Origin of the sequence: Mesorhizobium sp. Z1-4 (assembly GCF_004000235.1) — a bacterium.
Taxonomy (GTDB): Bacteria; Pseudomonadota; Alphaproteobacteria; order Rhizobiales; family Rhizobiaceae; genus RCIO01.
In genome coordinates this window covers 111,409-166,943 of record NZ_RCIO01000006.1, presented here as the reverse complement: position 1 = coordinate 166,943, position 55,535 = coordinate 111,409, and the positions used below count along the sequence as shown (strand labels likewise).

The window sequence follows — 55,535 nt, the reverse complement described above, 5'->3', positions numbered from 1 at the left end:
GGCTTCCTGCGCCTCGGCGACCGTAAAGCCGCGCTCCTCGATTTTCACTCCGAGCCGGTCTGCGACGTCAAACAGCGTCGTACGTGTGATGCCGCGCAGGATACCGTACTCCGCACTCCGCGTGACGATGACGCCGTCGCGCGTCACGATCCAGGCGTTGGTCGACGAGCCCTCCATGACAATGCCGTCGGCGTCGACGAACCATGCCTCCTGGGCGCCGGCGTCCTTTGCCTCCTGGCGCGCAAGCACGTTCGGCAACAGGCCGACGGTCTTGATATCGACCCGGTCCCAACGGTTGTCGGGCACGGTGACCACCGCAATACCGGCTTCCGCCATCGAAGCCGATGTGCCGGGCGACATGCGGCTTGCCGTCACGACCAGCGCCGGGCGCGTATCCGGCGCCGGAAAAGCGTGGTCCCGCTTGGCGACCCCGCGTGTCACCTGGAGATATACCAGTCCGTTGCGGATACGGTTCCGGCGCACAACCTCAACGAGTATGCGCTGCAAAGCACTTCGGTGCACCGGCCACAGGATCGACAGTTCGCCGAGCGACCGGCCCAGCCGGTCCAGATGCCGGCTCATATCGATGATGAAGCCGTGCTTGACCTCGCACACTTCATATACGCCGTCTGCGAACTGGTAGCCACGATCTTCAACATGCACCGCGGCGCGGGCATGTGGCACGTAACGTCCGTTCACATAGGCAATGCGCGACATGGTCCCTGCTTTCAGTCAGGCGGATGGAATCAAAAGAACTCGAGGCTGACGCGGAACATCTGTTCGACCTGTTTCACCGCGTTTTCCATGGCGAAGATCACGACCCGGTCTTTCGGTTTGATCTTGGTCGCGCCGCTCGGCTTTATGACTTCGCCATTGCGGAAGATCGCGCCGATGCGAACGCCCTCTGGCAGGTCGAGGTCCCGCATCGGCGGTCCGACAAGCGGCGAGGTTTCAAGCGCTTCGGCCTCGATGATCTCGGCGGCACCGCGCTGAATGGTATGAACCGCCCGGATGCGGCCGCGGCGTACATGCTGCAGCACGCGCGAGATGGTGACGTTGCGCGGGTTGATATGTGCGTCGATGCCGAGCGTGCGCGTGAAATCGTGGTAGGTCGGATTGTTCAGCAAGGCGAGATTGGCCTTGCAGCCCATACGCTTGGCCATCACGCATGACAGGATGTTCACCTGGTCGTCATTGGTCAGAGCGACCATGAGTTCGGCATCTTCGATGTCGGCCTCCAGAAGCAGCTTCTGGTCGAGCGCGCTGCCATGGAGGACGACCGTACGGCGGAGTTCGTCGGCAATGACTACGGCGCGCTCGCGGGTGCTTTCGATGATCTTGACCTTGGTGCGGCTGCCGCGAGCTTCGATTGCCTGGGCGACGTAAAGGCCGATATTGCCGCCGCCGGCGATAACGATGCGGGTCGCCTCCTGCTCTTCATGCCCGAACAGGCCGAGCGTGCGGCGAACCTGTTCCTTGCTGGTCACTACATAGGCGAGGTCGCCGGTAACAAGCTGGTCGGCCGAACGGGGGATGAACAGACGCCCGTTGCGCGACACGCCAACGACCGTCGAAGGCAGGTCCGGGAACAGTTCGCTGAGCTGCGCCAGCGGGGTGTTCACGACAGGGCAATCCTCAAGGCATTCGATGGCAAGCATGGCGATCTTGCCGTCGCCGAAGCGCACGATATCCGTCGCGCCGGGCAGCGCGATGCGGCGCAACACCATGTCGCCGACCTCGACCTCGGGCGAGATAATCACGTCAATCGGCATGTGATCGCGCGAGAACAGGTCGAGATAATGCTGCTCGAGATAGGATTGCGAGCGGATACGCGCGATCTTGGTCGGTACGTTGAACAGCGAATGGGCGACCTGGCAGGCGACCATGTTCACTTCGTCATGCAGCGTGACGGCGATGATCATGTCCGCTTCGGCCGCACCCGCCAGCTCGAGAACGGTCGGGTGCGAGCCGTGGCCGACGAAACCGCGGACATCAAGATTGTCACGCACCATGCGGATGAGCTGGGCAGACGTGTCGATGACCGAAACATCGTTCTGCTCGGCCGACAGCTTTTCGGCAATGCCGTAGCCGACCTGACCGGCCCCGCAGATGATGACGCGCATTGGCTAAACCCCGAGCGACTTGAGCTTTCTGTGCAGTGCAGAACGCTCCATACCGATGAATTCGGCTGTGCGCGAGATGTTGCCGCCAAATCGGTTGATCTGCGCCACCAGATATTCCTTTTCGAACAGCTCCCGCGCTTCGCGCAGCGGCAGCGCCATGATGTGCTGGTCCGACTGGCTCGGCGCACGCGGCATCACGTCACCGATTTCCGATGGCAGCAGGTCGGCGGTGACCGGCTCATCGGGGTCGTCTCCGCGCGCCAGGATCAGCAGCCGCTCCACATTGTTGCGCAGCTGGCGGATATTGCCCGGCCAGTTGTGCGCCTGGAGCACCGCCATCGCATCGTCGCCGATGCGACGCGGCTTGATGCTGGCCTGTGCCGCGGTCTGGCGCATGAAATGATCGACGAGGAAGGGAATGTCCTCGCGGCGCTCCGACAGCCCCGGCACCATGATCGGAACGACAGCCAGACGGTGGTAAAGGTCCTCGCGGAACCGACCCTCCGAAATGAGTGTCTGCAGATCGTAGGAGGTGGACGAGATGATGCGGACATCGACCTTCACACGTTTGGTGCCGTTAACGCGCTCGAACTGCTGGTCGACCAGAACGCGCAGAATCTTGTTCTGCGTTTCGCGCGGCATGTCTCCGATCTCGTCGATATAAAGCGTGCCGCGATGCGCCTCCTCCAGCGCGCCGATCTTGCGTTCGGCACCGTTCGATTCCACGCCGAACAGTTCGATCTCCATGCGCTCCGGCGTGATCGTGGCAGCATTGATGGTGACGAAGGGAGCGGCCTTGCGCTGCGACTGCCTGTGGATCGTTCGCGCTACCAGCTCCTTGCCCGCCCCGGACGGCCCGATAATCATCACGCGGCTGTTTGACGGTGCAACGCGCTCGATCGTCTGGCGCAGATTGTTCATTGCGGTGGATGTGCCGATGAGCTCGGAGGTTTCGCCGCTACGCTTCCTGAGGTCGCTGACTTCGCGGCGCAGTTTCGAGGTTTCCAATGCGCGGTCGCAAACCAGGATCAGACGGTCGGCCTTGAACGGCTTCTCGATAAAATCATAAGCGCCTCGGTGAATGGCCGAGACAGCGGTTTCGATGGTTCCATGACCGGAGATCATGACCACGGGCAGGCTGGGGTGGAGCTTCTTGATCTCGTCGAGCAACGCAAGACCGTCAAGTTTCGACCCCTGCAGCCAGATGTCGAGAAACACCAGACGCGGCACGCGCTCGGCAATCGAAGCCAGGGCACTGTCGCTGTCATAGGCGGTTCGGGCCTCGTGGCCCTCGTCGGTCAATATGCCCGCAACAAGCTCGCGGATGTCTTCTTCGTCGTCGACGATGAGTATGTCAGACGCCATCTTGTACCTTTTCCTGCTCTTCTGTTCTGTCCGGCACCTGAGACTTCTTGTCCGTCTGCTGTTGCGCGCTGTGCGGGAATGTCATGCGTATCAATGCGCCGCGTCCGCCATGGAAGGATGACGGCGCATCGTGGAGTTCGAGCTGGCCGCCGTGGTCCTCCACGATCTTCTTGACGATCGCAAGGCCAAGCCCCGTGCCCTTTTCACGGGTGGTCATATACGGCTCCAGCAGGCGCTGGCGGTTCTCGCGCGGCAACCCTTTGCCATTGTCCATGATATCGACAACGTTGCGGCCATTCCGGCGGTAGGCGTGGATGCGAATGACACCCGCCTCGCCGCCGTCGCGCAGGGCGCCATCGATTGCCTCGGCCGCGTTTTTTATCACGTTGCCGAACGCCTGGCCCAGAAGCCGCGTATCGTAAGTGCCCGTCAGAGGTTCGTTGCCGAACACGCGCTCAAAGGCGATATCGTTGCGGCCCATCTCGACAAGGAACGAGGCTTCGCGCAGCGGCTCGCGCAAATCGAGCTCTTTCATGTCCGGTTTCGGCATACGCGCAAAGGCAGAGAATTCGTCGACCATGCGGCCGATGTCGCCGACCTGGCGGATGATGGTATCGGTGCATTGTTCGAAGATCTCGCGATCTTCCTCGATAACCTTGCCGAACCGGCGCCTGATGCGCTCCGCCGACAGCTGGATCGGCGTCAGCGGGTTCTTGATCTCGTGCGCGATGCGCCGCGCCACATCGGCCCAGGCGGTGGTGCGCTGCGCCTGCACCAGATCGGTGATGTCATCGACCGTGACCACATAGGACTTCTGCTGACCGGCACGCTTTTCGGCCTCAACCGTAATCTGGACGTTGAAGGTGCGTTCGGCGCCGCGCCGGTAGAAGGTGACCTGATCGCGATGGACAGGCCGTCCGGACCGGCGGCCCGCCACAAGCACCTTGCCGATCTGCGGCAGCACCGCCGAGAGTTCCTTGCCAAGCGCATCGCTTTCGGCAATCGCAAGCATGTCTTCGGCGGACCGGTTGAAGATGTTGATGACACCGGTCGCATCGACGCCGATAACGCCGGCGGTGACGCCGGACAGAACCGCTTCGGTAAAGCGGCGGCGCTCGTCGATCACATCCTTGGCCGAAAGCAGCTGGCTGCGCTGCGTCTTCAGCTGCCGCGTCATCTTGTTGAACGTATCCCCGAGCGAAGCCATGTCGCCGTCGGTGCGGCGTACGGGAACAGCAACGTCGAGATTGCCGCTTGCGACCTCGCTGGCGGCGCCGATCAGCTGGCGAATGGGGCGCACGAGACGGTCGGCAACGGTGATGCCGGTCCAGATGGCCGACAGCACGATGATCAGCGTTATGCCGATATAGACCAGCGCAAAAGCGACCTGCGTGGACAGCCGGTTGGATTCCAGCCCCCGATATTCGTCGGTGTTTGCCCGCACCAGCTGGCGGGCACGGATCACCTCGGCATCGATCTCGCGGATGGTATAAAGATAGAGGTCGTCATACTCCTCGAGCTTCATCACCGCGCCAACGACATTGCTGGAGCGCGGCTCGATCAGAATCGGCTCGCCGTCGGCTGCCATCGTTACCGCTTCCATCAGCGGCTCGGGCAGCGGAACGTCGGTGTTGGTGTCGGCGGCAATCACAAGCGATCCGTCGGAGCGGATGATCGCGGCGTGCGCCAGGGATCGCCCGGTCGCCTGCTGCGACAGAAACCGGAAGAAGCCGTTGCGGTCCAGATTGTAGAGCCGGCGTGCCTGATCGACATCGTTGGCCATCGACAGCGTCGTGCCCTGAAGGCTGCGCGCATTCTCGCGGACATAGGCTTCGGCGATCGAAAGCGACGAGTTGATGATGACCTTCGTCCTAAGCTCGAACCAACGGTCGAGGCCGATATCGAGGGTGACCGATGCGACAATCGCCACCAGGATGGCCGGCAGTGCGGCAACCAGCGAGAACATGGCGACGATACGGACGTGAAGCCGCGATGCCGCGCGGCCGCGCCGCCGCGCCATGTAGATTGTCCACACCTCGCGGCCGATCAGGCCGAGCAGCAGCAGCACAAAAGCCAGATTGATGCCGATGACGAGAAGCGTCACCCGGTCGTCGGGGCTTATGGGCGTCAGGCCGAGGAGGATCGCGAACGACGCAGCCGCCGTGACCAGCGCGGCGACGATAATCGCAATGCCGGCGACGGCGCGCGGGCGCCGACCTTCGCGTGCGGCCGTTTTCTCGCTGACCGCGCCGGGTGCTGGCATTGATGTGGCAGTCATCGGACTCAGTCTAACCCATCCACTGCGTTGCCTCTATGCAACGCAATGTGGCCGTTTTGCAACGACCGGCGCATTCTGCGGGAATACAACGGGGGAAATCAGGGTTGTTTTGAGGCGCGATAGACGTTGACGCCGAGTTCGCGGATTTTCTTGCGAAGTGTGTTGCGGTTGAGCCCGAGCAGTTCCGCTGCCCTGATCTGGTTGCCGCGCGTTGCGGTCATCGATGCAAGCACCAATGGATATTCAACCTCCGCCAGAACCCTCTGATAGAGACCGGGTGGCGGCAAGTCGCTGCCGAAATCGCTGAAATAGCGCTGCAGATAATGTTCGACCGCCTGTCCGATCGACAGGTCTTCGGGCAAGACCGCCTCGGTGACCGACGCGGTTGCCGCATCGGCGGTGCGCAGTTCGGCTTCGATGATCTCCTGTCCGATCTCTTCCTGCGGATAAAGCGCGGCAAGGCGGCGGATCAGGTTTTCCAGTTCGCGCACATTGCCCGGCCAGGGATAACGCCGCATCGCCTCGTAACCGCCCGCCGCGATACGTTTGGCCTGCAGGCCCTCCGACTCGGCCTGCTTGAAGAAGTGGCGCACGAGATCGGGAATATCCTCCGAGCGCTCGCGCAGGGCCGGCAACCTGATCGGAACGACATTGAGCCGGTAGTACAGATCTTCGCGGAACAGGCCCTGATTGATCAGCGTGCGCAGGTCCTTGTTGGTGGCAGCAACGATGCGCACATCGGTCCTGATCGGGGTACGGCCGCCCACGGTCGTGTATTCGCCCTGCTGCAGCACCCTGAGAAGGCGCGTCTGCGCTTCCATCGGCATGTCGCCGATCTCGTCCAGAAACAGCGTTCCGCCTTCTGCCTGCTCGAAGCGGCCTGTGGAGCGGTTCTGCGCACCGGTGAAGGCACCTTTTTCGTGGCCGAAGAGCTCCGACTCGATCAGGTCGCGCGGAATGGCAGCCATGTTGATTGCCACAAACGGCCCTTTGCGGCGGCGGCCATATTCGTGCAGCGCGCGCGCGACGAGTTCCTTGCCGGTGCCGGACTCGCCGGAAATCATGACCGTCAGGTCGGTCTGCATCATACGCGCAAGCATGCGGTAGATGTCCTGCATGGCATGCGAACGTCCGACCAGCGGCATCGATTCGGGCTGGTCGTCGGCGGTGTTGTCCGCCAGAGAGCGCTTGGGCTCCGACAGGGCGCGGCTGACAATGCCGAGCAGTTCGGTCAGGTCGAACGGTTTTGGCAGATATTCGTATGCGCCCCCTTCGGAGGCACGTATCGCGGTCATGAAGGTGTTTTGCGCACTCATGACGATGACCGGCATGTCTGGACGCGATTTGCGCATCCGGGGCAGCAGATCGAAGATGTTCTCGTCGGGCATGACCACATCGGTGATCACCAGATCGCCCTCGCCCGACGACACCCAGCGCCAGAGAGTGGCGGCATTCGACGTGACCCGGACCTGATGTCCGACACGCGACAGCGCCTGATTGAGCACCGTGCGAATGGCGGCGTCGTCATCGGCGACGAGAATGTTTCCGCGCACCGTCATACCGTTTCTTCCTCATCGTGGGCCGCATCGTGCTCCCCGCCGCGCCAGGCCGGCATCAGGACACGGAAGGTCGTTCCGCGTGGCGAGGAATCGCATTCGATGACGCCGCCATGCTCGCCGACGATCTTTGCCACCAGCGCCAGACCGAGCCCGGAACCGTTCTGCTTGGTGGTGATGAACGGGTCGAACAGGATCGGCAGGATGTCGTCGGAGACACCAGGGCCATTGTCGTGGACGCAGAACTCGAGAGGGAGTGACACGCGGTCCTGCGTGCCCGGCACGGCAAGCCGAATGCCTGGACGAAACGCGGTGGTCAGCCTGATTTCGCCATTCGGGTCATCGCCAACCGCCTCGGCAGCGTTTTTCACCAGGTTGAGGAAAACCTGGATCAGATGATCGCGATTGGCATTCACCATCGGCAGCGAGGGGTCGAACTCGTCGGTGATCCTGATGCGTGATGCGAAACCCGATTTGGCAAGACGCTTCACATGGTCGAGCACGACGTGGATATTCACCGGCGCCCGGTCGATCGGCCGTTCGTCCGAAAATACTTCCATCCGGTCGACCAGCGCGACAATGCGGTCTGTCTCGTCGGTGATGAGGCGGGTCAGCGGGCGGTCGCCATCCGCGACGGCACTTTCGAGCAGTTGGGCAGCGCCGCGAATGCCCGACAGCGGGTTCTTGATTTCGTGCGCAAGCATTGCGGCAAGGCCAGTGACGGAGCGCGCCGCGCCACGATGCGTCATCTGACGGTCGATCTTGTCGGCCATCGACCGTTCCTGAAACATGATGACAACCGAACCGGCGATCTCGGAAACCGGCGCGACATACAAATCGACAATCTTCTCCGAGCCGATGCGGGGCGAGGATACGTCGACGCGGTATTCGTTGTAGGGCGAACGGCGTTCGCGCACCTGCTCGACCAGGGTCAGCAGCGGACTGCCGAAGGGAATGAACCTGGCAAGCTCGCTGCGTGTGAGGACGGCGGCGCTCGAACGCAGAAAATCCTCGGCCTCGGCATTGGCATAGGTGATGCGGTTTTTGGCATCGACCATCAGGACCGGATGACAGATCGCGTCCAGCACCACATTTGCGAGATCGGATTGCGCGCCGGCATTTGCGACTGGCAGGTTCATGCCGCCCTCCGTGCGTCCGGGGCCGCCTCACCCAACGCGGAACGCAGGGCCGTGATAACCGCACCGGGCTCGCTCGACGTCAGTGCCGTCCGGCGCAAATCGACGGCGTCCGGATCGGCGTGGCGGTCGAAGTACCAGCCGAGATGCTTGCGTGCGACGCGCAGGCCGGTTTCGACGCCATAGAGGCCAAGCATCGCCTCGTAATGGGCGGCGGCATAATCCGCGAGCCGGGCGGGTTCCTGCGGCGCGACGGCACTCGCCTGCCCAGCTGCTTCCAGCGCAATGGCGCCAGCCATCCAGGGCGCTCCATAGTGGGCCCGGCCGACCATGACGGCATCGGCACCGGACAGTTCCGACGCCTGCCGCGCATCGGCCAGAGTGTGAATATCGCCATTGGCGACAACTGGAACCGAAACCGCCTGCTTGACCCGTGCAATTGCACGCCAGTCGGCAGAACCCTTGTAGAACTGGCAGCGCGTGCGGCCATGCACGGTGATCATCCGGACACCGGCATCCTGAGCGCGACGCGCGATCTGCGGCGCGTTGAGCGCGTTCTCATCCCAGCCGAGGCGCATTTTCAATGTCACCGGAACCGAAACAGCCCCGACAACGGCATCGATGAGACGCAAAGCGTGGTCGGGATCGCGCATCAGCGCCGAACCGCAATAACCGCCGGTCACCTTCTTGGCCGGACAGCCCATATTGATATCGACAATATCCGCGCCGCCGTCGGCGACAATGCGTGCCGCGTCGGCCATGTGCGCGGCTTCCCGTCCGGCAAGCTGCACCATGTGAACGCCGATATCCGGCCGCCGGATGCGGCGCGCGGTGTCGCCCCTGCCTTTGGCAAGCTCACCGCTGGCGACCATTTCGGAGACGACGAGGCCGGCGCCGTGGCCATCAGCCAAGCGACGGAAAACAGCGTCGGTAATGCCGGACATCGGCGCAAGGAAGACGCGGTTCCGCAGAACCACTCCACCGACCGAAAGCGGTGCTGAAAGATCAGTCATGCACAAAAACCGGGCAATACGAATTCATGCCTATTCTGTAGCCAGAAAATTGCTGCTCTGCAACAGAAACGTTTTAGTCGATAACAATTGCGGTGTTTGAACGCACTGGCGTTTCGCAAGCGACGCGCCTATTCGTCACGCATGAAAAAAGATGCGGAAGTTGCCGTTGTGATTGTCGCCGCCGGGCGCGGCGAACGGGTGGGACAATCGAAGGAAGGCCCGAAGCAGTACCGGGCGATCGGCGGCCAGCCCGTCATGCGGCACACCATTGCTGCCTTTGCGTCCGCACCCGGCGTCGGGCGCATCGTTATCGCCATCCACCGCGACGACGAGCGGCTTTTTCGCGAGGCAGTCGGGGAATATGCGGAACGGGTGACCAAGGTCATCGGGGGCGCGACCAGGCAGGAATCGACACTCTTTGCGCTGCGTGCGCTGGCCGGCGATCCGCCTGCCGCCGTTCTGATCCACGATTGTGTGCGGCCGTTTGTCGATGCCGGTCTCATCGGCCGCGTCGGCGAAACGGCGCTCAAGGGCACCGGCGCCCTGCCCGCCCTGCCGGTTTCGGACACGCTGAAGCGCGCGGGCAGCGAGGGGCTGATTTCACAGACTGTGCCGCGCGACGGGCTGCACGCGGCACAGACGCCGCAGGGCTTTCCTTTCCAGCCGATCCTTGCCGCGCACGAGGCTGCCAACGATTCCGGCAGGCTCGACTTCACCGATGACGCAGCAATCGCCGAATGGCACGGCATTTCGGTCAAAATTGTCGAGGGCTCTCCCGACAACATCAAGCTGACCTGGGCAAAGGATCTCGAAATGGCAGATGCGCGGCTTTCGCAGGCGAACCACTTTCCTGACGTGCGCACCGGCAATGGCTATGATGTGCACGCTTTCGGGCCGGGAGACGCTGTGGTTCTTTGTGGCGTGCAGATCGACCACACCAAGGCGCTCAGCGGACATTCCGATGCCGATGTCGGCCTGCATGCACTGACCGATGCACTGCTTGCGACCTGCGGCGCCGGGGATATCGGCACGCATTTCCCGCCCTCGGACCCGCAATGGAAGGGCTGCGCGTCGCGCGTCTTCGCGGAACATGCAGCGGCGACCGTGCGCCAGCATGGCGGGCGCATTGCGAATGCCGACATCACCTTGATCTGCGAAGCGCCGCGCGTCGGGCCGCATCGCGAAGCGATGGTTGCCGCGATGGCGGATATGCTTGGTATCGGGCCGGAGCGTATTTCGGTCAAAGCAACCACGAACGAGAAGCTCGGCTTTGTCGGCCGCGAGGAAGGCATTGCGGCAATTGCGACGGCCACGGTCGTCTATCCGGGGAGCCTGCCCGCGTGAGCGCGCAAACGCAGGCGCTTGCGCGCAAGGTGCTTTCGCTTTGCGAGGCACGCGGCATCATGCTGGCAACGGCGGAATCCTGCACCGGCGGTATGATCGCTTCGGCGCTGACCGACATCGCCGGCTCATCAACTGTCGTTGACCGCGGCTTCGTCACCTATTCGAACGAGGCGAAGCAGGACATGCTCGGCGTGAAAGCCGAAACGCTGGACCGGTTCGGCGCCGTATCGGCGGAAACCGCGCGCGAGATGGCCGAGGGCGCACTGGCGCATTCGCGCGCCGGCATTGCTATTTCGGTCACCGGCATCGCCGGCCCCGGCGGCGGCAGTGCGGACAAGCCGGTCGGGCTTGTCTGGTTCGGGCTGGCACAGGCCGGCCAACCCGTGCATTCGGAGCACTGTCTTTTCAAGGATGCCGACAGGTCCGAGGTGCGGCAGGCCGCCTGCGGTCACGCGCTGCAGATGCTGGAAACGGCATTGTCGAACTGATCAGGCGACGCCGGGCTCAACGACGGAGCAACTCTGCGTCGATAGCGCATACCATAACATTGCCAAATCTTGTTTTTCGGCCATACCTTCCTCTCAGGAGGAATTATGGAAAACCCTTCAAATGTAATTGCCGTCGTCTTGGCGCTTGTGCTTCTGCTACTGCCATTCGCATTCATGTTTACTTTGTTTCTTTGGTGGCGCTCGTCACGGCAGCTTAAGAGAGTCGCCGGGCAGCTCGCCGAGAAAGTAAATCTGGCTGAGCGGGCTCTGGCGGCGGGAAAGGCCCTTCTTGAGAACAACAAGACGCTGAAAGATCGCGTTGGCTATCTCGAAGGACGTTTTGGCGATTTGATGGATCTTGATGGTGAAAGACAAATGCTTCAGGAGCAAGTCACAGCGCAAAATGGAGAGATTGCGGAGCTACGCTCCAACTACGCCGAAAAGAAGCTTGTATACGACCGCCTGCTATCGGAACTGGCCATTTTCGATGAACGTCTGGCTTTCGCAGAGATGGGCATCTACGAACCGCATTTCGACTTCACCGACAGCGAACAATTCAAATCCGCTATCAACAGCATCAAGGACGAGCAGAAGGGCACGATTTCCGCCGAAAATGCGGTGATCTGCACTACAAACTGGACCGTCGACGGCAGCCTTTCAAAAGGCCAAACGATGATCAAGCGCAACATCCGCCTCACATTGCGCGCCTTTAACAACGAGTGCGATGCCGCGATCGCCAATGCGCGCTGGAACAACGTCAACGCAATGGAAAAGCGGATCGTTCGTGCAAGAGATCAAATCGATAAGCACAACACATCCAACGCGATAGTTATTACGGATGAATTCCTTAAGCTAAAGCTCACAGAGCTATTTCTTACTCACGAGTATCGCGAAAAACAGAAGGCCGAACGAGACGAACGCGCCGAGCTAGCACGTGCAGCGCGCGAAGAACAAAAGCTGATGCGCGACCTGGAAATAGCCCAGCAAGAGGAAGAGCGCTACGAACGCCTACTCGCCAAAGCGAAAGCAGAAGCTGCGAAAGTAGCTGGGCCGCAGCTGGAGGCCTTCGGCGAGCAAATCAGAACGCTGGAACGCGATCTCTCGGAAGCACACGCTAAAGCAGAGCGCGCGCAGGCAATGGCCGAACGAACAAAGTCAGGCTATGTCTATATCATCTCCAACATTGGCTCGTTTGGAGAAAATGTCATTAAGATTGGTCTTACACGACGACTGGATCCAATGGACCGGGTGAAGGAACTGGGCGATGCAAGCGTACCCTTCACGTTCGATGTTCATGCAATCGTCTATAGCGAAGATGCTCCGGCGCTCGAGCGGGCGCTCCACAGCGAATTCGAGCAAGTTCGTGTCAATGCCCAAAACTACCGCAAAGAGTTTTTCAGAGTTGCGCTTGCAGAGGTCGAGGCGGCTCTAAAGCGGGTCTCCCCCGAGGCCCCCTTTTTTAGAGATATCGAAGCTCAAGAATATCATGAAACGCTTGCTCGACGCCGAAATGAGTTGGGGCAATCGAAACAATTGGAAGAATCTGCCTTCCCCGCCGTACTTTGAGTCGATCACCACCACCCTAGGCCTTTAGCGACTGCGAAAACCCGTAGATCGTGTCGGCCCGGCGTTTGAAGGCATCGGCGAACATGCGGAAGGCGCGATCGAACATCGACCCCATCAGCGCGCCGAGAATGCGGCTTTTGAACTCGTAGTCGATGAAGAAGCGGATATCGGTGCCGCCGCCGGCGGTCGGTTCGAAATCCCAGCGGTTTTCGAGATAGCGGAACGGACCTTCCAGATATTTCACGTCGATGCGGTTTTCGGCCGGCCGCAGGGTGACCTGGCTGGTGAAGGTTTCGCGCAGTGCCTTGTAGCCGACCGTCATGTCGGCGGTGAGTACGGTAATACCATCACCCTCGCGCCGGGAACGCACGGTCAGCGCCTCGCACATGGGCAGGAACTCAGGGTAACGCTCAACGTCGGCGACCAGCGCGAACATCTGGGCCGGAGCGTGCGCGACCTGCGTGACGGATGAATATTTCGGCATTGTTCGAGCTAGGTGGCTGCCCCAAGGCGCGCTTCCCGCGCGGCGCGCAGGCGCTGGAAGTCCTCTCCGGCATGATGCGAGGAGCGGGTGAGCGGGCTCGCCGATACCATCAAAAAGCCCTTGGTGTAGGCGATCTTCTCATAGGACTTGAATTCGTCCGGCGTGACGAACTTCTTCACCGCGTGGTGTTTCTTCGTCGGCTGCAGGTACTGGCCGATGGTGATGAAATCGACCTGCGCGGTCCTCAAATCATCCATGAGCTGGAGCACTTCGTTTCGCTCTTCGCCGAGGCCGACCATGATGCCGGATTTGGTGAAGATCGTCGGATCGATCTCCTTCACCCGCTGAAGCAGGCGGATCGAGTGGAAATAGCGGGCGCCAGGGCGCACAGTCAGATAGTTCGACGGCACCGTTTCAAGATTGTGGTTGAAGACGTCCGGCTTCGCGGCAACCACCACCTCCAGTGCGCCGTCCTTTCGCAGGAAGTCGGGGGTCAGTATCTCGATCGTTGTGCCGGGTGAGGTCGCGCGGATAGCGCCGATAACATCGGCAAAATGCTGCGCGCCGCCATCGGCAAGGTCGTCGCGGTCGACCGAGGTGATCACCACATGGTTCAGCCCCATCTGCGCGACGGCCCTGGCGACATTTGCCGGCTCGTCGAGATCGAGCGCGGAAGGAATGCCGGTGGCGACGTTGCAGAAGGCACAGGCGCGGGTGCAAATCTCGCCCATGATCATGAAAGTGGCGTGCTTCTTGTCCCAGCACTCGCCGATATTGGGGCAGCCAGCCTCCTCACACACGGTGACGAGCTTGTTGGACTTCACGATCTCGCGCGTTTCGAGGAAACCGCGCGATGTCGGTGCCCGGACGCGAATCCAGTCCGGCTTGCGCAGCACTTCCTGATCAGGCCGATGAGCCTTTTCGGGATGACGGACGCGCTTGGTTTCGGCAACCGTATCGAGGATCGTGACCATCAATCGACTTTCGTTATGCGTTCAAGCTTCCATATAGGTCGCAAGCGGAGTGGCGAAAGGCCGCCACGCACGCATGGCGGCCTCAATACGCGATTACAAATTTCGGCTAACGCCTGAGCAGGCGCCCGAGCCAGATCAGAATACACGCACCAATGAAACCGGCGATCAGATAACCGAGCCAGCCGCCGAGCGCGATGCCAAACACGCCGAGTATCGCATTTGCGACAATGGCTCCGACAATGCCCAAAAGGATGTTCATGATGAGCCCCATATTGCTCTTCATGAACTGTTCGGCCAGCCAACCGGCAACACCGCCGATTACAATGGCCGCAATCCAGCCTACTGCAGCACCTTCCATCGTCCTCTCCTCTGTGAGTGGGAATCCCGCCCGGGGCGGAGCTTAACACCAGATATGTGTCGCTATCGAGGTCTATCCGTCAGATGTTGAGCGCCTGACCATAGGCGTCGAGCACGCTTTCCTTCATCATCTCAGACAGGGTGGGGTGCGGGAAGATCGTGTGCATGAGCTCTTCCTCGGTGGTCTCGAGGTTCATGGCGACCACGAAACCCTCGATCAGCTCCGTCACTTCGGCGCCGACCATGTGAGCGCCCAGAAGCTCGCCGGTCTTCTTGTCGAAGATGGTCTTCACCAGCCCCTGATCCTCGCCAAGCGCCACGGCCTTGCCGTTGGCAACGAAGGGGAAGCGCCCGACACGGATATCGCGGCCGGCCTCCTTCGCCTTCTTTTCGGTGAGGCCGACAGAGGCCACCTGCGGATGGCAGTAGGTGCAGCCCGGTACTTTCAGCTTGTCGAGCGGATGCGGGTGCTTTCCCGCGATCTTCTCGACGCAGATGACCGCTTCGTGCTCGGCCTTGTGGGCAAGCATCGGCGGGCCGGCGACATCGCCGATGGCGTAGATGCCGTTCACATTCGTGCGGCAATATTCGTCGATCACGATGGTACCTCGGTCGGTCTTCACGCCGACAGCCTCAAGGCCGAGATTTTCCACATTGCCCTGCACGCCGACTGCCGAAATCAGCCGGTCGGCGGTGAGTTTCTCGATCTTGCCGTCCTTGGTCTCGATATGGGCGGTGACGCTGTCCGCGTCCTTCTCGACCTTCGCGACCTTGGCTTCGAGCATGAATTTTATGCCCTGCTTCTCGAACTGCTTCTGAGCGAATTTCGAGATCTCTGCGTCTTCCACCGGCATGACCTGCGGCATCAGCTCAACCACGGTCACGTCGACACCCATGGTCCGGTAGAAGGAGGCGAATTCGATGCCGATGGCACCCGAGCCCATGACGATCAGCGATTTGGGCATCCTGTCGGGCACCATGGCCTCGAAATAGGTCCAGATCAGCTTGCCGTCGGGCTCGATGCCCGGCAGCACGCGCGGCCGCGCGCCCGTGGACACAATGACGTGCTTCGCCTTGTAAGTGCCCTCGCCCAGCGTGTTCTTGGGCGGCCCCACATAGGGTTCCATCGGCTTCTTGGAAGTCTTGGAAACAACGACCTCGCCAGGTTTCGAGATTTTCGCCTCGCCCCAGATGACGTCGACCTTGTTCTTCTTCATCAGAATGCCGACGCCGCCGTTCATGCGCGCCGCGATGCCGCGCGAACGCTCCACGATCGCCTTGAGGTCAGGCTTGATGGAACCTTCCAGCGTCAGACCGTAGTTCTTGGCGTGCGAGGCAAGGTGCATGACCTCGGCGGAGCGCAGCAGTGCCTTTGTGGGAATGCAGCCCCAGTTTGAGCAGATGCCAGCCAGATGCTCGCGCTCGACAATCGCAGTCTTCAAGCCGAGCTGCGCGGCTCGGATGGCGGCAATGTATCCGCCTGGCCCGGCTCCGATGACGATGACGTCGTATGTTTCGGCCATGTTATGCCTTTCCGAATTCCCCTCCCCCTTGCGGGGAGGGGCAAGGGGTGGGGGTCGCCGCGACCAGCGCGGCATGAACGGTGTCGAGCACTACTTCCAGTTCGGTCATGATTTCGCGATTGGAGAACCGCAACAAACTGAAGCCGCCGCGCTTCAGATATGCATCCCTTCGAGCATCGTATGCCAATGCCTCGTCGGTTCCATGTTGATGGCCATCGACCTCAATAATCAGCCTGCGACCAAGGCAAAAGAAATCTGCTACGTACGGGCCGATCGGTACTTGGCGCCGAAAGTGTGTGCCCTCCAGCGGGAGCCGCGCCCGCAAATGCCACCAAAGGCGCTTTTCAGGTTCGGTCATGGTCCTGCGCAATTTTGGCGCGAAGGCTTTCGCCTTGCCGCCCACATACTTCGCAGAAGTCTGATTCCAAGCCATGTTCAATGCTCCGCCCCGCAGATGGGCGGAACCACCCCCACCCCTACCCCTCCCCGCAAGGGGGAGGGAATCGCGTTGAGCCGTTGCCGCGCAACCATCGTCACAGCCCCAGCATGAGGCGCACGACCGGCTCCAGACCGCGCCCGACGGCGCGGGTGTTTTCCGCATCGAGATGCACACCGTCCTGCGGCGTGGTCCGCGCGACGAGGCCGGCATCGAAAAACCCGCAGCCCTGCTCGTCGGCGAGATCGGCGTAGAAGGATGCAAGCATGCGCGATTGCTCGATACCGCCCTCGAACATCGCCGCGAAATCCGGATCACCGGTTTCACGCAGGGGCGGCGGCGCGACGACCAGTATTTCGGGTGCCGCCTCGCCAAAGGGATAGCCATGGCTGCGGATGATGTTGATCAGCCTGCCGATGCCCTGTTTGGAGGCAATCGCGCGGCCGGCGATCCAGGGTTTCATGTCGTTGGCGCCGAGGAAGAGGATCACGAGATCCAGCGGCGCATGGGTGGTGAGCATGGACGGCAGCAAGCGTGCACCGTTGCGGTCGGCACCGGCGAGGTGATCGTCAAACGCCGTGGTACGGCCATTCAGACCCTCGGCGATGACCTCCACTTCCGGTCCAAGCGCGTTCTGCAGAACCGACGGCCAGCGGTCCTCAAAGGCGTGGCGCGACGGGCCTTCCGCCGAATAGCCCCAGGTGAGTGAATCGCCATAACAAAGGACCGTCTTCATGACCGGGCCTGCCTAGAGCCTGGCGAGCTTGCGCAGGCCAAGCGCAACGAACAGGAACAGAATGCCGTTCGACAGAAGTTCGATGCCAAGCAGAATGCCAAGCACGTTTGCGGCCGACCAGGGGAAGTTGGCGAGGATCATCACACCAAGCAGCAGCGAGACGATGCCGGAGACGAGCACCCAGGCCCAGCCGGAAACCGGCCGCAGCGACAGCGAGAACATCACCTTTGCGACACCTGTGACCAGGAAGAGCACCGCAACCAGAACCGTCAGCGAGACCATGCCGGCGAGCGGGTCGAGCAGAAGCACGCCGCCGACCACCAGGGTGAGAACACCGAAGGCGAGCGCCCAAAGAAAGCCCGACCAGTCCGTGACCCTGAAAGCCTGAATGATCTGGATGACGCCCAGAATAGCGAAGAACCAGCCGGCAAGCAGCGTTGCGGCCATGCTGGCTGCAAACGGGTTCGCCAGCGCCAGCACGCCGCCGACGATGGAGACGACCGCAAGGATCGCCATCAGGACCCATGAGGAGCCCATGTTGCGGGATTCATGTGCGCTTGCCATTGATCAATCTCCCTCGTTCAGTCCTAGACGAGCATCGCCATCGGCTTTTCGATGTAGCTCTTGAAAGCGGCCAGAAGCTCCGCGCCCAGCGCGCCGTCGACGGCACGATGGTCGGTCGAAAGCGTCACCGACATTACGTTGGCAACCTTGATCTCGCCGCCCTTCACCACCGCCCGTTCTTCGCCAGCGCCAACAGCGAGGATGGTCGCGTGCGGCGGGTTGATGACGGCGGAGAAGTCCTTGATGCCGAACATGCCGAGATTGGAAACCGCGGTCGTGCCGCCCTGATATTCCTCAGGCTTCAGCTTGCGGTTGCGGGCGCGGCCGGCGAGATCCTTCATCTCGTTGGAGATGACGGAAAGCGTCTTTTCCTCCGCGCGGCGCACGATGGGCGTGATCAGGCCGCCTGGAATAGACACCGCGACACCGACATCGGAATGCTTGTGCATGACCATGTTGGCGTCCGTCCATGAGGCGTTTGCGGCCGGGACATCGCGCAGCGCCAGCGCCATCGCCTTGATGACCAGATCATTGACGGAGAGCTTGTAAGCCGGCTTGTCGTCGATCACCGGCGCCGCATCGTTGAGCTGCTTGCGCAGGGCAAGAAGGGCATCGATCTCGCAATCGAGCGTCAGATAGAAATGCGGGATCGTCGACTTGGCCTCGACCAGACGGCGCGCGATCGTCTTGCGCATATTGTCGTGCGGGACGAGCTCGTAGCTGCCTTCCTCGAACAGCTTGAGCACGGCGTCGTCGGACATCGGCTTCGGCGCGGCTGCCGGCGCGCCAGCGGGAGCAGCCTTTGCGCCGCCGCCGGCGACTGCCGCCTCGACATCGGCCTTTACGACACGGCCTTTCGGGCCGCTGCCTTTCACTGCCGAAAGGTCGATGCCCGCATCTTTCGCGATGCGGCGCGCCAATGGCGAGGAGAAGGTGCGGTCTCCAGTATTGGCAGATGCAGAAGCAGCGGGGGCCGGAGCAGCAGCGGGCTTCTCCGCAGGTTTGCTTTCTTCAGGCTTCGCATCCGGCTGAGGCGCTGGCACCTTGGAGCCACCCGAATTACCGCCGAGGTCGCCTTTGGCAGCATCGGCGACATCTTCGCCTTCGCCGGCCAGGATGGCGATCAGCGCATTGACCTTGACCGCCTCGGTGCCTGCCGGGACGACGATCCTGGCGACCGTGCCCTCATCGACCGCTTCGACTTCCATCGTGGCCTTGTCGGTCTCGATCTCGGCGATTACATCGCCCGGTTCGACCTTATCGCCTTCCTTGACGAGCCACTTGGCGAGGTTGCCCTCCTCCATCGTCGGGGAGAGCGCCGGCATGGTGATTTGTATCGGCATCGTGCTCTCCTAGCTCCGGTAAGAGACGGCCTTCACCGCCTCGACCACTTCCGCCACATTGGGCAGCGCCAGCTTTTCCAGATTGGCGGCGTAGGGCATCGGCACGTCCTTGCCGCAGATCGTAACCACCGGCGCGTCGAGCCAGTCGAATGCGCGCTGCATGACCTGGCTTGCGATGTGGTCGCCGACTGAAGACTGCGGGAAACCCTCTTCCACCGTGACGAGGCGGTTGGTCTTCTTCACCGATTCGATCACAGTATCGAGGTCCATCGGGCGGATGGTGCGCAGGTCGATTACCTCGACGTCGATACCCATGCCGGCAAGTTCGTCCGCCGCTTTAACGGCATAGGTCATGCCGATGCCGAAGGAGACGATCGTTGCATCCTTGCCGGCCTTGTGGATGCGTGCCTTGCCGATCGGCAGCACGAAATCATCCATCTTCGGCACGTCGAAGCTCTGGCCGTAGAGGATCTCGTTTTCCAGGAAGATGACCGGGTTGGGATCACGGATCGCCGCCTTGAGCAGCCCCTTGGCATCGGCGGCCGTGTAAGGCTGGATGACGCGCAAGCCGGGCACATGGCTGTACCAGGCCGCATAATCCTGGCTGTGTTGTGCCGCCACGCGGGCGGCAGCGCCGTTCGGCCCGCGGAAGACAATCGGCGCACCCATCTGGCCGCCGGACATATAAAGCGTCTTCGCCGCCGAATTGATGATCTGGTCGATCGCCTGCATGGCGAAGTTGAAGGTCATGAACTCAACGATCGGCTTCAGCCCGGCCATTGCGGCACCCACACCGACACCGGCAAAGCCATGTTCGGTGATCGGAGTGTCCACGACGCGCCTGGCGCCGAACTCCTGCAGCAGGCCCTGCGTGATCTTGTAGGCGCCCTGATATTCGGCGACTTCCTCACCCATGACGAAGACGTCGCCGTCGCGGCGCATCTCCTCGGCCATCGCGTCGCGCAGCGCCTCGCGCACCGTGGTCGAAACCATCTCGGTGCCTGCGGGGATGTCCGGATCGGAAGCGGCTTCGGCCTTCGGTGCCGCCGGCACCTTTTCCGAAGAGGTATCGCTTTCGGAGGCTGCGGGGGCGGCTTCTTCGGCCGGCTTTTCAGCTTCCTTCGGCGCTGGCGAAGAAGCCTTGCCGATATCGCCGGCGCTTTCGCCTTCCTGCAGAAGCACAGCGATGGGCGTGTTGACCTTCACGCCCTCGGTTCCGGCCGCAATGAGGATCTTGCCAAGCGTACCCTCGTCGACAGCCTCGACCTCCATGGTTGCCTTGTCGGTCTCGATTTCGGCGATCACATCGCCCGGCTCGACCTTGTCGCCTTCGTTCTTCACCCATTTGGCGAGATTGCCCTCCTCCATCGTGGGGGACAGTGCGGGCATAAGGATTTCGATCGGCATGTTACCCGCCTCCCCTACAATACGATGTCGGTATAGAGCTCGGATGCATCCGGCTCGGGATCGTTCTGCGCGAACTCGGCGGCGTCGGCGACGATGTCCCGCACCTCCTTGTCGATGGCCTTGAGTTCGTCTTCCGACGCCCACTTCTTGTCGATCACCCGCTGACGCACCTGTTCGATCGGATCGTGCTCGGAGCGCATCTTCTGCACTTCATCCTTCGAGCGATACTTGGCCGGGTCCGACATGGAATGGCCGCGATAGCGGTAGGTCTGCATTTCCAGAATGATCGGACCGTTGCCGCCGCGGCACCATTCGGCGGCCATCTCGCCGGCCGATTTCACCGCACGCACATCCATGCCGTCGACCTGGATGCCGGGAATTTTGAAAGACAGGCCGCGATGCGAAAAATCGGTCTCGGCCGACGAGCGGGCAACGGAGGTGCCCATCGCGTAGCGGTTGTTCTCGATGATGTAGATGACCGGCAGCTTCCACAGCGAGGCCATGTTGAAGCTCTCGTAGACCTGACCCTGGTTGGCCGCGCCGTCGCCGAAATAAGTGAGCGACACTGAACCGTTGTCGCGGTAGGCGTTGGCGAAGCCGAGCCCCGTGCCAAGCGAAACCTGGGCACCGACGATACCGTGGCCGCCGTAAAAATGCTTCTCCTTGGAGAACATGTGCATGGAGCCGCCCTTGCCCTTGGAATAACCGCCGCGGCGTCCGGTCAGCTCGGCCATCACACCGCGTGGCGACATGTCCATTGCAAGCATATGGCCGTGATCGCGATAGGCGGTGATCATCTGATCACCCTCGCGGATCGCCATCTTCATGCCGGTAACAACCGCTTCCTGGCCGATATAGAGATGACAGAAGCCGCCGATGAAACCCATGCCGTAAAGCTGGCCGGCCTTTTCCTCGAAGCGGCGGATCAGGAGCATGTCGCGATATGCGGCGAGCTCGTCTTCCTTCTTGAAAACCGCCGGCGCAGGCGCCTTCGGCTGCGGTGGCAGCTTGGCCTCGATCCTGGTTTTCGTTTCGGATTTCCTGCCGGCGGATTTTCGGGCCGCTGCCATGCGCCTCTCCCTGTATGATGCGTCTCTTGCGGACGGTTGCAGGGAGCGTCCTCCCCAACTCCTGGCAAAAACGTTATCATGGAGGAGCCCGTTGGGCCACGCCGAAAATGCATAGCTGCCATGCCGCTAACTAGCTGGCATTGCTGAACAAAATTGCTGTTAACTTGATTTAGGCTAATTCGCGCGTACGGGCCGGTAGATGACAATTTCGTTGTCGTGCGCAAGATTCAGCGCCCGCCGCGCATATTCATCGAGCGTGTCTTTCTCCAGCGAACCATCGCTGAGCAGCTTCACCCGGTGTTCGAGTTCGCCACGCCGGTGGCGAACGGTATCAAGCTCGCTGGAAAGCGCGGCAGCACGCGCCTCAAAGGCGTAGCCCGCATATATGCCGAACTCGCCCTGAAAGGCGTGGTAGCCGAAATAGGACAGGAACGCTGCGGCGAGCGCCGGGACGATGAGCGCGCCGGATTTTCGGTTTTTGTGCTGGCGGGTCCACATGGCGGGCTTCGCAATTGCTGTGCCCGCCTATGTGCCATCAACATGTTTAAGACGCGGTTAGCGCATCCATTTATCCGCGCAGGATCGATTTCCCCGCATATTGCGCCTGCGAACCGAGCTCTTCCTCGATACGCAGCAGCTGGTTGTATTTGGCCATGCGGTCGGAGCGCGACATAGAGCCTGTCTTGATCTGCCCGCAATTGGTGGCCACTGCCAGGTCGGCGATGGTGGCGTCCTCGGTCTCGCCGGAGCGGTGCGACATGACGGCCGTGTAGGCGGCCCGGTGCGCGGTAGACACCGCGTCGAGCGTCTCGGTCAGCGTGCCGATCTGGTTGACCTTTACCAGGATCGAATTGGCGACGCCCATGCGTATCCCGTCTTTGAGGCGTGCGGTGTTGGTGACAAAAAGGTCGTCGCCCACCAGCTGCACCTTGTCGCCGATGAGATCGGTTACCGCCTTCCAGCCTTCCCAGTCATCCTCGCTCATGCCGTCCTCGATCGAGATGATCGGATAGTCGCCGGCGAGCTTGGCGAGGTACTTGGCCTGCGCCTTCGGATCGCGGCTCTTCTTCTCGCCTTCATAGACGTAGGCGCCATCCTTGAAGAACTCGGTGGCAGCGCAGTCGAGCGCTATGGCGATGTCTTCGCCCGGCTTGAAGCCGGCCTTTTCGATCGAGGCCATGACGAAATCGAGCGCAACGGGCGCGCTTTTCAGGTTGGGGGCGAAACCGCCCTCGTCGCCGACATTGGTGTTGTGGCCGGCTTCCTTCAGACCCTTTTTCAAGGTGTGGAATACCTCAGCACCCCAGCGAAGACCTTCGCGGAAGCTCTCGGCGCCGAGAGGCATGATCATGAATTCCTGGAAGTCGATCGGATTGTCGGCGTGGGCGCCGCCGTTGATGATGTTCATCATCGGAACCGGAAGCATGTGCGCGCCGGCACCACCGACGTAACGATAAAGCGGCAGACCTGCGGCTTCGGCAGCAGCCTTTGCGACGGCCAGCGAAACGCCGAGAATGGCATTGGCGCCGAGGCGCTTCTTGTTCGGGGTGCCGTCGAGATCGATCATCGTCTGATCGATATGGATCTGGTTTTCGGCTTCCATGCCACCGATCGCCTCGAACAGCTCACCATTGACTGCATCAACCGCCTGCTCGACGCCCTTGCCAAGGTAACGCTTGCCGCCGTCGCGAAGCTCGACGGCCTCATGAGCGCCGGTGGAGGCGCCCGAAGGCACCGCTGCACGGCCCATGGAGCCGTCCTCGAGCACCACGTCGACCTCAACGGTTGGATTTCCGCGGCTGTCGAGGATTTCGCGGCCAATGATATCGACGATGGCAGTCATGAATATCTCCTTGGGGAAACGTTGCGCGCTCTATGGGCCGATGCGTGTCAAAACGCAACGGCAGGCAGCGTACAGCCCACTGTCAAACAGCTTGCTGCGACCGGAAGATGAAGGTTGTGCCCTGGCCATCAGCAGGCGGCACGATCACGCCGTCCGGAGTGAAGTTGAAATCGATACCTGCCAGCAGAAGCTGCTGCATCAGCTGCTGTTCGTCCCGGCAGCTGAAAATTGCCGCGCGGAATGCCGGACCGAGGTCCTCCGGCTCAGGCAGGCCGGTCAGGGCGGCGAATGCCCGCGGAGTGACAATGCTCAACGCGAATGAAGGACCGGTGAACCGAACTGCGCCGTCCTCGCTGTCAACCGCAAGCCAGCCAAGCGACGCCAGGCGCTCCCGCAGCGCTGCAGGATCGGGTGCGACCATGATCGCACCAGCCATTGCGGTGACGCCATTCGGGTGTTGATAGAGCGCCGTGCGATCGACCTCGGGCACCGCAACCCGTTCGCAGGAAAAGAACAGGCAGTTCGGTGCCTCCGCCGCCAGCGCGAAGGCCAGCCGAAACGCGGCCCGGCCCCTGCTTCCGTCGGCAGCGACGAAGTCGCGGGCGAAATCGAGAATCTCGCCCGCTGAGATACTGTCTTCTGCAAAGGCCGCATGATCAGCCTTGGCGTCGTTCGTACCGAAAACAAAGGCCGAAAAGCCTTCCGGACCGTTTTCCTCGCGAAAGGAAAGCGCATGCCGGGTGAAAACGTTGCCGGTGCCGGCTGCGGCGCGCGCCATTGCCTCGTCGGCGATCGCCAGCGGCTCCAGGAAGGTGCCGTCGGCAAAGAAGATGCAGCAATTGGCGGTGCCGAACGGGTGATAGCCGTTTGCCGCGACCTGAAACCCAAGCGCGCTCAGCCGTGCGCGGGCTGCATCAAGTCCACTGACTTGAAGGACGAAATGATCGAGCGGGCGTGCTTCTGTCGGTGTCAGGGTCATTCAGCCGGAGTGCATCAACAGGCGTTGCGGCGCAACAGCCACAGCAGGCCCAACGACTGCCCAGCAGCAATCAGGCCTTGGGCGGCGGGACGTTTGACGATTCCTTGCAGTCCTTCAGCCACACGTCATAGACCGCGTGTTCCACAGCGTTGAGGCCTGGGCTCTCGGCAAACATCCAGCCGGTGAAGATGCGCCTGATCTTACGGTCGAGCGTGATCTCGTCGACCTCAACAAATGAGTCGGTCTTGGGATCCTCGGCCGTATCGGGGCTCGAATAGCAGATGCGCGGCGTCACCTGCAGCGCGCCGAACTGCACCGTCTCGTTGATGTAGACGTCGAAAGTGATGATACGCCCGGTGATTTTGTCGATGCCGGTAAACTCGGCCACCGGGTTGGAGATGCGCTGGCTTTCGACCGCAGCCGTGCTTTCGTCCGACTGCGCCATCGCGGCGGTTTGCAGGCTCAGGCCCGCAAGGCAGATGCAAGAGATTCGAACCAGATTTCCGATCATCTGCCCACAACTAACGAGATTCGGCTCGGGACGCGATACGCCCGCCAACGGAGACGGCTCTCGGGTTAGACGTCAATTATGGCAGGAAGACAGCCGCGCGGACGGGATCACTTCCCAGGCGTCCAGGCGTCATAATCGCCGGTGACACGCGGGCGCCCAGCGGTGGACAACACCGAGCCGCGCGGACGATAGGCCCTGGGGCTGCCGGTCAGATTCGGCTGGTGCGGCAGTTCCCACTCATGGGCGGTGTAGTTTTCCTCCGCAGGCGGCGTCGCCACACGGTGATGCATCCAGCCATGCCAGCCGGGCGGAATGGAAGACGCCTCCGCGACGCCGTTGTAGATCACCCAGCGCCGGGTCCGGCCCTCGGAATCCTTGCCGCCCTGGTAATAAACATTGCCGAACGCATCTTCGCCGACCTTCTTGCCGCGCCGCCAGGTATGGAAGCGCGTGCCGAGGGTCTGGCCGTTCCACCAAGTGAAAAACTGAAGGAGAAAATTCTTCATGGCACTCCAGCCGGGCGCGGGTTTCTTGGCCCGCTTATGGCTCCGCATGGCCGCGAATGCAAGGCGGCAGCGGCGCGACCAGACGGAATTCGCCGAACCCGTCAGGCGCCGGCGCCGATTTCCTCAAGCGTCACCTTGCCGGGATAGAATGCGATATGACCTTTCAGCATATGCGAAGCTTCGAGGGGACGGTCGTACGTCCAGGCGATTTCATCGCCATCGAGCGTGAAGTAGGAAGCGTCGCCCTTCAGCGGGCAGTGCGTGCTCTTGCCTTCAACCGCGGCAAGTGCATCGCTGACATCGGCCTCGGGGATGTAGATCATGGGATCGTAGGGGCCGTGCCCGGTTTCCATGATGCGCAGAGCGCTCGAGCTGTCGGCGAGTATCCTGTCACCCTTGCGAACGCGCACACGCGCGGCGACCGGTTTGACATGCATGAAATGCGCCTCGTTGCCAGGTGCGTGGACGGTGGTTGTGGACATTGTTTCACTCCATCGGTTGGACCGAAAATAGGCGCCGCGAAATCCACGCGGTAGCCGTTGCCGGTCAACTATCCGCGAGCAGCTTCATCTTGAAGGCGACATGGCTCTGAACGAACCCGCAGCGCTTGTAGAAGCGGTGGGCATCGGTTCTGGCTGCGTTGGAAGACAGCTGCACCAGCCGTGCACCAGCCTCCCGCGCCCGCTCGATCGCGAAAGCGATCATGGCGGCACCGATGCCCTGCCCGCGCAAATCGGCCCGCGTCTGCACGGACTCGATGGTGAATACCGGCCTGCCGCGGCCGGTCAGCCCCGGCGTCAGCGTGGTCTGAAATGTGCCGGCGATTTCGCCGCCGAGTTCGGCGACATAAAGCCGGTCGTTGGCGCTCGCTTCGATCTGCGCGAACGCCGCCTCATAAGCCGGAAAGCAATGCGGGTCGGTGGTGTCACCATGGCCACCCATCGCATCGTCGGCAAACAGCGCGACGATAGCGGCAAGGTCTGCGCGGGCGGCCCGCCTGACGACGAGCTTCGATTGCACGTTCACATCCCTCGCCACAGGCTCTAGCATGAGCGCAATTTACCGCGATGGATAGAAACCGACCATGTTCAGACATGCCATTCCTGCCCTGATTTTTGCATGCTCCTCAGCACTTGCAGCCAACGCCCAGGACGGCCCGGCGGGCATCGCCATAGTCGAAGCGCCCGAAATGGGCGGCGGCGTGTGTTTTGCCGACAATCTGGACAAGGCGTTCGCCTGCGCGCGCGAACAATGCAAGGCCGAGGCAGGCGAAGCCGGCGATTGCTACCGTGTGCGCTGGTGCTACCCCTCCGGCTGGAGCGCCGACCTCTTCGTGCAGAACCAGGAAGGCTTTCACTCTCACGATTATCTGTGCGGCTGGAACGACCGCGATGCGCTGGAGGCCGCGATTGCGATCAAATGCGACCGCGAGCGCTATCCCTATCTCATGGAATGCGCGGCAGTGCGCATGTGGGACAATGAGGGCAATTCGGTCGCGATCGAATGATCTTCAGGCGCGCGGCAACGGGCGGCGCATGACAAGCGTCGGCACGCCCTGAATGCTGCCGCAGGCGCTCTTGCGTTCCACTGGCATGAAGCCGTTCTTTTCGTAGAAGGCGATGGCGCGGTCGTTGCCTTCGATCACTTCGAGCGAAATCGAAGGCTCGCCGACATAATTCACCATGACCGCCTGTAAAAGTGCCGATGCGATCCCGCTGCCCTGCTGTTCCGGCAGGAGGTGCAGCTTGTCGAGCCAGAGCACACCCTTTTCGACAATGGCATAGGCGTAGCCGACGATTGCGCCGTCATCGGCAACCGCGACGAAGGACTCCGAATGCGGGCGTTTGAGATCGCTTGCGATGCGTTCGGAAGTGAAATCGGCGACCTCGGCAGCGACTTTTTCCGCCCCGATCAACGGCGCATAGGTGCGTTGCCACGACCCGGCCAGCAGCGCAGCGACATCAGCTGCATCTTCGCCGGTCATGTGGCGCACCTTTGCCATGGCGCTACTCGATGCCGAGCTTCGCGTTGACGAGGTCGTTGACGGCTTGCGGATTGGCCTTGCCGCCGGTCGCCTTCATCACCTGGCCGACAAACCAGCCGGCGAGCGTCGGCTTTTCCTTGGCCTGCGCAACCTTGTCCGGGTTCGCCGCGATCACCTCGTCCACCGCCTTTTCGATGGCGCCGGTGTCGGTGACCTGCTTCATGCCGCGCTCTTCGACCAGCTTCGCCGGGTCGCCGCCCTCGTTCCAGACGATCTCGAACAGGTCCTTTGCGATCTTGCCGGAGATCGTGCCTTCCTTGATCAGATCGATAATGGCCCCGAGCTGGTCGGGCGAAACCGGAGTCGATTCAATGTCCTCACCGGATTTGTTCAATGCACCGAGCAGGTCGTTGATCACCCAGTTGGCCGCCATCTTGCCGTCGCGGCCGGCCGCGACCTTCTCGTAGAAATCGGCAATCGCCTTTTCCGACACGAGAACCGATGCGTCATAGGCCGACAGGCCAAGCGCGGAGACGAGCCGTTCCTTCTTGTCGTCGGGCAGTTCCGGCAGATCCTTGGCGAGTTCGTCGACATAGGCCTGGTCGAATTCGAGCGGCAGAAGATCCGGGTCGGGGAAATAGCGGTAGTCATGCGCTTCTTCCTTGGAGCGCATGGAACGCGTCTCACCCTTTGCAGGGTCGAACAGCCGCGTTTCCTGATCGATCGAGCCGCCGTCCTCCAGGATCGCGATCTGGCGCCGGGCTTCCGATTCGATTGCCTGACCGACGAAGCGGATGGAATTCACGTTCTTGATCTCGCAGCGCGTGCCGAATTCGCCTCCGGGTTTGCGCACCGAAACATTCACATCGGCACGCATGGAGCCTTCGTCCATATTGCCGTCGCATGTGCCGAGATAGCGCAGAATGGTGCGCAGCTTGGTGAGATAAGCCTTGGCCTCGTCGGCTGAGCGGATGTCCGGTTTCGAGACGATCTCCATCAGGGCCACACCCGAACGGTTCAGATCGACGTAGGACATGGTGGGGTGCTGATCGTGTATCGATTTGCCGGCGTCCTGCTCCAAATGCAGGCGCTCGACACCGACTTCGATCTCCTCGAAATTGCCCTGACGGTCGGGGCCGACAGACACTTTCACGATACCCTCGCCCACAATCGGCTGCTGGTACTGCGAAATCTGATAGCCTTGGGGCAGATCGGGATAAAAATAGTTCTTCCGGTCGAACACTGAGCGGTGGTTGATCCGCGCCTTCAGCCCCAACCCGGTACGGATCGCCTGGCGCACGCACTCCTCGTTGATCACGGGCAGCATGCCGGGCATCGCGGCATCGACCAGACTGACATTGTCGTTGGGTTCGGCACCGAACGATGTGGAAGCGCCGGAAAACAACTTTGCCTCCGACGTCACCTGCGCGTGCACCTCCATTCCGACGATGATTTCCCAATCGCCGGTGGCGCCGGAAATGAAGCGTTTCGGATCGGGCTGGCGGGTGTCGACGATGGTCATGATGTCTCGGCGCGGAACGGTGGATTTCTTGAGCCTGTCGCTAGCCCAAGTGCCGCTTGCTGGCAAGTTAGGCTGCTTGATCCAGGTCAAGGCGCACGCCTGCCCCGCAGCCCAGAATCCCCTCCGAAACCGGGAAGGAGACACCGCATGGGCGTTTTTGCTTTTTTCGACAAGATCCGCCGGCGTTCCATATTGATGGAGCGCATGATGCGCACGCTCGACGTCAAGAAGGGGTTCGCCGATCTGCCGAACCGGGGCGAAGTCTTGCGGCGTGCCTCTGCACGTTGCCTGGGCTGCGGCAAAGTTGAGGCGTGTTCGACCTGGCTCGACGGACATGACCAAGCGGTCGAGGCCCCGGCCTATTGCCGCAATCACGACCTTTTTGCCCGGCTGAAACGGCAGGCCGAGGCCGAAACCGCCTGATGTGCCTTCCATGCACTAGTGCGCGCCGCCGAAGCTTGTTAACCCGGCCGCACTACGGAGCTTTTATGTACCTTTCGAGCGAGACCCGCTGAAGCCCTGACCTCATTGAGGCAGGGCTGAAAACCAGAACGCCGCGCCGCATTCACAGCGGACGCGGGTTTTTCTGTTGGCCAACCGGCCAGGTTTTCCGGGACTTTTCCGAACAATGGACATTTCGCGCGCTGAACAGCGCATTCTCCACCTGCTTGCCCAGGGCGGGCGTATCGAAATCGAACGCAATGAAAAAGGACGCATTGCCGAAGTGGCGTGCATTACACGCGACGGCTGGCTGTTTCCCGAACTCGATATGGCGCTGTTTCGCAAACTGAAACGGCGCAAATGCATCGCTTCTGCCAATAGCGGGCCCTACCGCGTCACGCGAAGGGGGCTGGCGCTTGTGCGCGCACGGCCAGACAACCGCTGAACGATGACCGGCCGGCCGGGGCAGTCGCTCCGGCCGCCTCCGCCTCGGGTCAGTCTCAAGCGGTCGCGATGTAGCTCTTGATGTCCTCAGCCTCGCGAAGAACTTCCTCGATGCGAAGCTTCACCACATCGCCAATGGAAATGATTCCGTCGAGTTTGCCGGCCTTTTCAACCGGCAGATGGCGGAAACGACCCTGCGTCATGATTTCCATGAGTTCCATCGCCGTGTTGTTTTCGTGGCAGATTTTCACGCTCGACGTCATAGCTGCCGATACGGGCTGGGCGAGTGCAGACGCCCCCTTTTCGCCGACGATGCGCACGATGTCGCGCTCCGACAGAATTCCGGCAATCCGGTTGTCGCCCTTGGTCACAACGAGCGCGCCGATTCGGTGCTTTGACAACAGTTTCGTCGCATCGGCGAGCGTGCTGTCAGGCCCGATGGTCATTACGTCGTGACCCTTGGCGTCCAGTATTGCCTTCACCGTCATTGCATCCTCCTGTCTCGTGCCAGTGCTCTCCCCAGCCCCGACAACCGATATGGTGCGCTCACATCGGCTTCTTTTCAAGCGCTCCGCGCTGGTCCAGCCGCCCCGCGATCGAAGAGGCGAATGGCAAGGAAGCCGACCAGGAAACCGCCGATATGAGCTTCCCAGGCAATCTGCGCCGACACGCCGGGTGCGTCGAACCCCATGCCGGTCGCAAAGTTGATGATGAACCACACCAGAAGAAAGGTGACGGCAGGACGGGAGGAAAGTACACGCGGTATGGGCAAAACCTCGCCTGCGAAGGCCGGCTTCTCCATGCGCCGGTCGATACGGAACGCAAACCGCGCGGCAGCACCCATCATGCCCGAAATCGCGCCGGAAGCACCGACCAGTGGTATGACCTCGCCGGAATGGAGCACGTAATGCAGCGCAACCGCACCGAGCGCCGTCGCGGCCCAGAACGCAAGGAACCGGGCTGTTCCGATGCGATTGGCGAGCGGCGACCCGAAAGCGGCCAGCCAGATCATGTTTATGATGAGATGCGCATATCCGCCGTGAAGCAGCGAATAGGATAAGGGGCTCACGAGCCAGGCCCATGTAAACGGAAAAACGCCAGAGTAACGAACCGGGATAAAGGCGAAATTCTCGATCAGCCAGACATAGGCCGTCATGCTCAGGACATGCGCGCTCAGAACATGGATGGCGACGCATGCGGCCGCGATCACCACCACCGCCGGCGCAAGATTGAAAACCGGTTCGCGCGGCCGGTCCGCGGTCTCTTCGGTCAATTCGTCGTTTTCGTGCTGTCTCAACGCCGGCGCTCCAAAGTCTGGCCTTATAGAGGCACGACTCGGCGGCAAAAGAAAAGCCGCTCAGGGTTGCCCCTGAACGGCTTGGTCGAGCCCCCGCTCAATCCCCAGTTCCCGAAGAATTTCCGCGTTATGTCCCCGCGCGGCCTGACCGCAAATTGCCCATTTCGCGAATGCCCGGCAAGCGAAACCAATCGTTAACCCTAACGCACCGGACAGTTGTGAAAAACCTTAAACGCGACTGGCACGACCCGTGCATGGGTCTGATCTTAGCCACGCATCGGGCGGCGATTGTCCCATGTTGGCACAGTTCAGAAGGCGCAGGGAAAGCCGCAGAATGAAGCATGAGGGTACAGTTTCACTGTTCCAGTACTGGGACCGGCTGCGGGGCGAACGCGAAGCCCCGCACAGGACGGATATCGAACCGGCTGACATCAAGTCGATCCTGGCCGACACGTTCATCCTGGAACAGAACCACGAAGGGGAAGCGTCCTACCGCCTTGCCGGCACCCGGCTTTGCGCGATTTTCGGACGCGAACTGAAGGGTAGCGTATTTACGGCCAACTGGGCCGACAAAGACCGCCGCGTTCTGGAACGGCTCATCCAGGGAGCCTTCCGACTGAACAATGTCGTTGTCGTCAGCTTTGTGGGCGTCAGCCACGGCGGGCGCACCAACTCATTCGAGCTGCTGGTGCTGCCGCTCGACGGCGGCGGAGGCAGATTGAGAGCCCTCGGCGCCATTTCCCCGCTCGAAAAGCCATTCTGGCTTGGCGCCGATCCGGTTGCACAATGCCGGATAGAATCACTTCGCATTATCGACCCGTCCGTCGATTCGCTGTTCCTCAACAACAGGCCGGAGGTGAGAGTGCCTCCACTTTCGCCCGAAGACGCCGTGGCAGGTGATCAGGGCCGGCGCGTCGGCCATCTCCTCGTGCTTGAGGGCGGGCGCGAAAATTAGCCCGTGCAATATCCTGCCGCGCGATTTTCGTCCTGAAATTACCGCTTGTTAACCCATCGGCGCCTAAGGTTGCGGACCTGATCGTCACGGCGAACAATAAGCAAACCAGGACGTGATCGTTAATGGCGTCACCAGCACCCGATCTTGCGTCTTCCCGGGCCGAGAGACGGAACTTCCAGCGAGTTCCGGTCAAGCTCTACGGCCGCTTCATGCTCGAAGACAGAACCGAACATGCCTGCCAGGTGATCGATATGTCACCGGGCAACGTTGCCTTGCGCGCCGACCGACTTGCGGTGACCGGCGAACGGGTGATCGCTTACCTCGACCATATCGGACGCATTGAAGGTGTCGTGACGCGCCGCCTGCAAGGCGGTTTCGCCATGACGGTGAACGCCTCGGAAGGCAAGCGCGACAAGCTGGCTGCGCAGCTGACCTGGCTTGCAAACAAACACGAGCTCGACCTGCCGGAAGACCGGCGCCATGAGCGCCTGCAGCCGCGCAACCCGCGCAACGTGCTGAAACTCACGGATGGACGGCAGTATCAGTGCCGCATCGCCGATCTTTCGCTTTCCGGTGCCGGCCTCGAAATCGAGACCAAGCCGGAAATCGGCACAGAGATCATGCTTGGTTCGATCCGCGGCCGTGTGGTGCGCCACTTCGCCGACGGGGTGGCAATCGAATTCGCCAGCCTGCAGCGCCTGGAAACCCTGGAAGAAGAGTTCAACTAGCCGTTCCGCAGGGCTATTTGGCACGTCCTGACGCCGGCTCAGGCAGCAGCCGTCGCTTCGATCTCGAACAGCAGTCCCGGCATTGCAAGCCTGGTTACGCCCAGCAACGTCATGGGCGGCGCACATTGAATTGAGCCGAAGCGTTCCCCTAACAAATCAAAGTTCTTCAGGGCCTCATCCACATCGGTGGTGAAAACACCGAGCCGGACAACATTTGCCAGCCCCATACCGGCCGCACCAAGTACCGCTTCCAGATTGTCCAGCGCCAGTCCGATCTGGCCGCGCATGTCGCCCGCATGCCGTGGACTGCCCTCACCGTCCACAGCGGTTTGACCCGCGCATACAAGATAACGCGACGGACTTTCGACAAGTTCGGCCTGATTGTAGCCGAGCTTCAATGACCAGTTCCACGGATTTACGGCTGTGCGCTGCATCGCGAATTCTCCTTGTTGGCGTGCGTGCAGCCCGCTTAGGATGAAACGGTGCCGTTTTCTGTCACCAATCGTTCCAGGGCCTGACAATGAACATCCGCCTCCGCCACGATGCGATCGTGCGCAGCCTTCGCCGCAACGGAACCATGACCGTCGACGGGCTTGCAAGGGAAGTTCACGCTTCGAGGCGCACGGTGTTGCGCGACATCGCGGCCTTGCGCGATCAGGGGTTCAGCATCCATTCGGAGAGCGGCCGTGGCGGCGGATTGCAACTTGACCCGCATTCGGTCCTGACCACGGCACGGCTTTCGGTCGCCGAGGTGTTTGCGCTTCTCATTAGCGTCGCCGCAATGCGTGCAGCCCGCATCCTTCCGTTTTCGGATTTCGCAGACGCGGGTCTCGCCAAGATCGAAAAGGCCCTGCCGCCCGACAAGGTGCGGGATTTGCGCCGGTTTCTGGACTGCCTGCATGTCGGGCAACTTTCGCCGCTGCAGGATTTGTCGGACATGGGCACAATGGACCCTGAGCTGCTGTTTGCCTTCGAAACAGCGTTTCTGCAGCGGCAGCGGCTGCGGTTCCGATACCGCGACGCCAACGGCGCCGAAACCGGCCGCGATGTCGAGCCGCAGGCAATGCTGATCCTGCCGCCATTATGGTATCTGGTCGCCTGGGATCCGGAACGCGGGGATTTCCGGCATTTCCGGATGGACAGAATCAGCGGGCCCGAATGTCTCGAAGGGCCGGCTTTCCGGCGCCGCCGCGTGCCCTTCGAGAATGACGTGTGCCCTTATCGCGACTTGCCACGCCGATAGCGCATTCTGCCGGGAGAGACCCGGCCGGGCGCCGGGGCAAATTCGTTCAAATTTTAGATAAATTCAATTCAAATATAAATTAAAATATAATCAAATATATTTTCGATTTTACTTTAATTTGTACTTGTATTTCGGATAATCTATACTTGCATTTTTGCGCCGAATAAATCCGGCCATGCCATTGTGCTGTCAAACGGGGAGACAACACAATGGGACACAAAATCAAGATTCTGCTTTCTGCAGCCGCACTCGCGCTGGCGCCGCAAATCGCGTCGGCGAACTCGTTCATGGTGTCGACTGGACGTACGACGCAACCTGTCGGCCATTATGAATTCTGTCAGCAGGTTCCGGTCGAATGCCGGCAAGTCACACAGGCGCGCCAGCCGGTGGAACTGACGCGCAAGCTGTGGGCCAAGATCGTCGACGTCAACAATCTGGTCAACACGATGGTGGCACCGCGCACCGACCGGGAAATCTGGGGCGTCGAGGAGCGCTGGAGCTATCCGACCAAGGGTATCGGCGACTGCGAAGACTACGTGCTTGAAAAGCGCCGCCTGCTGATGAAAGCCGGCATCCCGGCAGGCAACCTGATGATCACCGTGGTTCGGCAGCCCAATGGAGACGGGCACGCCGTGCTGACGGCCCGCACCAGCCTCGGCGACTTCGTGCTCGACAATCTGGAGCCGCGCGTTCTGGCCTGGACCGATACGGAATACCGCTATCTGAAACGTCAATCGGACCAGAACTCCGGTGTCTGGGTCTCGATTGAAGACGCCCGTCAGGTGGCGGTGGGTTCGGTCCGCAGCAACTGACGCATTTGCTGGTGCCGGCCGATGACGGGGTCATGCGGCACCAGTTAGGGACACGGAATATGCGGGCGCGGAACACGGTCGGGGACCGGCACGCTGCGCCCGACGGCCAGCCCGGTCGAGTCCCCACCCTCCCCGTCCCCAACGACCGGGTCTGAGGAGCCGGCCCTTCCCCGGGGCCGGCTCCACCCTTTTCGGAAGCTGATGTCAGGCGGGCGTGAGACCGGCCATGAAACGACGCGCGTTGCGCACGTAATGACCGGCGGATCTGCGGAGCGATTCCATAGCCGCCTCATCGAGCTCGCGCGCGACCCTGGCCGGCGAGCCAACGATGAGGCTGCCGGCCGGAAACTTCTTGCCCTCGGTGACAAGCGCACCGGCGCCCACAAGCGAGTTCGGGCCGATCTCGGCGCCGTTCAGAATGATTGCGCCCATGCCGACCAGCGAGTTGTCGCCGATCGTACAGCCGTGGAGGATTGCCCGGTGGCCGATCGTACAGCCTTTGCCGATCGTGAGAGGAAAGCTCGGGTCGGTGTGCATGACGGTGTGCTCCTGCACATTGGTTTCGTCACCGATCACAATCGGCTCGTTGTCGCCGCGCAGCACGGCTCCGAACCAGATACCGCAGTCGCGGCCCAGCCTGACGCGGCCGATAATATCGGCGTCGGGCGCCACCCATGTGCTGGTACGGTCGGAAAACTCCGGGGCAATTCCGTCGATTGCATAGATCGGCATCGGCAACTCCTACGATTTCCGCTTGGTCATATACGGCAACGCCGCCGGGACAACCGTTCGTTGGGAATATTTACCGGGCATTTACCATAATTCTCCAAGCTTGCCGCAGCGTTCCCGTATGCACGATCAACGATCATGTCCCATCCGTCCTCAACTGCTGAGCTGCCGAGCGAAAGCCATTCGCGGCTGGCTCTCAGGATCTTCTACATTCTCCTCGCACTGGCCGCGTTTTCGGTCCTGATCAGCATTGCGGGGCGGCTGCTCGGCGACACGATCTCGACGGTCGGACACACCGACAACGCACAAGTTGTCGAGACCGTTATCGGCAACAACGTTCTCTCCGTTCCGGCCAACTTCATCCGTTTCGAAAAACAGCGCGCCGGCGGGGAAGCGCGCCGGCTCGACCTTTACATGCGCTGGCCGGACCTGGCCGGCTACAGCACCGGTTCACGGGACGATTTCAACCACCGCGGCGGCAGCCGGCGCATCCTGTTTCTCGCGCTCGAGACACAGGCAATGTCACGGGATATGTCAGACCGATTCGATCCGATCTACCGCCGCCTGATCGATCTGCCAGGCACGCCAGCCATTGCCGGCCTGCGCTCATACCGCTTCGCCGAAAGCTCAGGCTATATGAACGAGATACTGATGGTTGGCGACGGGGTAGACGGGCGTCCCTTCGTGGCACGCTGCCTGACCGGACAGGTCGCGGCGGAATCGCTCGCACCGTGCGAGCGCGACGTTCACTTCGGTGACGAATTGAGCCTGACTTACAGGTTTCCGGCAAAACTGCTTGGCGAATGGCACAAGCTCGACGCCGAGGTTCTCGGCAAAATGCAGGAGTTTCTGCGGACCGGTAGCTGAGGGCGCCTAGTCGAGGTCGATATCCAGAATCGCCATCGAGAAGTTATAGGACAGTTCGCCCTCGTCTTCGTCCTTGAAGATAATGCCGAGGAATTCGTCGCCGACATAGAGCTCGCAGGAATCGTCCTTGCGCGGCCGTGCCTTCACCTCAAGGCTCGGATTGGCAAATGTGCGCTTGAAATAGGCGTCGAGTTTCCTGATTTCCTCGGGCTTCAATCTCTATTCTCCGGTTCGGCCGCAAAACGTAAAAGGCCGTGCGCTTCTGGCACGGCCCCGATACGAATGTAAAGTGCGGACGGGCTATTCGCCGATACCGGCCAGAAGCTGGTCCATCATGCGCGATGGCTCATCGCAGCCCGCCTCGCCCACAATGCGCGCAGGTACGCCGGCAACGGTCTTGTTGTTGGGTACCGATTTCAGCACGACCGAGCCCGCAGCCACCTTGGTGCAGTGGCCGATCTCGATATTGCCGAGGATCTTTGCGCCGGAACCGATCAACACGCCGTCGCGAATCTTCGGGTGCCTGTCGCCCGCTGTCTTGCCTGTGCCGCCGAGCGTGACGTTCTGAAGGATCGACACGTTGTCGCCGACCGTCGCCGTTTCGCCGACCACCAGGCCGGTCGCATGGTCGATGAAAATGCCCTTGCCGATCCTGGCGGCCGGGTTGATGTCAGTCTGGAACACGCTGGAGGAACGGCTTTGCAGATAGAGCGCAAAGTCCCTGCGGCCATTGTTCCACATCCAGTGCGCCAGGCGGTGGGTCTGCAATGCGTGGAAGCCCTTGAAATAAAGCACCGGCATCATGAAGCGGTCGCATGCGGGATCGCGATCGTAGACCGCCTGAATGTCGACACGCACGACCGAGCTCCATTCCGGCTCGTCGGCAAGCATAGCCTGGAACGCCTGCCGTATCAGATCGGCGTTCATGTCCGAATGGTCGAGCCGCTCGGAGATGCGGTGGATGACGGCGTCTTCAAGCGAATTCTGATTGAGGATCGCCGAATACAGGAACGCCGCGAGAATGGGGTCGTTCTCGATGGCGTCCTGCGCTTCATCGCGGATCGAACGCCAGATCGGATCGACAGGCTGGACGCGGTCCGACCTTGCTGCGCTTTGGGGGCTCATCTCATTCTCCTGTTCGATGCGCGCAATCAGCATCCCGCAGACGGCGGGGATCGTTGTGGCGCAGCATAATTGATCGACATATAGAGATGAACCGTATTTTCCTTAACGGCGATCAAACGGAATTGAACATGCCCGATACCGGGGCCGCGCAAGACGGCAGCATCAAACTTGAGATAGCGAACCATGTTGCCAGGGTCACAATCGACCGGCCCGACAAACGCAACGCACTCAGCCAAACGATGTGGCGCGGCCTTACTGAGCGCATGGAGCGGGCATGCTCCGATCCTGGCGTTCGTGTGGTTCTGATCGGCGGCACCGGCGAGGATTTCTGCGCCGGAGCCGACATCGGCGAGTTCGATACTGTCCGGCGCGATACCGAAACCGCGCGCGCCTACGAAAACGCAAACTCCGAAGCTTTCGCGGCAATCCGGAATTCGCCCATCCCTACCGTGGCCGCGATCAGCGGCATCTGTTTCGGCGGCGGGTTCGGCATAGCGGCAGCCTGCGACATAAGGCTGGCAAGCAACGATGCGCACTTTTCGGTGCCGGCGGCGCGGCTCGGGCTTGCCTATCCGCATGACGCGATGGCCGACATCGTCCACGCCTGCGGACCGCAATTCGCGAAATACCTTACCTTCAGCGCTACGCGCCTGTCTGCAGCCGAAGCCTTGCGGATCGGGTTTCTGGCCGAAATTCTGCCCGCCAACGCCGTAGACGCGAGGGCCGCGGAGATAGCCGAGACCATCGCTCGTGCAGCTCCGCTATCGGTCAAAGCGTCAAAAGCCGCGATCCGCGCGGTGCTCAGCGGCAACCCGTCTGACGCAGAAGACGCTCAGGCGCTTGGCGCCGCGACATTCGACAGCGCCGACTATGAAGAAGGCCGGCTTGCCTTCAGGCAGCGCAGAGAACCGCGATTTCAAGGCAGGTAGATTAACGCCGCGCTAACCAACCCAGCAATTGAACCGACGCATTATGCAATCATTGGTCGTTATTTCGGAAGCTAGAGGCCTGCAACCGAGATCGACCAATGTACAGCGTCCTAAATTGCATCATCTACCAGCATGACTACCGCTATCTCGCTCTGGCGGTATCCGTCTGCGTTCTGGGCTCCTTTATCGCAACCCGTCTCTTCGGGCGGGTCAGCCGAACCATCGGCCATCACCGCATCTTGTGGATGTTCCTGTCGTCGCTGGTCGCCGGCTCGGTGGTCTGGACGACGCATTTCCTGGCGATGCTCGGTTATTCGCCCGGCATCGAGCATGCCTATGAGCCGATGGGCACCCTGGTTTCGCTGCTTCTTGCCATGGGTTTTGCGTTTTCGGGACAGGCAATTGCAGCAGGCACGCGCGGCCCGGGAATCGAAATCGGCGGTGCCCTCTTCGGGCTTGGGATCGCTGTCATGCACTTTACCGGCATGATGGCATTTCGCGTTGCCGGCACGGTGACCTTCGACCCAACGCTCGCGGTCGCATCGGTCATATTCGGCTGTTTCTTCGGCGCGCTGACATTCAACCGTCTCGCACGCCCGGTAACCCGTTTCTGCAAATATGGCAGCTCGGTCGCACTCATTCTCGGAATTGCGACCATGCATTTCACCGCCATGGGATCGGTTATCGTCACACCGAATTCCACAGTCGCGGTACCGGAGGGTATGGTTTCCAGCTCCATGCTCGTGGTCGCGGTGGTTACGGTGATCGTGCTGATCCTGATGACGGCCGTGTCGAGCTATCTGATCGATCTGCAGCGCGACGAAGAGTCGGTGCAGACACTGCGCCGCATGGCGTTGCATGACGCCGTCACCGGCCTGCCCAACAGGCCGCATCTCGCCGGCAGGCTGCAGGCGCTGATTTCGGACGCGTCGAAGGGATCGCAGACGATCGCGATCGCGGCTATCGACCTCGACCGGTTCAAGGATGTCAACGATGTGCATGGGCACGCCGCCGGCGATGCGGTCCTGCGTGAGGTCGCAGAGCGGCTTTCGGAAAATTTGCCCTCCAACGCATTCGTTGCGCGTGTTGGCGGCGATGAGTTCGTTGCCGTATGCGACGCAATCTATTCGCGGGAAGAAGCAAAGCAATTCGCCGAGCATATCTACGACGAAATCAATAAACCGATCCCGCACGAAGGTCGCATCCTGACCGTCGGCGCCAGCATCGGCGTCAGCCTTTTCCCTCAAGACGGTCTTGTGCCCGACGCACTGACCGGACGTGCGGACCTGGCAATGTACCGGGCCAAACAGTCGGCATCGGACAAGGTTTGTTTCTATGAAGCATCAATGGATGAATCGAACCGCGAGAAAAGCGCCCTCGCGCTGGAGCTGCGCCACGCCGTCGAGAGGGGCGAGCTGGAGCTCCACTACCAGCCGCAGGTGGATGTCGCGGCGCGCGGGATCGTCGGCTTCGAGGCGCTCGTGCGCTGGAACCACAGCGAGCGCGGGCTGGTCGGCCCGAACGACTTCATCGGCATCGCAGAAGAAACAGGGCTTATCGTACCCATTGGCGAATGGGTGTTGAGGGAAGCGTGCCGGGAAGCGGCTAGCTGGCCAAAATCGTACAAGGTGGCTGTGAACGTCGCCTCGGCGCAGATACTGCAATCGAACCTGCCACAGATCGTCCACGAGATCCTTCTCGAAACCGGTCTTTCACCCACACGGCTGGAACTCGAAATCACCGAATCCAGCATCATCAACGACCAGCAGGTTGCGCTACACATCATCCGCCAGCTGAAGTCGATGGGCGTGAAGATCGCTATGGACGATTATGGCCAGGGCTATTCGTCCCTCTCCACCTTGCGGGCGTTCCCGTTCGACAAAATCAAGATCGACAAGTCTTTCATCAGCGATCTCGGCACCAGCGAACAGGCGAGCGCCATTGTCCGGTCGACGATCATTCTGGCCGACAGCCTCAATATTCCCGTACTTGCGGAAGGCGTGGAGAAGGAAGCTCACCTTGCATTCCTTTCCGAGCAGGGCTGCGACGAGGCCCAGGGATATCTGTTCAGCCGCCCGCTCAAGGTCGAGGACGTTCACCGGGTATTCGACGCGGCTGCAAAGACCGCGGGCGGTGATCGGACGGATGCCAATCAACCCAAACCGTCCTTCCCTGCGGCGCGGCGCAACACGAAATCCGTCAAGGCAACAGCCGTACAGACCAAAATTCGCAACATTGCCTGACACCGCACTGTCAGGAGCCCCGCGGCGCGCACATTGAAATCCCCGCAGGATTCGGGTGGAAATCCGATATCCGAATCCTTCAGGGATCGCTCATGCGCATGATCTCAAATGCGGACGCACGGCGTCTGTTCATTTCCAGACAGGGGCTTTGCCGAGATCCCGGCCGCATGCTCGGCAAGGACGGGCTGGCGGACGCCATCACCGGCCTGGGCTACGTACAGGTCGACAGCATCCAGGTCGTCGAACGTGCGCATCACCATATCCTGTTCTCGCGCAGCCAGACCTACCGCAAGAGCCATCTCTCCGCGCTGATCGAGAAAGACCGGCTCCTGTTTGAAAACTGGACGCATGACGCCTCGATCATCCCGTCGGCGTTTTTCCCCTATTGGCGGCATCGCTTCGAAAAGCAGAAGGCGCGGTTGCGCGAACGCTGGAGAGGCCATTTCAACAATGAAGGTTTCGACCGCGACATAGACGCCGTGCGCGAACGTGTGGCGGTGAAGGGACCGGCGATGGCGCGCGATTTCGAAGGCGACAAGCCCAACACCGGCTGGTGGGACTGGCATCCGGCCAAGGCGGCGCTCGAATATCTCTGGCAGACGGGCGAACTGGCGATCACCCGCCGCGAAGGCTTTCAGAAAGTCTATGACCTTTCCGAACGGGTGATACCGGCCGAACACTGGACAAGGCGGGTAGACCACGACGAATTCGTCGACTGGGCGTGCCGCGACGCCCTTAAGCGGCTCGGCATGGCCAGCCGCGGCGAAATCGCCGCGTTTTGGGACTTGCTGTCTCCGGCAGATGTCGAGGAATGGATCAGAGCCCACAAAAGCGAGCTGATCCCGGTCAAGGCCGAGACGATGGCCGGCGGGCGGCCTGCACCGAGTTTTATCCTGGCCGAGCACGAGAACGTTCTCGACAGCATTCCAGAACCGCCCAGCCGCGTTCGTATCCTCAGCCCGTTCGACCCGCTGCTCAGAAACCGCAACCGGACCGAGCGGCTGTTCGGCTTTTTCTACCGGATCGAGATTTTCGTGCCGGAAGCCAAGCGGCGCTATGGCTATTATGTTTTTCCCGTCATGCGCGGCGACCGCATTGTCGGCCGTATCGACATGAAGGCAAACCGCGATCAGGACGTGCTTGCCGTCAGGGCGTTCTGGAAGGAACCCGGCGTGCGCGCCTCAAATGCGCTGCGCAACGACATCGAGGCGGAGCTCGAACGGATGCGGCGCTTCTCAGGCGTCAGTCAGGTCAGCTTCGAACCGGGCTGGTTCTGCGCCGACCACCCGGACGACTAGGCGGCTGCGCGCCCGGTCAGAAACTCGAGCACAGCTTCGGAGAACACGTCATTGCGGTCCCCGGCGACCATATGCCCGGCGCCGCTGACGTCGACATAGGAGGCTGCCTGCGCGAGGTCGACGAACTCGCGCGCTTCTTCTTCGCCAACCAGCTCGGACTGCATGCCGCGCACCAGCAGCGATGGGATGACCAGCTTGGGCAAATTGTCGAGCAACTGTGCCATGAACTCGGCTACCCCCAGATTGATGTTGCGCTCGCCGCGCACAAACTCGGGGTCCCAATGCCAGCGGTAGCGGCCGTCCTCGCCGTGCCGCAGATTCTTGCGCAGGCCTTCCAGCGACGAAGGACGCTTGCGGTGCGGAAGATAGGCGGCAATGGCATCCGCCGCGTCTTCGAGCGTTGCGAAGCCTTCATCCATGTTCTCGCCCATGAAGCCCTGGATCTTGGCCACGCCCTCCGGGTTCATGCGCGGCGTGATGTCCACCAGAACGAGCGTTTCGAGCAACGGCCCGAGACGAAGTTCCGCAGCCAGTGACGAAAGCCCGCCCAAAGACGCGCCGACATTGGACGGGCGCGCGTGGAATTTCGCTTCCACCTGCCTAACAACTGCCGCGACATCCCCGGCATAGTCCATGAAGGTGTAATTGCCGCTCTCGACCCACGCGCTCTCGCCATGGCCTCGCAGATCGACGGTGATGGCGCGCATGCCATTGACGGCAACCTGACGGGCAGTCTTGTCCCAGGCACGGCGCGTTTGGCCGCCGCCATGCAGAAAGATTACCGGATGACCACCGCCATCCCAGAGATCGGCGCGGAGTGCGTTTCCCTCCGCACCCTGGAATGTCAGTGTCTGTCTTGATATCAAAGGGGATGCTCCATCAGGAATTGGAGAACGCGGGCCTTGAAGCTGCGGTCGCCGACCGACTGCATATGATCGCGGCCCTCGATGGCAAACGCCGTGGCGTTCGGCATGAGATCGGCCAGCGGCCCGGGCTCACCGGCGATGTCGTCGGTTGTGCCGACCGCAACGAGCGCCGGCTGTGCGATTTCGGCAATCCTGTCCGGGGCAATGAGCTGGCGCGATGATTCAATGCATGCAGCGAGCGCCCGGCGGTCGCTGCGGGTCTGATCGGCAAATGCCCTAAACATCTGCGCCCGCGGATGAGTGATCGTGGCCGGGTCGGTCGCCAGAAGCGCATCGGCGATTTGATCCCAGTCGCCAAGCCCCTTCACCATGCCGATGCCCAGGCCGCCGAAAATCACCGTGGCCACATGCTTCGGATGTTCCAGTGCCATGAACGCCGCAACGCGGGCGCCCATCGAATATCCCATGACGTGCGCGCGGGGAATTTCGAGATGGTCGAGCAGCGCAGCTGCATCGGCGGCCATGCGGCTTGGCGTGTAGTCCCTGGTCTCATAGCTGAGCGACGACTGACCGTGGCCGCGGTGATCGAACGCGATCACGCGGTAGCCTGCTTCCGTCAGTGTCTTGAACCAGCCGGGATTGACCCAGTTTACGAAAGAACTCGATCCGAAGCCGTGCAGGAGAAGAACCGGATCACCCTCTCCCTTCTGCTGATATGCGAGATCGAACCCCTCATTGGAAAACGATTCCATTCCGAAGTAACGCTCCCGCAGATGACGGTTATCTGGCCTCTGCGATAGCGTCGATTATCGGGTGGTGCAACCTGTCGCCCGGCGCAACGCCGAGCCCTGCGGCGGTGCCCTGGTGTACTTCGAGCACAAAACGCACCGGACCGGCGGCGGCGATGGGCGCCTCCGAGAACGGTTCGCCCTGCCCGACCGTGCTCACTTTCCCGTCCTCACCGATAAAGATGAGGTCGAGCGGCAGGGGTGTGTTCTTCATCCAGAATGCCACACGCCGCGTGTTTTCGAATACGAACAGCATGCCGCGCGTTTCCGGCAGATTCTGGCGATACATGAGCCCGCGCGCACGTTCCGAACCCTCGTCCGCAATCTCCACCGAGAAGCTGCGTGGGCCCGACTGCGTTTCGATGATCAGCGGTGCGGGATCGACCGGCAGCAGCATAGGCTGCCCGCCCTGCGCCAAGGCGAGCGTTCCGTACAGCGACGCCGCCAGAAGCAGAGTGGACGGTAATATTGCGAGGTAGGCCGCGAGCCGGCGCATGGGGCTCTCCCTGAGTTCCGGCCGCGTCAGTGCGAAACCGGCAGGGTTCCCATATCCGGATAAATTTCGGCGGCCATAAGGCCTTTTTCGCCGCGGCCGAAGCGCACCAGGACGACCTGGCCCGGCCGCAGTTCAGTCACGCCATAGCGGCGCAGCGTTTCCATATGGACGAAGATGTCTTCCGTCCCCTCGCCCATGGTCAGGAACCCGAAACCCTTGGTGCGGTTGAACCACTTCACCAGCGCACGCTCCAGGCCGCTTTCGGGCGTCACCGAAACATGCGTGCGGTCGGGCGACTGTTCCGCCGGATGCACGGCAGTCGAGGCATCCATGGACAGAACCTTGAAGGCCTGCAAACCGCGCTCACCCTGACGGGCAAGGCAAGCAACGCGCGCGCCCTCGAGTGCTGTCTGGAAACCGTCGCGGCGCAGACAGGTCACGTGCAGCAGCACGTCTCCATGCGATTTGTCGTCTGGCAGAATGAAGCCGTAGCCCTTGGCCACGTCGAACCATTTGATGGCGCCGGCAACCTCGATCAGGGCTTCCTGATCGGCCCGCTCCTCGTTTGCGAGTACCGGTTGATTAGCCTCGCTCCGCCTTTCCGACAAGGACTTGTCCCCCATCCGAACGCACCCTTCCCGCTTCCGCAATACCCGCAGGCGCAACTGATTCTGAGAAGCAGGATAACACTTTCAAATCGACTGTTAGCAAGGGCTAGGCCGATTTTTTCAACATCTCCATGACAAGCCGGTGCTTTCCTTGTGCTTTAAGCGACCATGGTTGCGCTTCGCGCCGGTTGCGGATGACACCGGCTGCGTCCTAAACAGGCCACGAGCTGAAAACGGAGGCACCAAATGCGCTATCTGCACACCATGGTCAGGGTGACCGATATCGATAAGTCGCTCGACTTCTACTGCAACAAGATGGGTATGGTCGAAACCCGCCGGATCGAGAATGAAGCAGGCCGCTTCACGCTCATCTTCCTCGCGGCATCACAGGATGTCGAGGCCGGCAAGGCGTCGGCCGCGCCGCTGCTGGAACTTACCCATAACTGGGATCCCGAGGAATATTCGGGCGGCCGCAATTTCGGCCACCTCGCTTACGAGGTCGACGACATCTACGCTACCTGTCAGAAGCTGATGGATGCCGGAGTGACGATCAACCGGCCGCCGCGCGACGGGCGCATGGCATTCGTGCGCTCGCCCGACAACATCTCTTTCGAACTGCTGCAAAAGGGCGGCGCGAAAGAGAAGGCCGAACCCTGGGCCTCAATGGAGAACACCGGCAGCTGGTAATGGAAATACGGCACAGCGGAAGCGCGCCGGGGATTGCTTGCCAGCCACGGCAATCGTGGTAACAAAACCGATGGCTATCGCAGCCGCGTGGGGGAACCGCCGATGAAGGAAGTGCTTGCCGAACTTGAACGCCGGCGTGAAATCGCCCGGGCCGGCGGCGGCCAGGCGCGCATCGAGGCGCAGCATAAGCGCGGCAAGCTGACGGCGCGCGAGCGTATTTCCGTCTTCCTCGACGAAGGCAGTTTCGAGGAATTCGACATGTTCGTGGAGCATCGCTCCACCGATTTCGGCATGGAGAAAACCAAGATCGCAGGCGATGGCGTTGTCACCGGCTGGGGTACGGTGAACGGTCGGCCGGTGTTCGTGTTCGCCAAGGATTTCACGGTGTTCGGCGGCTCGCTTTCCGAAGCACAGGCCGAAAAGGTCGTGAAGGTGCAGGAGATGGCGCTGAAGAACCGGGCGCCGATCATCGGGCTTTACGATGCCGGCGGCGCACGCATCCAGGAAGGCGTGGCGGCGCTTGGCGGTTACGCGGAGATCTTCCAGCGCAATGTGCTGGCGTCAGGGGTCATCCCGCAGATCTCGGTGATCATGGGGCCGTGTGCGGGCGGCGACGTCTATTCGCCGGCCATGACCGACTTCATCTTCATGGTGCGCGACACGTCCTACATGTTTGTCACCGGCCCGGACGTGGTGAAGACCGTGACCAACGAGACGGTGACGGCCGAGCAGCTCGGTGGCGCCAGCGTGCACACCACAAAGTCGTCCATCGCCGACGGCGCTTATGACAACGATGTCGAGGCGCTTTTGCAGATGCGGAGGCTGGTCGACTTCCTGCCGCTTTCCAACACGTCCGACCTGCCGGAGATCGACTGCCGCCAGTCGGCGGCCGGCGACGACCTGTCGCTCGACACGCTGGTGCCGGACAACGCCAACAAACCCTACGACATTCGCGAGCTGATCCTGAAGACGGTGGACGAAGCCGATTTCTTCGAAATCCAGCCGTCATTTGCCAAGAACATCGTGACCGGGTTCGGGCGCGTCGAAGGACGCACCGTCGGCATCGTGGCCAACCAGCCGATGGTGCTTGCCGGCGTGCTTGATAGCGACGCCAGCCGCAAGGCAGCGCGCTTCGTGCGCTTTTGCGACTGTTTTTCCATTCCGATCGTCACCTTCGTCGACGTACCGGGCTTCCTGCCGGGCACCAGCCAGGAATATGGCGGCCTCATAAAACATGGTGCGAAGCTGCTCTTCGCCTATGCGGAGGCGACCGTGCCGAAGATCACCATCATCACACGCAAGGCGTTTGGCGGCGCTTACGACGTGATGGCGTCGAAGCATCTGCGCGGCGATCTGAATTATGCCTGGCCGAGTGCGCAGATCGCAGTGATGGGCGCCAAGGGCGCAGTCGAGATCATCTACCGCAAAGATATCAGCGACCCCGAGAAGATCGCCAAACACACAAAAGAATATGAGGACCGCTTCCTGTCACCCTTCGTGGCGGCCGAGCGCGGCTATATCGACGAGGTGATCATGCCGCACGCCACGCGCCGTCGCGTGGCGCGCGGGCTCAGGCTCCTTCGCAATAAGGAGCTGACCAACCCGTGGAAGAAGCACGACAACATTCCGCTGTAGGCTCGGGCGTAAGTGCTGTTCAGAACGAGCGCGGCGGGACGAAAAGGCAGATGGTCGCTCCGTCTTCCCTGCCGCCCCTCGAGCACCAGTGAAACTCGCCGTCCGGCGACGGTTTCACCTTGCGGTCGGTCATCGGGATGAGCTCGCCGGTGCTGGCGATGACATACCCCTCCGGTCCCTCCTTGATCTGGGTGTAGGGGACCTCACGGCAGTCATAACCCGAACAGCAGGAAATGGGATAAGACCAGCCCTGCGGCATCGCGCTCGTAGGCTTTGCGTCATGAGCAGCAGCTGGAAACACGGCGAAGAGCGCTGAAAGCACCATCGCGCCTTTCAAGCTGGCGCGTGGCTTGGGGGTGCCCGGCAAGAACATGGCAGTTCTCCTTGGGTCTCCTCCCAAAGAGATGCTGCGCCGCGATGGTTAACGAACGGTTAATACGCTCACCCCGGCTCGCGATCGAGCATGTCCTTCACGGTCGTCGCCAGCTGTTTCAGAGAGAACGGCTTCGGCAGGAAGCCGAATTTCGCATCGGCCGGCAAGCTCTTGGCGAAGGCATCCTCGGCGTAACCCGACACAAAGATGAAACGGATATCCGGCTGCAGCTTTCTGAGCTCGGTCAGCAGCGTCGGGCCGTCCATCTCGGGCATGACGACGTCGGAGACGACGATATCGACCTTGCCTTCGAGCTCGTTGAAGACCTCGAGCGCCTCGACACCGGACGATGCCTCATGGACGGTGTAACCGCGTGAGGCGAGCGCGCGCACATTGCCCATGCGCACGGCGTCCTCGTCTTCGACCAGAAGCACGGTGGCCGAACCTGACAGATCCTTCTGGGCATCGGAGACCGGCTTTTTCTCGGCGGCTGCGGCATCGCTCGCCGGCGCTTCAGCGGCTTGGGCCGTTGCCTCGACCTCATGGCGGGGCAGGAAGATGCGGAAGACCGTGCCGCTGCCCAGTTCGGAATCGCAGAAGATGAAACCGCCGGTCTGTTTGATGATGCCGTAGACCATGGACAGGCCGAGGCCGGTGCCCTTGCCGACTTCCTTGGTGGTGAAGAACGGCTCGAACACCTTGCGGATGACTTCCGGGTCGATACCGGTGCCGTTGTCCTCGACCTCGACCAGCACATAATCGGCCGGCGCCAGTTCGCGGTGCCCGAAGCCTTCGCATTCAGCCTGCTCGACGTTACGCGTGCGGACGGTGAGATTGCCACCCTCCGGCATCGCGTCGCGCGCATTGACGGCCAGGTTGACGATAACCTGCTCGAACTGGCCAATGTCGGCGCGCACCGGCCACAGATCGCGGCCATGCTCGACGTTGAGGTTGACGTCGTTGCCGACAAGCCGGGCAAGCAGCATGCGCAGGTCGGCCAGCACGTCGGTGAGGTTCAATACTTCCGGCCGCATCGTCTGGCGGCGCGAGAATGCCAGCAGCTGCCGAACCAGCGAGGCCGCACGGTTGGCGTTCTGCTTGATGTTCATGATGTCCTGGAAGGACGGGTCGGAGGGCCGGTGATTTGTCAGCAGCAGATCCGAAGCCATGATGATGGCGGTGAGCACGTTGTTGAAGTCATGCGCGATGCCGCCCGCCAGCTGACCGACAGCCTGCATCTTCTGGCTTTGCGCCATCTGGGCCTCAAGCGACTTCTGCTCGGTCGTCTCGACGGCATAGACGATGGCCGCCTCTTCGCCCTCGCCTGCCTCATCGGCAATCGCGTTGACGTAAAAGCGCATATGGCGCTCGTCATTGTCGGGGAACACGGTGTCGATCGGCGCGATGTTGGCCTGGCGCTGCCGCGCCCGCTCGAGCGCGGCGTTGAAAGCCGCCCTGTCGCGCTCGTGAATGACACCTTCCAGTTTCACGCCGCGGTCGACGGCATGCTGGTCGACCACGCTCGCGAACAGCGAAAGGAATGGCGCATTGGTGCGCAGGATGCGCCCGTCGCCGTCAACACCGGCAATCGCCATCGGGGTCGAATTGAAGAAGCGCGTGAAACGGACTTCCGAACCGCGGTCTTCACCCGCTGTCTCGGTTCCATGGCTGCGGTTGAGCACGATGGTACGCGAGGGGCCGGCCACACCTTCGCGGTTGGCGATCACACGCTGCATGAAGCGGACCGGCAGCACCTCTCCCGCGCGCGTCGCAAGATCGAGATCAATGACCACGTCTCGCGAGGTGCCGGGATCGGCCTTTACCGCATGGATGAGCGCCATGCCGTCACCGGCGACGATCTCGGAGAGCCGCAGACTGCCGGGGGTGAAATTGGCCAGGTCGATCCCGAGCCACGCAGCGAGGGTGGCATTGAGATAGGTAATCCGGCCTTCCGGGTCGGCGGAAACAAACCCGGCCGGCGCATGGTCAAGATGGTCGATCGCTTTCTGCAGATCGAGGAAATACCGTTCCTGCTCGGCACGTTCGTCCGAGATATCGGCGATCTGCCAGGCGTTGAACGGCTGCCGGTGGCCCGGCAGCATGAATGCCCGTGCGCGGGCACGGTACCAGCGCGCGCCCTCCGGCACGCCCGGCCGGATCGATTTCGACAACCGGAACTCGCCCTCGGCCTGATGGCCGTCGCGCAACGCAGCTCCGAGCTTTACAAGTGTGCCCGCCGCCTCAGACTTGTCGATCAACACGCCTTCGACGGTCTTGATATCGGTGGCGGAGGTTGCCCCGGTCATCTCCGCATAAGCGGCATTGGCGTAGACGATGCGGCCCTTCTGGTCGGTGATCACCAGGCCCTGCGCCATGGAGTCCACGAATGCCTTGGCCAGTTCGTCGGCCGCGGATGTTGGCGCAATCTGGATAAAGCCAATGGCAGCCGCGAACAGGAAACCGGTGCCGATCATCGCCAGCACGCCGAGCAGCCCGAGGAGAAACTGATCCCCAAGCCAATCCCGGAAAAGCGCGAAAAACACCGCGGCTCCAAGCAGGACGATCGCGAATATGACCAGTCGCGTTACCGGCCCTATACGCGCTCCTTCATCGATGATCGGCACGGTTTGAAAATCGATACCCGGTTTCCTGGCCATGCGTTTTTTGTATCCGTACTTCGCCACAAGTCAGGACGCGGCGCGCCTCATCTGGCACCGGCATACATCACCGCCGTCGAACGCCGCAAGATGCACCGGGACAGTGGACGGGTTGGCTACCGGCGAACTTGCGGGTACCGCGCGGGCAAGATACGTTTTTGGCAAACGAGGCAACAGGGGATCAACAGATGCGTGCTTGGCTGGAAAGCGTTGCCGGACCGGAATACGCCTCGGCGATGATCTGGACGCTGGGAGCGCTGATTCTGCTCCTCGTGATCCTCATCATCGTGCGCGTGGTGCGCGGTCTGACGTTCGGAACATTCGTCGCCGGCGGGCGAAACCGCAAAACGCGGCTGGCCGTGATGGATGCGACAGCAGTCGACAGCCACCGCCGCCTGGTGCTGGTGCGCAGGGACGATGTCGAACATCTGGTGCTCATCGGCGGGCCGACAGACATCGTGGTCGAACAGAATATACGGCTGCAAACGGCGGCGCGCAGGCCAGCACCTGCGGAACCCAGGCATGTCGAAGAAATGCCGGTCAGGCAAACGCCCGAAAGTCACAGACCGCCTCAGGCAGCAGCCGAACCACCGCCGCAGCCCGCCCCTGCCGCGCCCAAACCGGCGCCTGCGCCGGCATCCCCCGCATCGCTGACTTCGCGGATTTCGTCTGTGCTGCGGCCGGCATCCGGTGCGGTTGCGGCCAGCGCGCATATACCGACGCCGGCATCGGCGCCAACGAATTCACCGGCGCAGTCAGCACCCAAGCCGCAGCAGCCGCCTGAGCCGGCGCAACCGCCCAAACCCGCTCCGGCTGCGGCAGGCGAAACAGGCAATCTCGACGACGCGCTTCTGAAAGAGCTCGAAGTGACCCTCGGAGACCGGCCGGCCAGAACTCAGCCGCCCGCACCGATGCCGGACAATTCGGCGAACCCCGAAAAGGTCGAGAACGAAATGTCCCGGCTGCTCGGGGAGCTTTCCAGCCAGCGCGAAAAATCGGGGCAATAAAAAAGCCCGGCATCAGCCGGGCTCTTTATCGGAAACAGGCGGACATCAATCGTCCCGATAGACCTTTTCGCGCCGTTCATGACGCTCCTGCGCTTCCAGCGAAAGCGTTGCGATCGGCCGGGCATCCAGCCGCTTCAGAGAAATCGGCTCGCCGGTTTCCTCACAGAAGCCATACGTCCCGTCCTCAATACGCTGCAGGGCGGCATCGATCTTGGCAATCAGCTTGCGCTGCCGGTCACGGGCGCGCAACTCAATCGCGCGGTCGGTCTCCGACGAGGCCCGATCCGCCAGATCGGGGTGGTTGGCGTTTTCCTGCTGCAGTATCTCAAGCGTTTCGCGCGCTTCGCGCAAAATATCGTTTTTCCAGTCCACGAGCTTGGCTCGGAAATATGCTCGCTGCCGTTCGTTCATGAACGGCTCCTTCTCCGAGGGCACGTAGTCATTGTCAACGAGTTCACTCATTCGACTCACCCCACTGGACGACCCGGCGCCTATATATTCGGAGGCCGGTAGGGGTACAAGCGTAAAGGCGTACCGCCTCACGGTTTTGTTAATACGTTGAACGCATGCCTCAATTCTGTGCAAGAATGCGCGCGAGGAACTATAGATTGTGCGAACTATTTCAACATATTACACAAGCCTGCCAATCCAGAACACCCGCCGAACCAGGGCAATTGCAGCGTGACACCGCAACGACACGTTGCGCAGGCCGGTTGCTTCGCCTAGACCCTTGCAGTTCATTTGCCGGCCCTGCCTGAACGGAACCCGACCATGAGCCGATTGCTGCTTTTGCGCCATGCCAAGGCCGTCTGGGCGTCCCCCGGCGAAACGGATTTCGACAGGGCGCTGAAGGCATCCGGCGTAGCAGATTCAAGATCGATCGGAGAACAGATCGTCGAGGCCGGCCTCGTCCCCGACATCGTGCTTTGTTCGACCGCCCGCAGGGCGCGCGAGACCTGGCTGGGCGTGGCGGACGTGCTCGGCGGGCTGGAAGACCGGGTAACGTATCTCAACGAGCTCTATTCCTCGGACGCGTCCGGTTACCTTGAGATCGCGCGCGCCGCACCCGCGGCAGAACGCATCATGCTGGTGGGTCACAATCCAATGATGGAAGACCTGGCGGAGACCCTGTCCGGCGAAGGTGAGGAGGCTGCTTTGTCGGTCCTGGCCTCGGGATTCCCGAAATCGGGCCTGGCGGTCATCGCCTTCGATGGGCCGTTATCATCGGCAACGCCCGGCAAGGGCCGGCTTGAGGCCTTTCTGACCAAACGGCGCGCTTAACGCCGATTTTGAAAGTCGCGCCCGGCGCGCTTATATCGCAGTCAGATCAACCGGGTGACGCGATTGCCAGCACTGACATCCCTGACAGACGAAGCCCGCATCGCGTTAGACACGGTAACGGGGCGCGCAGCCAATCTGTTTTCGCCGTCGCTCCGGCTTGGCGTCAGCGGGCTGTCGCGCGCCGGCAAGACAGTTTTTATTTCCGCGCTGGTTCACAACCTCATGCATGGCGGGCGGCTGCCGCTGTTCGAAGCGCAAAAATCCGGCCGCATCGCGAAAGCTTACCTACAGCACCAGCCGGACGACGCGGTGCCCCGGTTTCAGTATGAGGACCACATCGCAGCGCTGGTGCAGGAGCGTGTGTGGCCTGCCTCCACACGCGCGATCTCCGAATTGCGGCTGACGATCGAGTATGAATCCGCCTCGGCATGGAACCGCATGTTCTCGGCCGGCCGACTGTCGCTCGACATTGTCGACTATCCGGGCGAGTGGCTGCTCGACCTTCCGCTTCTCGGAAAATCCTTCGATCAGTTCTCGCGCGAAGCCTTCGAGCTCGCCGAACTGCCGGTGCGTTCGGAACTTTCCGCAAAGTGGCGCGAACATACACGTTCAGTCGATCCAGACGCGCCTGCCGATGAGACGCTGGCGCGACGGCTTTTCGAAACCTTCGCGGACTATCTCCGCGCCTGCAAGCAGGACGAAAGAGCGCTTTCGACACTACCGCCGGGACGGTTTCTCATGCCGGGCGATCTGGAAGGTTCGCCGGCGCTGACCTTCGCTCCCCTGCCGTCCAGCGGACAACCCGCGAAACCCGGGTCGCTGCGCGCGGTGATGGCCAGACGCTACGAATCCTACAAGACACATGTCGTGAAGCCTTTCTTTCGCGAGCATATCACCAGACTTGACCGGCAGATCGTACTTGTCGACGCGATGCAGGCGATCAATGCCGGCACCGCCGCGGTCGCCGACCTGGAACGCGCGCTGACTGAAATCCTCGAATGTTTCCGTCCCGGGCGCGGAAACCCGTTCATCGATCTGTTTTCGCGCCGCATCGACCGTATTCTGGTGGCCGCCACCAAAGCCGACCACATTCACCATACAGAACACGACAAGCTGGAAGCGATCGTGCGCAGGCTTGCAGAACGCGCGATCGCCAGAGCCGGCTTCTCGGGAGCAGATGTGGAAGCTGTCGCCATGGCAGCCGTCCGCGCTACACGCGAAGGCACCGTGAAAAACGGCCGCGAAACGCTGCCGGTCATCATCGGCACGCCGATGGACGGCGAAACGATCGGCGACGAGACATTCGACGGCAAAACCGAAACAGCCGTATTCCCTGGCGATCTGCCCGACAAACCGTCGCAACTCTTCAAAGCCAATGGCGTGCATGGCGACCAGCACGAGACCGAGTTGAGATTTGTCAGGTTCAAGCCGCCCAAGGTGGAGGAATCTGCCGAAGGGCTGAAGTTGTCTCTGCCGCATATCCGCCTCGACAGGGCGCTGCAGTTCCTGCTTGGAGACAGGCTCGCATGACCCAGACCAGAAAACCGGCTTCGTTCAAGGTGGAGCCTGAACGTCCGGGTCAGGAAGCAGCAAAGACCAAACCCTCGACGCCGCGCAAACCTTATGCCGTGAAGGCCGAAAAGGCCGGTAACGTGGTGCCTGCTGCCGTCGACATCTTCGACGAACTCGACCCGGCCGAGCTCGAGCCACCGCCGCTGCCCGTACGGCGGCGCAGGTCGCGGCTCGGTACGATCTTCGCTACGGCATTCGGTCTCCTGGTCTCGGCGGCCATCGGACTTTGGGTCGACGGATTGATCCGCGACCTGTTCGCGCGCGCTGACTGGCTGGGCTGGGCAGCCGCCGGGCTGGCCGCCATAGCCGCGCTGGCTCTCTTTGCCATCGTTACGCGCGAGATCGTCGCCATCCGCAGACTGGCTTCCGTCGAAAACCTGCGTTCCCGTGCGGCAAAGGCGGAAGCGGCAGGTGGCGGGCGCGAAGCGCGGCGTCTGGTCGGCGACCTGTCGTCCTTTCTGGCCGCCAATCCGGGCACGGCCGCGGGCCGAAAATCGCTGGCCGAGCTGAAAGACGACGTGATCGACGGGCCGGACCTCATTCGTCTTGCCGAGACCGAGCTGCTTGAGCCGCTGGACCGGCAGGCGAGCACACTGATCGCGGACGCGGCCAAACGCGTGTCGATCGTCACCGCGGTCAGTCCGCGGGCGCTGTTCGATGTCGGTTATGTCGTGTTCGAGGCCGGAAGGCTCATTCGCCGCCTTTCGGAGCTCTACGGTGCCCGGCCGGGCACACTCGGTTTTGTCCGGCTCGGGCGCTCGGTCATCGCACACCTTGCCGTTACCGGATCGATCGCAGCCGGCGACAGTCTCGTACAGCAGCTGGTTGGACATGGGCTGGCAGCGCGCCTGTCGGCCAAACTCGGCGAAGGCGTCATTAACGGGATGATGACTGCGCGAATTGGTATCGCCGCAATGGAGACCGCCCGCCCCCTGCCCTTCAAGGCAGTGAAACGGCCAGGCATGAGCGAATTCGTTTCGACGCTGACGAAGTTTTCGGCCCGCGAAGGTGCAGAGCCCGGCAAGACCGCCCGCTGACTTGCGCAGCGACGCGCGCTGGCGCATCATCGCACTAGCGAAGCGTTAACCAATATTGTTCATTGTTCTTGCAGCTTTCGCGTCTGCCGTTGTCGGGTGTCCAATGATCATTCGTTCCCTTATGTCCGCCGTAGTCCCTCTGGTTGTCGGCGTTGTTGCCGTCGGTTCCGCTCAGAATGCGAACGCATCGGAGCGCGAGCGGCGTTTCTTCAGCTCAGTGGAAGGGCGCTGGTCCGGCCCCGGGGAAATCGTTGCCGGCAAATACAAGGGTACGAAATTCGTCTGCAACTTCACCGGCACGACGCCGGA

60 protein-coding genes (2 of these 60 only partly in view) are annotated in these 55,535 nt (G+C 61.6%); 21 read left to right on the top strand and 39 right to left on the bottom strand.

What is annotated here, in order from left to right; genetic code table 11:
* The 7 genes from EP165_RS17945 to dusB all read right to left on the bottom strand — a co-directional run.
* A protein-coding gene (locus EP165_RS17945; protein ID WP_127524220.1) for a D-amino-acid transaminase crosses the window boundary here: on the bottom strand, window positions 1–717 show its 5' portion. The gene continues 147 nt to the left of window position 1, outside the view; the window shows 717 of its 864 coding nt (coding positions 1–717); the start codon lies at window positions 715–717; its stop codon lies beyond the left edge, outside the window.
* Between the two features lie 29 nt (window positions 718–746).
* On the bottom strand, window positions 747–2,123 hold the full coding sequence (gene trkA, locus EP165_RS17940; protein WP_127524219.1) for a Trk system potassium transporter TrkA: 1,377 nt from the start codon (window positions 2,121–2,123) through the stop codon (window positions 747–749).
* A 3-nt stretch (window positions 2,124–2,126) separates the two neighbouring features.
* Window positions 2,127–3,488, bottom strand: a complete 1,362-nt coding sequence (gene ntrX / locus EP165_RS17935; RefSeq protein ID WP_127524218.1) for a nitrogen assimilation response regulator NtrX — start codon at window positions 3,486–3,488, stop codon at window positions 2,127–2,129.
* Window positions 3,478–5,766, bottom strand: a complete 2,289-nt coding sequence (locus tag EP165_RS17930) for a sensor histidine kinase NtrY-like (RefSeq protein WP_127524217.1) — start codon at window positions 5,764–5,766, stop codon at window positions 3,478–3,480. The genes ntrX and EP165_RS17930 overlap by 11 nt, the downstream gene beginning before the upstream one ends.
* Before the next feature lie 98 nt (window positions 5,767–5,864).
* Entirely contained in the window at window positions 5,865–7,325 is a 1,461-nt protein-coding gene (gene ntrC / locus EP165_RS17925; protein ID WP_127524216.1) for a nitrogen regulation protein NR(I), read from the bottom strand.
* Window positions 7,322–8,461 carry a two-component system sensor histidine kinase NtrB gene (locus EP165_RS17920; RefSeq protein ID WP_127524215.1) on the bottom strand — a complete coding sequence of 380 codons (1,140 nt, stop codon included), beginning with the start codon at window positions 8,459–8,461 and terminating at the stop codon, window positions 7,322–7,324. The genes ntrC and EP165_RS17920 overlap by 4 nt, the downstream gene beginning before the upstream one ends.
* The gene (dusB, locus tag EP165_RS17915) at window positions 8,458–9,471 is read right to left on the bottom strand and encodes a tRNA dihydrouridine synthase DusB (protein WP_127524214.1); all 1,014 of its coding nucleotides are present in this window, start codon (window positions 9,469–9,471) and stop codon (window positions 8,458–8,460) included. Before dusB ends, EP165_RS17920 begins: the two co-directional genes overlap by 4 nt.
* Before the next feature lie 141 nt (window positions 9,472–9,612).
* On the opposite strand from dusB, the gene EP165_RS17910 reads away from it, so the two are divergent.
* The 3 genes from EP165_RS17910 (at window position 9,613) to EP165_RS17900 (ending at window position 12,869) form a co-directional block, all read left to right on the top strand.
* On the top strand, window positions 9,613–10,815 hold the full coding sequence (locus EP165_RS17910; RefSeq protein ID WP_127524213.1) for a bifunctional 2-C-methyl-D-erythritol 4-phosphate cytidylyltransferase/2-C-methyl-D-erythritol 2,4-cyclodiphosphate synthase: 1,203 nt from the start codon (window positions 9,613–9,615) through the stop codon (window positions 10,813–10,815).
* Entirely contained in the window at window positions 10,812–11,303 is a 492-nt protein-coding gene (locus EP165_RS17905) for a CinA family protein (RefSeq protein ID WP_127524212.1), read from the top strand. Before EP165_RS17910 ends, EP165_RS17905 begins: the two co-directional genes overlap by 4 nt.
* Before the next feature lie 105 nt (window positions 11,304–11,408).
* Window positions 11,409–12,869 (top strand): SNIPE associated domain-containing protein, encoded by a 1,461-nt coding sequence (locus EP165_RS17900; RefSeq protein ID WP_245440210.1) that lies wholly within the window; start codon window positions 11,409–11,411, stop codon window positions 12,867–12,869.
* Window positions 12,870–12,885: 16 nt separating this feature from the next.
* Here EP165_RS17900 and EP165_RS17895 read toward each other — a convergent pair whose 3' ends face one another.
* The 17 genes from EP165_RS17895 to EP165_RS17815 form a co-directional block, all read right to left on the bottom strand.
* Complete coding sequence (locus tag EP165_RS17895; protein WP_127524211.1) at window positions 12,886–13,353, bottom strand: type II toxin-antitoxin system RatA family toxin; 468 nt, start codon at window positions 13,351–13,353, stop codon at window positions 12,886–12,888.
* An 8-nt stretch (window positions 13,354–13,361) separates the two neighbouring features.
* Complete coding sequence (gene lipA / locus EP165_RS17890; RefSeq protein WP_127524250.1) at window positions 13,362–14,327, bottom strand: lipoyl synthase; 966 nt, start codon at window positions 14,325–14,327, stop codon at window positions 13,362–13,364.
* 106 nt (window positions 14,328–14,433) lie between these two features.
* A complete protein-coding gene (locus tag EP165_RS17885; protein ID WP_127524210.1) occupies window positions 14,434–14,685 on the bottom strand; it encodes a GlsB/YeaQ/YmgE family stress response membrane protein in 252 nt (83 codons plus the stop codon).
* Between the two features lie 79 nt (window positions 14,686–14,764).
* On the bottom strand, window positions 14,765–16,207 hold the full coding sequence (gene lpdA / locus EP165_RS17880) for a dihydrolipoyl dehydrogenase (RefSeq protein WP_127524209.1): 1,443 nt from the start codon (window positions 16,205–16,207) through the stop codon (window positions 14,765–14,767).
* 1 nt (window position 16,208) lies between these two features.
* A complete protein-coding gene (locus EP165_RS17875; protein ID WP_127524208.1) occupies window positions 16,209–16,640 on the bottom strand; it encodes an endonuclease domain-containing protein in 432 nt (143 codons plus the stop codon).
* A 100-nt stretch (window positions 16,641–16,740) separates the two neighbouring features.
* Complete coding sequence (locus EP165_RS17870) at window positions 16,741–17,379, bottom strand: SGNH/GDSL hydrolase family protein (protein WP_127524207.1); 639 nt, start codon at window positions 17,377–17,379, stop codon at window positions 16,741–16,743.
* A gap of 12 nt (window positions 17,380–17,391) precedes the next feature.
* Complete coding sequence (locus EP165_RS17865; RefSeq protein ID WP_127524206.1) at window positions 17,392–17,943, bottom strand: HdeD family acid-resistance protein; 552 nt, start codon at window positions 17,941–17,943, stop codon at window positions 17,392–17,394.
* A 23-nt stretch (window positions 17,944–17,966) separates the two neighbouring features.
* Entirely contained in the window at window positions 17,967–19,286 is a 1,320-nt protein-coding gene (locus tag EP165_RS17860) for a pyruvate dehydrogenase complex dihydrolipoamide acetyltransferase (RefSeq protein WP_127524205.1), read from the bottom strand.
* Window positions 19,287–19,295: 9 nt separating this feature from the next.
* The gene (locus EP165_RS17855) at window positions 19,296–20,693 is read right to left on the bottom strand and encodes a pyruvate dehydrogenase complex E1 component subunit beta (protein WP_127524204.1); all 1,398 of its coding nucleotides are present in this window, start codon (window positions 20,691–20,693) and stop codon (window positions 19,296–19,298) included.
* A 14-nt stretch (window positions 20,694–20,707) separates the two neighbouring features.
* Window positions 20,708–21,763 (bottom strand): pyruvate dehydrogenase (acetyl-transferring) E1 component subunit alpha, encoded by a 1,056-nt coding sequence (pdhA, locus tag EP165_RS17850; protein ID WP_127524203.1) that lies wholly within the window; start codon window positions 21,761–21,763, stop codon window positions 20,708–20,710.
* Between the two features lie 174 nt (window positions 21,764–21,937).
* Window positions 21,938–22,261, bottom strand: a complete 324-nt coding sequence (locus EP165_RS17845) for an FtsB family cell division protein (RefSeq protein WP_127524202.1) — start codon at window positions 22,259–22,261, stop codon at window positions 21,938–21,940.
* A 70-nt stretch (window positions 22,262–22,331) separates the two neighbouring features.
* Window positions 22,332–23,606 (bottom strand): phosphopyruvate hydratase, encoded by a 1,275-nt coding sequence (eno, locus tag EP165_RS17840; RefSeq protein WP_127524201.1) that lies wholly within the window; start codon window positions 23,604–23,606, stop codon window positions 22,332–22,334.
* 82 nt (window positions 23,607–23,688) lie between these two features.
* Entirely contained in the window at window positions 23,689–24,585 is an 897-nt protein-coding gene (locus EP165_RS17835; RefSeq protein ID WP_127524200.1) for a VOC family protein, read from the bottom strand.
* Between the two features lie 70 nt (window positions 24,586–24,655).
* Entirely contained in the window at window positions 24,656–25,096 is a 441-nt protein-coding gene (locus EP165_RS17830) for a DUF2155 domain-containing protein (RefSeq protein ID WP_127524199.1), read from the bottom strand.
* Between the two features lie 107 nt (window positions 25,097–25,203).
* A complete protein-coding gene (locus EP165_RS17825; protein WP_127524198.1) occupies window positions 25,204–25,602 on the bottom strand; it encodes an NADH:ubiquinone oxidoreductase subunit NDUFA12 in 399 nt (132 codons plus the stop codon).
* Between the two features lie 101 nt (window positions 25,603–25,703).
* Window positions 25,704–26,084, bottom strand: coding sequence for a DUF427 domain-containing protein (locus tag EP165_RS17820; RefSeq protein ID WP_127524197.1), 381 nt, complete (start codon window positions 26,082–26,084; stop codon window positions 25,704–25,706).
* Window positions 26,085–26,148: 64 nt separating this feature from the next.
* A complete protein-coding gene (locus tag EP165_RS17815) occupies window positions 26,149–26,652 on the bottom strand; it encodes a GNAT family N-acetyltransferase (protein ID WP_127524196.1) in 504 nt (167 codons plus the stop codon).
* A gap of 34 nt (window positions 26,653–26,686) precedes the next feature.
* On the opposite strand from EP165_RS17815, the gene EP165_RS17810 reads away from it, so the two are divergent.
* Window positions 26,687–27,109 (top strand): hypothetical protein, encoded by a 423-nt coding sequence (locus EP165_RS17810; protein WP_127524195.1) that lies wholly within the window; start codon window positions 26,687–26,689, stop codon window positions 27,107–27,109.
* Window positions 27,110–27,112: 3 nt separating this feature from the next.
* On the opposite strand, the gene EP165_RS17805 is transcribed toward EP165_RS17810, so the two are convergent.
* Together EP165_RS17805 and gatB are read right to left on the bottom strand one after the other, a co-directional pair.
* A complete protein-coding gene (locus EP165_RS17805; RefSeq protein WP_127524194.1) occupies window positions 27,113–27,604 on the bottom strand; it encodes a GNAT family N-acetyltransferase in 492 nt (163 codons plus the stop codon).
* 4 nt (window positions 27,605–27,608) lie between these two features.
* Window positions 27,609–29,108, bottom strand: a complete 1,500-nt coding sequence (gene gatB / locus EP165_RS17800; RefSeq protein WP_127524193.1) for an Asp-tRNA(Asn)/Glu-tRNA(Gln) amidotransferase subunit GatB — start codon at window positions 29,106–29,108, stop codon at window positions 27,609–27,611.
* Between the two features lie 147 nt (window positions 29,109–29,255).
* Here gatB and EP165_RS17795 point away from each other — a divergent pair, with 147 nt between their 5' ends.
* The gene (locus EP165_RS17795) at window positions 29,256–29,531 is read left to right on the top strand and encodes a DUF6455 family protein (protein ID WP_127524192.1); all 276 of its coding nucleotides are present in this window, start codon (window positions 29,256–29,258) and stop codon (window positions 29,529–29,531) included.
* Window positions 29,532–29,736: 205 nt separating this feature from the next.
* Complete coding sequence (locus tag EP165_RS17790; RefSeq protein ID WP_127524191.1) at window positions 29,737–29,994, top strand: YjhX family toxin; 258 nt, start codon at window positions 29,737–29,739, stop codon at window positions 29,992–29,994.
* 55 nt (window positions 29,995–30,049) lie between these two features.
* On the opposite strand, the gene EP165_RS17785 is transcribed toward EP165_RS17790, so the two are convergent.
* On the bottom strand, window positions 30,050–30,481 hold the full coding sequence (locus EP165_RS17785) for a CBS domain-containing protein (protein WP_127524190.1): 432 nt from the start codon (window positions 30,479–30,481) through the stop codon (window positions 30,050–30,052).
* Between the two features lie 74 nt (window positions 30,482–30,555).
* On the bottom strand, window positions 30,556–31,290 hold the full coding sequence (locus EP165_RS17780; RefSeq protein WP_127524189.1) for a rhomboid family intramembrane serine protease: 735 nt from the start codon (window positions 31,288–31,290) through the stop codon (window positions 30,556–30,558).
* A 334-nt stretch (window positions 31,291–31,624) separates the two neighbouring features.
* Between EP165_RS17780 and EP165_RS17775 the strand changes: the two genes are divergently transcribed.
* Entirely contained in the window at window positions 31,625–32,245 is a 621-nt protein-coding gene (locus tag EP165_RS17775; RefSeq protein WP_127524188.1) for a PAS domain-containing protein, read from the top strand.
* A 122-nt stretch (window positions 32,246–32,367) separates the two neighbouring features.
* Entirely contained in the window at window positions 32,368–32,973 is a 606-nt protein-coding gene (locus EP165_RS17770; protein ID WP_127524187.1) for a PilZ domain-containing protein, read from the top strand.
* Window positions 32,974–33,011: 38 nt separating this feature from the next.
* On the opposite strand, the gene EP165_RS17765 is transcribed toward EP165_RS17770, so the two are convergent.
* Entirely contained in the window at window positions 33,012–33,371 is a 360-nt protein-coding gene (locus EP165_RS17765) for a RidA family protein (protein WP_245440207.1), read from the bottom strand.
* A 122-nt stretch (window positions 33,372–33,493) separates the two neighbouring features.
* Between EP165_RS17765 and EP165_RS17760 the strand changes: the two genes are divergently transcribed.
* Both EP165_RS17760 and EP165_RS17755 read left to right on the top strand, forming a co-directional pair.
* Complete coding sequence (locus EP165_RS17760; RefSeq protein ID WP_127524185.1) at window positions 33,494–34,216, top strand: helix-turn-helix transcriptional regulator; 723 nt, start codon at window positions 33,494–33,496, stop codon at window positions 34,214–34,216.
* Between the two features lie 209 nt (window positions 34,217–34,425).
* Window positions 34,426–35,028 carry a transglutaminase-like cysteine peptidase gene (locus tag EP165_RS17755; RefSeq protein WP_127524184.1) on the top strand — a complete coding sequence of 201 codons (603 nt, stop codon included), beginning with the start codon at window positions 34,426–34,428 and terminating at the stop codon, window positions 35,026–35,028.
* A 204-nt stretch (window positions 35,029–35,232) separates the two neighbouring features.
* Here the strand turns inward: EP165_RS17755 and EP165_RS17750 are convergent, their stop codons facing one another.
* Complete coding sequence (locus EP165_RS17750; RefSeq protein WP_127524183.1) at window positions 35,233–35,760, bottom strand: gamma carbonic anhydrase family protein; 528 nt, start codon at window positions 35,758–35,760, stop codon at window positions 35,233–35,235.
* A 135-nt stretch (window positions 35,761–35,895) separates the two neighbouring features.
* Between EP165_RS17750 and EP165_RS17745 the strand changes: the two genes are divergently transcribed.
* Window positions 35,896–36,624 (top strand): hypothetical protein, encoded by a 729-nt coding sequence (locus EP165_RS17745; protein WP_127524182.1) that lies wholly within the window; start codon window positions 35,896–35,898, stop codon window positions 36,622–36,624.
* A 6-nt stretch (window positions 36,625–36,630) separates the two neighbouring features.
* Here the strand turns inward: EP165_RS17745 and EP165_RS17740 are convergent, their stop codons facing one another.
* Window positions 36,631–36,840, bottom strand: coding sequence for a DUF3126 family protein (locus EP165_RS17740; RefSeq protein ID WP_127524181.1), 210 nt, complete (start codon window positions 36,838–36,840; stop codon window positions 36,631–36,633).
* A gap of 84 nt (window positions 36,841–36,924) precedes the next feature.
* Window positions 36,925–37,749, bottom strand: coding sequence for a serine O-acetyltransferase (gene cysE / locus EP165_RS17735; protein WP_127524180.1), 825 nt, complete (start codon window positions 37,747–37,749; stop codon window positions 36,925–36,927).
* 128 nt (window positions 37,750–37,877) lie between these two features.
* Between cysE and EP165_RS17730 the strand changes: the two genes are divergently transcribed.
* The 3 genes from EP165_RS17730 to EP165_RS17720 all read left to right on the top strand — a co-directional run bounded on the left by EP165_RS17730 (window position 37,878) and on the right by EP165_RS17720 (window position 42,219).
* Complete coding sequence (locus EP165_RS17730) at window positions 37,878–38,678, top strand: enoyl-CoA hydratase-related protein (RefSeq protein WP_127524179.1); 801 nt, start codon at window positions 37,878–37,880, stop codon at window positions 38,676–38,678.
* Between the two features lie 98 nt (window positions 38,679–38,776).
* Complete coding sequence (locus EP165_RS17725; RefSeq protein WP_127524178.1) at window positions 38,777–40,921, top strand: putative bifunctional diguanylate cyclase/phosphodiesterase; 2,145 nt, start codon at window positions 38,777–38,779, stop codon at window positions 40,919–40,921.
* A 92-nt stretch (window positions 40,922–41,013) separates the two neighbouring features.
* Entirely contained in the window at window positions 41,014–42,219 is a 1,206-nt protein-coding gene (locus tag EP165_RS17720; RefSeq protein ID WP_127524177.1) for a winged helix-turn-helix domain-containing protein, read from the top strand.
* On the opposite strand, the gene EP165_RS17715 is transcribed toward EP165_RS17720, so the two are convergent.
* Genes EP165_RS17715 through EP165_RS17700 form a run of 4 tightly spaced genes read right to left on the bottom strand, consistent with a single transcriptional unit; the run spans window position 42,216 to window position 44,992 of the window.
* Window positions 42,216–43,085 carry an alpha/beta fold hydrolase gene (locus EP165_RS17715; RefSeq protein WP_127524176.1) on the bottom strand — a complete coding sequence of 290 codons (870 nt, stop codon included), beginning with the start codon at window positions 43,083–43,085 and terminating at the stop codon, window positions 42,216–42,218. The genes EP165_RS17720 and EP165_RS17715 overlap by 4 nt on opposite strands.
* Entirely contained in the window at window positions 43,082–43,837 is a 756-nt protein-coding gene (locus EP165_RS17710) for an alpha/beta fold hydrolase (protein ID WP_127524175.1), read from the bottom strand. The genes EP165_RS17715 and EP165_RS17710 overlap by 4 nt, the downstream gene beginning before the upstream one ends.
* A gap of 28 nt (window positions 43,838–43,865) precedes the next feature.
* A complete protein-coding gene (locus EP165_RS17705; RefSeq protein ID WP_127524174.1) occupies window positions 43,866–44,369 on the bottom strand; it encodes a DUF192 domain-containing protein in 504 nt (167 codons plus the stop codon).
* Between the two features lie 26 nt (window positions 44,370–44,395).
* Entirely contained in the window at window positions 44,396–44,992 is a 597-nt protein-coding gene (locus EP165_RS17700; protein WP_127524173.1) for a cold-shock protein, read from the bottom strand.
* Window positions 44,993–45,223: 231 nt separating this feature from the next.
* On the opposite strand from EP165_RS17700, the gene EP165_RS17695 reads away from it, so the two are divergent.
* Together EP165_RS17695 and EP165_RS17690 are read left to right on the top strand one after the other, a co-directional pair.
* Window positions 45,224–45,664 carry a VOC family protein gene (locus EP165_RS17695; RefSeq protein WP_127524172.1) on the top strand — a complete coding sequence of 147 codons (441 nt, stop codon included), beginning with the start codon at window positions 45,224–45,226 and terminating at the stop codon, window positions 45,662–45,664.
* Between the two features lie 102 nt (window positions 45,665–45,766).
* Window positions 45,767–47,299, top strand: coding sequence for an acyl-CoA carboxylase subunit beta (locus EP165_RS17690; protein WP_127524171.1), 1,533 nt, complete (start codon window positions 45,767–45,769; stop codon window positions 47,297–47,299).
* Window positions 47,300–47,318: 19 nt separating this feature from the next.
* Here EP165_RS17690 and EP165_RS17685 read toward each other — a convergent pair whose 3' ends face one another.
* Window positions 47,319–47,672, bottom strand: a complete 354-nt coding sequence (locus EP165_RS17685; protein WP_164743084.1) for a hypothetical protein — start codon at window positions 47,670–47,672, stop codon at window positions 47,319–47,321.
* A gap of 68 nt (window positions 47,673–47,740) precedes the next feature.
* Complete coding sequence (gene cckA, locus EP165_RS17680; RefSeq protein WP_127524170.1) at window positions 47,741–50,329, bottom strand: cell cycle histidine kinase CckA; 2,589 nt, start codon at window positions 50,327–50,329, stop codon at window positions 47,741–47,743.
* Between the two features lie 188 nt (window positions 50,330–50,517).
* Between cckA and EP165_RS17675 the strand changes: the two genes are divergently transcribed.
* A complete protein-coding gene (locus EP165_RS17675) occupies window positions 50,518–51,336 on the top strand; it encodes a flagellar biosynthetic protein FliO (protein WP_127524169.1) in 819 nt (272 codons plus the stop codon).
* 45 nt (window positions 51,337–51,381) lie between these two features.
* On the opposite strand, the gene dksA is transcribed toward EP165_RS17675, so the two are convergent.
* Complete coding sequence (gene dksA, locus EP165_RS17670; protein WP_127524168.1) at window positions 51,382–51,798, bottom strand: RNA polymerase-binding protein DksA; 417 nt, start codon at window positions 51,796–51,798, stop codon at window positions 51,382–51,384.
* A 309-nt stretch (window positions 51,799–52,107) separates the two neighbouring features.
* Here dksA and EP165_RS17665 point away from each other — a divergent pair, with 309 nt between their 5' ends.
* The 4 genes from EP165_RS17665 to EP165_RS17650 form a co-directional block, all read left to right on the top strand.
* On the top strand, window positions 52,108–52,617 hold the full coding sequence (locus EP165_RS17665; protein ID WP_127524167.1) for a SixA phosphatase family protein: 510 nt from the start codon (window positions 52,108–52,110) through the stop codon (window positions 52,615–52,617).
* Between the two features lie 63 nt (window positions 52,618–52,680).
* On the top strand, window positions 52,681–54,147 hold the full coding sequence (locus EP165_RS17660) for a YcjX family GTP-binding protein (protein ID WP_127524166.1): 1,467 nt from the start codon (window positions 52,681–52,683) through the stop codon (window positions 54,145–54,147).
* Window positions 54,144–55,226 carry a YcjF family protein gene (locus EP165_RS17655; protein WP_127524165.1) on the top strand — a complete coding sequence of 361 codons (1,083 nt, stop codon included), beginning with the start codon at window positions 54,144–54,146 and terminating at the stop codon, window positions 55,224–55,226. Before EP165_RS17660 ends, EP165_RS17655 begins: the two co-directional genes overlap by 4 nt.
* A 103-nt stretch (window positions 55,227–55,329) precedes the next feature.
* Window positions 55,330–55,535, top strand: partial view of a hypothetical protein gene (locus tag EP165_RS17650; RefSeq protein ID WP_127524164.1) — the 5' portion only. The gene runs 343 nt beyond the window's last position; the window shows 206 of its 549 coding nt (coding positions 1–206); its start codon is at window positions 55,330–55,332; its stop codon lies beyond the right edge, outside the window.

Excerpts from the sequence above, each read along its gene's own strand:
- trkA (WP_127524219.1), bottom strand. The coding sequence starts at position 2,123 with ATGCGCGTCATCATCTGCGGGGCCGGTCAGGTCGGCTACGGCATTGCC.
- ntrX (WP_127524218.1), bottom strand. The coding sequence starts at position 3,488 with ATGGCGTCTGACATACTCATCGTCGACGACGAAGAAGACATCCGCGAG.
- EP165_RS17930 (WP_127524217.1), bottom strand. The coding sequence starts at position 5,766 with ATGACTGCCACATCAATGCCAGCACCCGGCGCGGTCAGCGAGAAAACG.
- ntrC (WP_127524216.1), bottom strand. The coding sequence starts at position 7,325 with ATGACGGTGCGCGGAAACATTCTCGTCGCCGATGACGACGCCGCCATT.
- EP165_RS17920 (WP_127524215.1), bottom strand. The coding sequence starts at position 8,461 with ATGAACCTGCCAGTCGCAAATGCCGGCGCGCAATCCGATCTCGCAAAT.
- dusB (WP_127524214.1), bottom strand. The coding sequence starts at position 9,471 with ATGACTGATCTTTCAGCACCGCTTTCGGTCGGTGGAGTGGTTCTGCGG.
- EP165_RS17910 (WP_127524213.1), top strand. The coding sequence starts at position 9,613 with ATGAAAAAAGATGCGGAAGTTGCCGTTGTGATTGTCGCCGCCGGGCGC.
- EP165_RS17900 (WP_245440210.1), top strand. The coding sequence starts at position 11,409 with ATGGAAAACCCTTCAAATGTAATTGCCGTCGTCTTGGCGCTTGTGCTT.
- EP165_RS17895 (WP_127524211.1), bottom strand. The coding sequence starts at position 13,353 with ATGCCGAAATATTCATCCGTCACGCAGGTCGCGCACGCTCCGGCCCAG.
- lipA (WP_127524250.1), bottom strand. The coding sequence starts at position 14,327 with ATGGTCACGATCCTCGATACGGTTGCCGAAACCAAGCGCGTCCGTCAT.
- EP165_RS17885 (WP_127524210.1), bottom strand. The coding sequence starts at position 14,685 with ATGGAAGGTGCTGCAGTAGGCTGGATTGCGGCCATTGTAATCGGCGGT.
- lpdA (WP_127524209.1), bottom strand. The coding sequence starts at position 16,207 with ATGGCCGAAACATACGACGTCATCGTCATCGGAGCCGGGCCAGGCGGA.
- EP165_RS17875 (WP_127524208.1), bottom strand. The coding sequence starts at position 16,640 with ATGGCTTGGAATCAGACTTCTGCGAAGTATGTGGGCGGCAAGGCGAAA.
- EP165_RS17870 (WP_127524207.1), bottom strand. The coding sequence starts at position 17,379 with ATGAAGACGGTCCTTTGTTATGGCGATTCACTCACCTGGGGCTATTCG.
- EP165_RS17865 (WP_127524206.1), bottom strand. The coding sequence starts at position 17,943 with ATGGCAAGCGCACATGAATCCCGCAACATGGGCTCCTCATGGGTCCTG.
- EP165_RS17860 (WP_127524205.1), bottom strand. The coding sequence starts at position 19,286 with ATGCCGATACAAATCACCATGCCGGCGCTCTCCCCGACGATGGAGGAG.
- EP165_RS17855 (WP_127524204.1), bottom strand. The coding sequence starts at position 20,693 with ATGCCGATCGAAATCCTTATGCCCGCACTGTCCCCCACGATGGAGGAG.
- pdhA (WP_127524203.1), bottom strand. The coding sequence starts at position 21,763 with ATGGCAGCGGCCCGAAAATCCGCCGGCAGGAAATCCGAAACGAAAACC.
- EP165_RS17845 (WP_127524202.1), bottom strand. The coding sequence starts at position 22,261 with ATGTGGACCCGCCAGCACAAAAACCGAAAATCCGGCGCGCTCATCGTC.
- eno (WP_127524201.1), bottom strand. The coding sequence starts at position 23,606 with ATGACTGCCATCGTCGATATCATTGGCCGCGAAATCCTCGACAGCCGC.
- EP165_RS17835 (WP_127524200.1), bottom strand. The coding sequence starts at position 24,585 with ATGACCCTGACACCGACAGAAGCACGCCCGCTCGATCATTTCGTCCTT.
- EP165_RS17830 (WP_127524199.1), bottom strand. The coding sequence starts at position 25,096 with ATGATCGGAAATCTGGTTCGAATCTCTTGCATCTGCCTTGCGGGCCTG.
- EP165_RS17825 (WP_127524198.1), bottom strand. The coding sequence starts at position 25,602 with ATGAAGAATTTTCTCCTTCAGTTTTTCACTTGGTGGAACGGCCAGACC.
- EP165_RS17820 (WP_127524197.1), bottom strand. The coding sequence starts at position 26,084 with ATGTCCACAACCACCGTCCACGCACCTGGCAACGAGGCGCATTTCATG.
- EP165_RS17815 (WP_127524196.1), bottom strand. The coding sequence starts at position 26,652 with ATGCTAGAGCCTGTGGCGAGGGATGTGAACGTGCAATCGAAGCTCGTC.
- EP165_RS17810 (WP_127524195.1), top strand. The coding sequence starts at position 26,687 with ATGTTCAGACATGCCATTCCTGCCCTGATTTTTGCATGCTCCTCAGCA.
- EP165_RS17805 (WP_127524194.1), bottom strand. The coding sequence starts at position 27,604 with ATGGCAAAGGTGCGCCACATGACCGGCGAAGATGCAGCTGATGTCGCT.
- gatB (WP_127524193.1), bottom strand. The coding sequence starts at position 29,108 with ATGACCATCGTCGACACCCGCCAGCCCGATCCGAAACGCTTCATTTCC.
- EP165_RS17795 (WP_127524192.1), top strand. The coding sequence starts at position 29,256 with ATGGGCGTTTTTGCTTTTTTCGACAAGATCCGCCGGCGTTCCATATTG.
- EP165_RS17790 (WP_127524191.1), top strand. The coding sequence starts at position 29,737 with ATGGACATTTCGCGCGCTGAACAGCGCATTCTCCACCTGCTTGCCCAG.
- EP165_RS17785 (WP_127524190.1), bottom strand. The coding sequence starts at position 30,481 with ATGACGGTGAAGGCAATACTGGACGCCAAGGGTCACGACGTAATGACC.
- EP165_RS17775 (WP_127524188.1), top strand. The coding sequence starts at position 31,625 with ATGAAGCATGAGGGTACAGTTTCACTGTTCCAGTACTGGGACCGGCTG.
- EP165_RS17770 (WP_127524187.1), top strand. The coding sequence starts at position 32,368 with ATGGCGTCACCAGCACCCGATCTTGCGTCTTCCCGGGCCGAGAGACGG.
- EP165_RS17760 (WP_127524185.1), top strand. The coding sequence starts at position 33,494 with ATGAACATCCGCCTCCGCCACGATGCGATCGTGCGCAGCCTTCGCCGC.
- EP165_RS17755 (WP_127524184.1), top strand. The coding sequence starts at position 34,426 with ATGGGACACAAAATCAAGATTCTGCTTTCTGCAGCCGCACTCGCGCTG.
- EP165_RS17750 (WP_127524183.1), bottom strand. The coding sequence starts at position 35,760 with ATGCCGATCTATGCAATCGACGGAATTGCCCCGGAGTTTTCCGACCGT.
- EP165_RS17745 (WP_127524182.1), top strand. The coding sequence starts at position 35,896 with ATGTCCCATCCGTCCTCAACTGCTGAGCTGCCGAGCGAAAGCCATTCG.
- cysE (WP_127524180.1), bottom strand. The coding sequence starts at position 37,749 with ATGAGCCCCCAAAGCGCAGCAAGGTCGGACCGCGTCCAGCCTGTCGAT.
- EP165_RS17730 (WP_127524179.1), top strand. The coding sequence starts at position 37,878 with ATGCCCGATACCGGGGCCGCGCAAGACGGCAGCATCAAACTTGAGATA.
- EP165_RS17725 (WP_127524178.1), top strand. The coding sequence starts at position 38,777 with ATGTACAGCGTCCTAAATTGCATCATCTACCAGCATGACTACCGCTAT.
- EP165_RS17720 (WP_127524177.1), top strand. The coding sequence starts at position 41,014 with ATGCGCATGATCTCAAATGCGGACGCACGGCGTCTGTTCATTTCCAGA.
- EP165_RS17710 (WP_127524175.1), bottom strand. The coding sequence starts at position 43,837 with ATGGAATCGTTTTCCAATGAGGGGTTCGATCTCGCATATCAGCAGAAG.
- EP165_RS17705 (WP_127524174.1), bottom strand. The coding sequence starts at position 44,369 with ATGCGCCGGCTCGCGGCCTACCTCGCAATATTACCGTCCACTCTGCTT.
- EP165_RS17700 (WP_127524173.1), bottom strand. The coding sequence starts at position 44,992 with ATGGGGGACAAGTCCTTGTCGGAAAGGCGGAGCGAGGCTAATCAACCG.
- EP165_RS17695 (WP_127524172.1), top strand. The coding sequence starts at position 45,224 with ATGCGCTATCTGCACACCATGGTCAGGGTGACCGATATCGATAAGTCG.
- EP165_RS17690 (WP_127524171.1), top strand. The coding sequence starts at position 45,767 with ATGAAGGAAGTGCTTGCCGAACTTGAACGCCGGCGTGAAATCGCCCGG.
- EP165_RS17685 (WP_164743084.1), bottom strand. The coding sequence starts at position 47,672 with ATGTTCTTGCCGGGCACCCCCAAGCCACGCGCCAGCTTGAAAGGCGCG.
- cckA (WP_127524170.1), bottom strand. The coding sequence starts at position 50,329 with ATGGCCAGGAAACCGGGTATCGATTTTCAAACCGTGCCGATCATCGAT.
- EP165_RS17675 (WP_127524169.1), top strand. The coding sequence starts at position 50,518 with ATGCGTGCTTGGCTGGAAAGCGTTGCCGGACCGGAATACGCCTCGGCG.
- dksA (WP_127524168.1), bottom strand. The coding sequence starts at position 51,798 with ATGAGTGAACTCGTTGACAATGACTACGTGCCCTCGGAGAAGGAGCCG.
- EP165_RS17665 (WP_127524167.1), top strand. The coding sequence starts at position 52,108 with ATGAGCCGATTGCTGCTTTTGCGCCATGCCAAGGCCGTCTGGGCGTCC.
- EP165_RS17655 (WP_127524165.1), top strand. The coding sequence starts at position 54,144 with ATGACCCAGACCAGAAAACCGGCTTCGTTCAAGGTGGAGCCTGAACGT.